We start from the raw sequence: 52213 nt of genomic DNA on the forward strand, positions 1-52213 counted from the left end.
TTTCGCGGGCGATCTTAGCAACATTGGCATCAGGTTGGGATGCCAGGTCAACGATGCGAAGTTTGAAGTCATTGGAATAAACAGTGCGGGATTCAGTTCGCCAGTCGGCAGCATTGTCCATGAATAGAGCTCCTTCTAAATTAGGTGGAGCTCTAAGCTAGCGATCCCGGAACCAGAATCACAGGCGGCAGTGGCTAGACGCTTACCTTGGCGGGCTGGGCGCACTGGGGTTGCTTCTCAATCGTGGAGCGGCTTCGTTATGTAAAGGACTGGTGTGGCTGGCGGCCGCGGTGGGGGTGGTTTTTATCTTCGCCATCCCGCAAATCTATCAGTTGCCGACGGTGGTCACCTGGCGGACATCTTACACTACGGTGATGATGGTACTGACTCCGATGATCGGAGGTGGCATTCTGGCCGGACTGTTTGGTCTGCGCCTGGGGTTGCTGGTGAGTGTGCTGGCGATTCTGGTCAGCTTCTGCCTGCGTCCAGGCTATATTTTGACGCTTATGGATGCTGATGGGGTGCTAACTGCGGCTCAATCCAGTTGGTTCACTGCTCAGGTTGTACTGCTAGCTGTCGGCATTGTCGGTGTGGTGGCCTGGGTACGACTCAAAACTAATGTGGCCGTTCTGGCGACCACGTCACTGGTGGTTATCGCTGCGGAACTGGTGGGTAGGATCGCATTCTACAACCTGTGGACGTTGCCGATGTAATCTGTGAGCGGCTGTAGCCGCTCTGTTTTCAGGAGAACTCAGGATGTCCCCCAATATTGTATTACCGAGGATCCTCGGTGCACTGTTTTACTACTCTCCGGAACGACCAGAGGTGAAAGCACTTTTCGATTGTCTGCCCACTCTGTCGGAGCTGTACCCATGGAGCGACCCTGCGGGAACAGCTTCACTGTGCGCAGACTGGCCGTTTCCCGATAATGACGAACTGGCATGGCAATTCTCCGTGCTGTTTGAAGGGCAGGGCGAGATGCCCGTGCCACCCTGGGGATCTGTCTGGCTGGAACGCGATAACCTGCTAATGGGCAATACCACCGCTAAGTACCGGGCGTTTCTGCAGTCTCAGGGAATGACTTTTAATTCGGGTCAAAATGAGCCGGAAGATCAGTTTGGGCTGATGTTGTTAGCCTGCAGTGCGATACTTGATGCTGGAAAAGATGCGGCAGTTAATCAGCTGTTAGAGGTTTATTTGTTACCGTGGGGATATCGCTATCTTGAACGTCTGCAGGGCAACAGGGTGAGTCCGTTCTATGCTCGCCTTGCCGCCGTGACCACGCGCTATTTGCAGGATTTGCAACAGCAACGGGCGTTGCAACCTGCGGTGAAGCGGCTGTATTTCGGATGAACAAATCAGAGAAATATTATCATGAATTGATGGCTCACCGGCACGTCAGTCGGCGCGGACTGTTTCGTGCGTTTGTCAGCGCGGCAAAGCACACAACGCCAGAAGTACTGTCTACCCGGCTGGGACATTCGTTGCCGCCAGGGGCGGTTCCTGATGCGGAGTTCATAACCCAGTGTACCCAATGTAGTCAGTGCATTGATGTCTGCCCAATGGGAGTCCTGTCCAGACATGAAGACGGTTACCCGCAACTGATGATTGAATATGCCAGTTGTGATGGCTGTGGTTTGTGTATCGCAGCATGTTCGAGTGACGCGCTACGCGTGCAGTCTCGTTTTGATACCGGACTGCGCCCGGTGTTCTGTAACTCTGCCTGTGTGAATCCTGTCAGACAGTGTAAACAGTGCGTGGATGTATGCCCACGACAGGCTTGCTTTATTAATGAGTCTGGACGGATGTCGGCTGACAACGAACGCTGTGATGGTTGTGGCGAATGCGTTGTCCAGTGCCCTCACAATGCTGTGACACTATATTAATGAGTCAGGGTGTCATGAAGAGAGGAAACGAGGTATTAACAGGCTATTTATATCCCTGATATTATTTTTCAGGCGACAATGTACATGCAGAGCCGTCCAGCGCGATAGAGAGTCTCCGAAAATCGGTTCAACATGCTAAATTATCCGGTATAAAGGTCGCATTGTTTAAACTGCGACCTTTTGGACGATCAGGCTGAAATTTTCAGGGATTTACTATTTCAGTGCTTTTCTTATTCTCTCTAATCCTTCTTGTATCACGGCGCGTGGACAGGCAAGATTAATCCGTATGTAACCCTCTCCATTGCTTACAAACATGTTCCCGCCTTCAAGCAGTATTCCCGTCTGGTTGGCGAAATAGAGAGAAAGCTGTTGTCGGTAATGGTGCCAACTTACTGATTTAGTGTACGATGGTGTTTTTGAGGTGCTCCCGTGGCTTCCATCTCCATCAGTTGTCCCTCCTGCTCAGCTACTGAAGGCGTGGTGCGTAACGGTAAAAGTACTGCCGGACATCAGCGCTATCTCTGCTCTCACTGCCGTAAAACATGGCAGCTACAGTTCACTTACACCGCCTCTCAGCCCGGTACACACCAGAAAATCATTGATATGGCCATGAATGGTGTTGGATGCCGGGCAACCGCCCGCATTATGGGCGTTGGCCTCAACACGATTTTACGTCACTTAAAAAACTCAGGCCGCAGTCGGTAACCTCGCGCATACAGCCGGGCAGTGATGTGATTGTCTGCGCTGAAATGGACGAACAGTGGGGCTACGTCGGTGCTAAATCACGTCAGCGCTGGCTGTTTTACGCGTATGACAGGATACGGAGGACGGTTGTGGCGCACGTCTTCGGTGAACGCACTCTGGCCACACTGGAGCGTCTTCTGAGCCTGCTGTCGGCCTTTGAGGTCGTGGTATGGATGACGGATGGCTGGCCGCTGTATGAATCCCGCCTGAAGGGAAAGCTGCACGTAATCAGCAAGCGTTACACTCAGCGCATTGAGCGACATAACCTGAATCTGAGACAACATCTGGCAAGGCTGGGACAGAAGTCACTGTCGTTCTCAAAATCGGTGGAGCTGCATGACAAGGTCATCGGGCATTATCTGAACATAAAACACTATCAGTAAGTTGGAGTCATTACCCGGCCAGCCTTAGCCGTAGCTAAGGATAATCGCGAAAATATACTACGGCAGAGGCTTAACGTCAGTATTTCTACTGCTGAGCATAAGCGGTGGTCACGAATGCCGCGAGGCGGCATGGAGGCGCCATCAGGTGGTAAACAGAATACTGATGGTGAGTGGCGCCGGGACCCGGCGTAGCCGGAAATGCAGCTTCAATATTCGGGTTAAGAATGCCGAGCAGTGCGCAGGCATTCCGGGAATGCGCCAGAGGCGCATAGAGGCGCCCTCAGAAGTTGACCAGAGCACGGTTGTTAATGGCGCCGTAGCCCGGCGCAGCCGGTTACGCTGTTGACAGGTTCCACCAATCCATCCCTTCGCCCTGCTAAGCCATAACCCGCTGATAGCCATGATGTGGTTTCATTAAGCCCTTTTAACTCCGGTGAGCGGGCTGTACGGCGCTTGCGACGTACAGGGCGTGATTTCCGGAGCCGTGGTGCCGGCGAAGCCGGTGCCCGGGGGCTGTACTGAGAACCTGCCGCGATGTTACTGGCAGCAACTTAAATGTTTAGTTACATCATCCAGCATTTAAAGCGATGTTGTTCCGGGCCTTTGGCCCGGGGCGGCCTCGCTTTTCAGTGCCGGGAGGGGCTGGATGGTGGGTTTTTGCTCTGATTATGCTGTTCAAAATTCTGGATGTTGTAACTATTTGCACTGAAGGGGCCCGGCGCTGTGCGACGGGAGGTACTTCTGGTGTTTCCGAACCGGCGCGGACGTAAGTCCGCTGCAAGGGCGGGCCTTATATCATTTACTCACAGTGTTTCAGAGGATAAAGGATCTCCCTGCAGGCTTGCGATGCAGGGGATTAATAAAGGGGGGTTAGATTATTTTCCGGGTTTGCTGATATCTGTTTGTGAAAAGCTTTACTTATTTGTTTGCGGAAATGTGTGGATAACTCAGTCCTGTCGTCAATATGAACGCTCCTGCGACCGTAAAAATGGGAGAACACAGGGGGATGATGAAGAAAAAGCGATGGACTGCCGAAAAATGGGCGAACGGAACCAGCACCACAAGCCCCGTAAGGGGCTGGCGACAGAAAATTAACGGGGGCTGATATCGCTAGTGTGGTGGTGGGGCCGCCAGCGAAAGCTCCAGCTGGTACAGATTCTGGATAGCCATCAGCTCAAGACGCTCAGACGTACACCAGTATGCCTCATCAGGTGGCAGGGTTTTCATGATATGCCGCGACATCTCGTGAATCTGGCGGTCCGGGGGAAGCTTTGCCAGACGGTTGGCACGTTTACGCGCCGCGCCTTTCTCCCGACGGTACTTCAGTGCTTCCAGGCTGCGCTGCAGGTACCAGCGTTTTCTGGCCGCGTGGACAGAAATATCTTCATCTTCCCCCAGAATACCTTCCTCGATGAGCCGGCGACGTTCTTCACTCTCACGCAGCCGCTTCATCTGCTGTTCCTGTAGCTTCATCAGGTCCACGCCCAACATCTGCCAGCCGGTAGTGGTTATCCAGACGTATTTGGGCAGTCGCTTACGGGATTCCCGGTCCCAACTGGTTTCTTCTGATACACCCAGCGTACCAAAGCGCACCTGCTCAGAAATCAGGCAGGAAAGACGGGATACGGTGACTTCCGTTTCAGGTATGACACTCCCTTTTGCATCCTTTGGGCTGAGTTCTCTGGCCAGCCTGGATACACACATGCCCACAGTATGTTTGCCGGCATCGCAGAAACTGATTAGCACCGGCCACAGGGCATCGAGCAGTCGTTGTTTTTCCGGACGAAAGGCGTACTTACGCCCGGCACGCTGCCGTTCGCGGACATAAAAAGGGTGCAAAGACATATGCATACGCAGGCTGTACTGGCCCGTCACCGGATCTTTCTTCACCAGACGGTTATAGGCATGGCCAAGCTGCCCCCCCAGCGCTTTATAGTGCGCAGGACGGAACCAGGACGGATTTTCGCATTTGGGTTTGGTGGAGTGTTCGCCACGGCGACGACGTGTACGCTTCTTCTCAGGAGTTACCAGAAAAGAGGATGTGTCACCACCATCGACACCTTCCCAGAAACGGATCTGGTCTTCGGTCGACAGCTGACTCCAGTGTTGCGGATTGTGCCTTTCAGTCACCCCTTCCTGCGCTTATGTTGCACGGAAGGAGCAAATGGCACAGAAACAGGTATTGCAGTTTTCTGAGCATAAAACTATACTCCCCGTACAGAGCAACAGCTTCTGTACGGTTTAGTTAGGGCCCCGATAATCTTCATAGTCGCCAAACTTGAGAAAGATTATCGGGGTTTTTGCTTTTCTGGTCCCGGGTAGACACCATATCAGAACCAGTTCCCTGCCACCTTACGGCGTGGCCAGCCAAAAATATCTTTAGACGATCAGTAATCTAGCACTGGATCACCAGAGACTCAAGAAAGTTAATCCGTAACGTTGTTTCTGCACTCCAGAACGGCATCTTGTATCAATTTCTCTATCATCGCAGACTGAGTCATACCGTTAGCTGCACACAGTTGCTCCAAATCGGCCTTAAGAGATTTTTCTACATATACACGCATTTCTTTGTGCGTTTCTTTCAATTTCGCCACATGAGACTGCTGTCTCTGTAATGGAGAAAGTGGATTACCTTTCCTGTAAGCACGTTTAGATTTCGCTGAGGAAGTATCTACATTAGTGGCTTGCGACATCTCTGCCTCCTCAAGGATCAAACTTGGATCGTTTGCAGAGAATACTACAGATTCCTGAAATCAGCGACTTACTTTATGAACGTAACCCGCGTTGGCGCACGGTTTACGTCTGAGGATCGTGTCTTACTGCGTCAGTACGTCTGTTTCCAGTCCGTTCCCTGCGCCCAGCGGGATGCCCAGTGGTTCAGGTATTTCTGCGCGACTACCGGGTCGTCCCACACCACAAGCACGTTTTCTGAATTCGAACGGTCTGCTGCCCGGGAATAATTAAACGATCCCACTTCGGTGTGGCGGCCGTCGCTCACGATCACTTTGTCGTGCAGAATTTTGTACGCACTGACGGTACGTACCGGAATGCCGGCACCGACCAGCAAGTTCATTGCCGCCCTGCTGGCGTTGTTGTTTTTGCCGGTATTGGCTTTCCAGTCCAGCACCACTTTCACATCAACACCCCGGCGTTTTGCGTTGACAAGGGCGCTGACGACCTCCGGAGAGGTGAAGGAATAGCCCATCAGACGGATTTCCTGCTGTGAGCTCTCAATTGTCTTAAGAACCAACTGCAGAGCCGTACCTTCCGGAGAAAAACCGGTCTCAATGGTGGCGGCGTAAGTAATGGATACCGGAGAACACAGTGCCAGACCGAGCAGGCCGGGCAGAAGCCATCGGTGCACAGGGATTTTGTGAATTATTTGCATGGGATTTCCTTCACTGGATTTACTCAGAAACGCCGGAATCGGGGGAAACTCGTTTTTCCCCGATTGCCGGGGTTGGACAACGACGCCCTGCGGAGGCGTCAGGCCTTTGTGGTATTACGGAACCAGTAGCAGACAGGTCCGTCGCTGGTATCATGGACAGAGCCCAGGAACCAGCCATCATTATCCGGCGGTTCCGGCAGCCAGCCGCGCGCATCCGGTGCCTCGTCAGTGAATCCGGCAGCAAAGGCTTCAGGCGCCTCATCCCGCATGGTCATCACGAAGCACTCCAGTCCGTGGGTTCTCAGCCAGTAGCGAAGTTCTGCCGGGGTTTCACAGCCGCTGCGGGTCAGCGCAGGATGCGTCCAGTACCCATGTTCATCACGGTTTACATCGACGGGAGCAATCATTTTTCAGCCCTCCGGTCAGTATCACTTTCCGCTTCCCGTCCTGCTGTTTCTGGCTCCTGCTGCTGTAGCGCAAACCGACGCACACTTTCGAGCCAGGCAGCTCTGAAGCAGAATCCATCTCCCTCCCTGATTTGCGCTGCATGGTTTACCACCCATATCAGCGCCGTGATGAAATATCCGATAACCAGCAGGCTACCCACAATCCGAACCTGTTTTTCCGCGCTGAGCGTGCGCCAGTCCCTGACGACACTGGCCGTTTCTTCCGGAACTAACCAGCAGAACAGAGCGGCCCCGAGCAGCATTACAACTGGCCCGCGCAAGATGACGATGCGCAGACAATTCCGCAGCCCCCGCCACCACAGCAGTGTCTGCTTCCGGTACAGCGCATCGTCCTGCAGTATCTGCCAGATGAGTTCCGCCTTCTCATGCTGCCGCATTCCGGTGAAGGAACTGTCGCAGCGGACGAACGTCACCGGGGATGAAGTCAGGTGGCGCACCCTGTCTGTCTCACGTGTATACAGCGCTAACGCCGCCCACAGGAATGCGGTCAACACTGTGCCATGCAGATAAAATGAACCGCCATTAACAGGGCCAGCGGCGGACACCTGAACTGAAAATACCGCAGCCAGTGGCAGGCTGACGGACAGAATCAGCATTAATTGCGGCACACGTAACATGAAATACCTGAAGAAACTCATGACTTACCCTCCGACACCCACTCCGGATAGCCATTGCCGCTGTCGCAACGCAGCGTTTTCCTGTCGACCGTAATGACGTAGCCCGGCGAGTACTGTTTTTCACCGTCGCTGCAACGCCTGTCCTCTTTCAGGCTGTTTGACCTGATGACCTCCGCCAGAATCTGGCGCAACAGCACGTTAGTCGTTACCTGTTCCCCCTTCTGGCTCAGATACTCAGGTTGTGGAGTGCTGCCGAATGGCGGGCCCACATACTGAGTCTGTGGAGTACTGTCAAATCCGGCAAATGCCAGACCGCCAGACATCAGCAATGCGACAGCAGCTGAGAGAATGATTGTCTTGTTTTTCATGATGATTTCCTTTCAGTCATGAATTTTTGAGCAAAGAGACTGACTTTCTGGTAAGACAGCCAGATAAGGGGTGGCCCTGACATCAGCGCGCAGGTTTTAAGACTGGCCCCTTCCGCCTGGAAGCTGCGTAAAGACAGATATCCCGTCAGGCAGACAAGAATCGCGACACAAATCAGGACGCCATATTTAAGAACGCGCATACATACTCCTTTGTTTATGTGGGAAATCGGAAACTGACATCAGCGCAGACTGACCAGCAGCGCGATAAGTATCAGATGGAGGGCGTAACCCGGCGCAAACCAGCGTCCGGCCTGCAGACGTCGTCCGGAAGCCGGTACCAGCCCGTGAACACAGAACAGCACCGTCAGCGTCAGAATCACGCCGGAAAGCATCATCACATCCCCGTGACGGGCGTTAAGCAGGGCAACCAGCAGCAGCCAGATGGCAAACAGGGCGGGCCGCAGCGTGTCCCGGACCTGCCAGACCAGCAGCGCCCCGGCGAGCATCAGCAGACCGGATATGCCGTAGCTGGCAGAACTGAGCGGCAGATACCCCACCAGGGCCGCGAAGGCGGCAATGCCACTGAGTACAGTCGTGTTCTGCAGGAACCGGGTCATCTGCATAACCACCGCAAAAGTGAACAGGATATTGAGTTGCCACCAGACCAGTCCCGCGTCCCGGAAGGCCAGCCAGTAACCTGGCTGGGCCAGGAGCGCCATCAGCCACAGACGGTTCAGGCTTCGTTGCCTGAGGGTTTTACCTGTCAGGTTGCACCCGCTGACCAGTGCAAACAGGGGGAATGCACAGCGCCCGGCCATATTCAGCAGCGGCAGGTCAGCCTGAAAGGCGGTGGCGAGGTGGTCCCCCACCATCGCCATGAACGCGACCATCCGGATAACATCGCGCTGCAGGCCGGAGAGGGTCAGGACCGGTCTGATGTGATGTACGGCAACGGGTTCCGGATTCATGCGGTCCCCTCCGGACGCTGTGCACACAGATGCGCCCTGACGCGCTCCGCCAGCTGCTGTTCGTCATCACCCCGCAGCAGCGGGATACCCGCCTGCTTCAGTACTTCCTCCAGCAACAGGTCCCGCCGCTGGCGCTTCGGTGCCTGATGGGTACGGTCGTCCAGCTCCACCGCTGCCACGATACGCCCGTCACGGTCCGTGATAACCACATCGCAGTGCCACTGTGAGACCAGACGGAACAGCTGCCACCATTCCCGGCTGCCGGACTTCCGGTCGGGGGCCACGCGGACGATATCGGCCACACGAACCTGCGGACACAGACGCCACTGGCGGGAATCGGTCACCCTGTCGAGGCGACGCAGAAAGCGCTGTTCCCGCACCGTCATCAGACGTCCGGCACTGACAAACGACGGCCTGCCACACAGCAGCTGCTCCGCCGTCCCCGGACGCATTCCCCGTGCACGCAGTGCCTGCAACAGGGGATGGCTGGCCCGACCAGCCTGCCGGAGCAGCACCACAAAACCAGCCAGCAGAATGACAATAATAACAATCGCAATAACCATACTTTTTATCTCCCTTAATCAGTCCCCACCGAGCGTTTTTTCCAGCTCAATCTCTTTCTCCGGCACATTCACCACCCACTCACGCTCGGTACGCTCCATCTGTTCGCGCACCTGCTGGCGGGGTCCCCGGCCTTCCGCCACTGCTTCCCGGACAGCCTCATCCAGTTCCCGGGTTTCCCGGTCTGTACCGTCCCGCAGACGGCGTTCGTCACTGGCTGACAGCTGCGGGTCAGGCTTATCACCTTCCGTCCCCGGCAATGCCGGCAGCAATTCCTGCCGGGCCTGCTCCGCCAGTTCCCGCGCCGCTTTTTCCTGCGCCTCTGCCAGCTTCTGCTGCTCATCCGGAGGCAACGTAATGGGGTCTTCCGCTTTCGCCGCCGCTTCAGCCTCCGCCACACTGCGCACTGTCCGGGCCACCTCATCAGGCTCCGTGATCCGCCCCCCGGTCAGGCGGGCTGCATTGAGCAGCCTTTCTTCACCGTGCAGGCGTATCACCACCCCACTTTCCGGGTTCTCCTGTGCCAGGCGCAGCGCCGTCTGCGCATCATCAGCAATGAGTGTCTGTCCGTTACGGCTGGCCTGCAGGCCGGCGAACTGCGCATCCTCTCCCCCACGCAACCGGGACTCTTCACTGAGCACCACGCGCATCCCGTCATCCTCGATGCGGATTTCGGTCAGCAGCGCCCCTGCCTCTTTCCCGTGACGGGTCCAGACCGGCAGGGCCACATACGGTGCGGGGTATTTTTTGCCGGCAGCAATGAAGCGGGCCATTGTTTCGCCCTCAAGGCCGTTTTCCGCCAGAACCCTGCGCCCCAGCGCGGTTTTATCCAGTCGTGAGGCAGTGGCCAGCAGTCGGTTGCCGGTGTCGGATTCGTGGTCACTTTTCTGGTGCAGCAGGTCGTGGGCGGTCTGACCGGCATTTGAGTGCCGGGCATCGGCCCGCCAGCCCGCCAGGTTGTCGGTGTAGACCTGCACATGCTCTTTTGCGCGTGACAGCGTCACGTAGGTGGATTCCAGAGACGCCATTCGTTTCCTGCCGCCTTCCGTACCGGTCAGGGCAATGGCAAAGCGCTCGCTGGCACCCTGCACGCCATACACCGTCAGGGCGTAAGCGAGGTCAATATGACGGTCCTCCGTCATCGCCTGCGGGTCGACGACTTTCTCCTGGTCTCCCTGGCGGAACCGGATGGCACCATCATCAGTGAACCCTGCCACTTCCCACAAGCTGTTGGCCACATAGCCCCGGTCGGTGTCCGAGCGGGTAAAGCGAACCCGGTCCCCCTGGCTGAGCGTCAGGTCGCGGGGCGTGAAGAGGGAAATATCCTGCGACGTGTTCTGCTGGGGAGAAATCAGCACCGATTCCCCGTCGGCATTCCGCAGCGTGACCACGGCGTCCTCCGTGTTCACGTCCGCTACCGTCCAGTAGCGCTCATTCATCATGGCCACCGCGCCGGTGTACGCGGCGAACGTTTCGACGGCCCGCAGAACGTTATCCGGTACCCGCAGCGGCTCCAGCACGGTGAACGTACGCTCCTCTGCGCCGGTATCGCCTTTCTCATGCCGGGCGGCATGGATGGCCTCATTGATGGCATGACGGTCGGCGTTCAGTTCTGCCACAACCAGCGTCTGCTGCTGCGCCTCACGGGTACGGCCCATCCAGTCGTCCCGGATGGCTTCAATGATGTCGGTGCGCACCAGGGCCAGCTGTTCCACAGACAGCGCCTGCTGTCCGGAAGCCACGAGATACCCCTGCTCCGGGTCCTTTTTCGGTTCACGGATTTCCATCACGGAATTATCGGGCACCCAGGCTCCGGGCTGACGCGGAACCTGCTGTGGGGTGACGTCATCCACCTGGTGCAGGGACATCTCCACCTGACCGGCGATGATGCTTTCAATCGCCGGACGCAGCGCCGGGGTCTGGCGGACAATCTCCTGCATCACCACCGTATCGATGGCGCTGCGCTGCTGCACCAGGCGGAACGGCAGACCAGTGGAGATGGCCTGCAGCTGCGCGGTATCCCCGCTGGAGACCATCCGTCCGCCGCCGGCAGCAACCAGCTGGTAGAGTTCTGCCATGTCGCGGTTGCCCACCATAGAACTCTCATCCGTCAGGAACAGGACATTGCGGAAGTCCGGTGTTTCCCCGGCCTGAATGGCCAGCCGGGTTTCACTGAGGAAACTGGCGAGTGTGCGCGCCTCCACCCCGGCCTCGCGCATCTCATGCACCGCCCGGTGTGTCGGTCCCAGACCGATGACCTGCGGGCGTACGGACTCAGACAGGGTGTTCAGGGCACCCATCACCGCCCTGAACTGGGTCGTTTTCCCCACCCCGGCGTAGCCCTGAATGGCCATAAAGCGGTCGGTGTTCTCCAGCACTGCCCGCGTGGCCTCCCGCTGACCTGCCGTCAGGCCCGCCAGGACCGAGGCAGGCGTCAGCGCCATCAGGGGTTGTACAGCTTCCTTACCCTCAGCAATATGACGAATGATGGTCTTTTCCATCTCATACGCCACACGCGGGACCAGGACGCGGTTTCCCGCCCCGGCAACCGAATCCAGCTTAATCAGCGCCCCGCTGCCCACCTGGCGGGCGATTTCAGCCCGGACCGCCGCCAGCGGCTGGCCAGACTTCACCGCCTCGGCCAGCAGGGTAAGTTCACCGAGATGGACCAGCCCCTGCTGGGCGCGCGGGATGGCCAGACTCACCGCCTGCTCCGCATCCGACATCAGACGGTCCCGGCTGGCCTGTATGGCCGTATCCAGATTTGCCTCACCGGTCGACTGGCGAACCTGGTCACTGGCCAGGCGCACCGCAGACACACTTTCCACTTTGCGCGCCGCCTGCTCAGGCGCAAGCGGCGTATAAATCCGGATGTCGCTGCCACTCTGCGCCAGCGAGTTCAGGGTCTGTTTATTCAGGCCTCGCGGACCGACTGCAGCCAGTACCGTGCGCGACGCGCTGGTACCGGCCCCGGTCCCTTCCACATAGTCATGGGCCAGCTTCACAGCCCGGTCTGTGGGCAGACGCAGTTCCCGGTCGCCGCTGCGCAGCCGTACCGCGCCCTCTTCCAGCCCCGCCACTGTAAACTGTTCTTTCGCTTTGATGGCCCCCTTCAGCTCCCGCCCCAGTGCCCTGACGCGGTCCCCTTCAGAAACCGCCAGTGTCCGGCTGCGGTACAAACTCCAGCTGCCGTCCAGTTGCGTCACCTTCAGGGTCAGGCGACTCCCGTCTTCACCCTGCAGCACCAGACTGTTGGTCGCCTCTGCCACCCGGTCAATGGTATGGCGGGTCATCGTTTTCTTCTCAGCGTCCCACTGCTCCATCACCATCCCGGCCCGGTAATTATCACGCTGATGGCGGGTTTTGCTGTCCAGCCACACCGGCTCCAGCACCTGCAGCGTCACCTGCTCCCGACCCAGCGCACCCGCATCACGCCGCGTATCCCGGATAACCTCCGTCAGCTGCTGCTGTTCCCGGGCGCCGGTCACCTGGGCCACCACATCCCGCCCTTCATCCGACAGACGCACATAGTCCTGTGCCAGCTGGCTGTAACGGCTCCGCTTGTCCGCCTCGCTGACCAGCCGCACCTCCGGCAGTTGCGTGCCGTAAAACCGGTACTGGGGAATATCCGCCTCTTTGAGCACCGACAGGGCATTACCCGTGCCCTGCCGGTTCTCGGTATCCATGAATATCAGCTGTGCCCCGGCGCTGAGTGCCTTTTCCTGCAGCAGGACGGTCTCTTTCAGCGACAGTCGCTCCGCCCGGTCGACGATAACCGTCCCCTGCACCGGCAGTAAGGTGTCAGCGTTCATCTGCGAGCGCAGCATCACCTGGCCTGTCAGGTGCGGGCTTTCCGCCAGGAACTGGCCACTGCGACCATCGGCTGCAATCACCATTACTTCCCGTCCCTGAGAACGGGCCATCATGGCTACGTCTTCCGTGCGCTCCCGCAGGGCCTGTGCCCCCCCGCGCCCGCTGAGAATGGCAACCGGGCTTTTATCCTGGGTCAGGACAGAGACCGCATCCCCGGCGGGCATATCACGCTCTTTTGCCCGTTCCGGGAAGACCAGTACGGTCTGCTCCGCAACGGCTGTGCGCGCCAGCTGATGGACGCTGAGTTCATTCAGCAGGTGGATATCAGAAGTGAAGATGCCCTTCTCCCGGTCCAGGGGAATAAGCCGCTGCCCTTCAATCGCGACCTCAATACCGGCGCGTGCCTGTTCAAACAGGCCCGACACGGACGGCAGGCGGTTGACTGTGCCGGCCAGCATTTCGGACCAGGTGAACTGGACCTTTTTGTCCGACAGGGCCGAAATCGTGTCGCTGACGGCTTTCTGCACGTCTGATTCAGATATCTGAGCGGAAGACGCGCTGGCGGGCTGGCCTGTAGTCCGGATACCCTCTGTACTGCCAACAACAGGACCAGGTGGCTCCGCCCGCTTCTGCGCCTGGTTGATGTAGTTATCGATATCGAATTTTTCGTCGGTTAAGCGCCGGCGCCAGTCAGCTTTCAGCAGTTCAGGATCGGCCCAGGCTTTTGCCTGGCGGGTATCGAGTGCAGCAACATCACGAGATTTAGCTGAAGCGTCCGGCCCGGCGGCCTCCCGGATGGCCTGACTGCGCGAGGAAAAAACGTCCACCGGCACATCCTTCAGCTCCCACAGGCCATGTTTTCCTGCCGCCACCGTTTCGAATCCCATCGACTCAATGTCTTCCCGTAAGGCAGAACGGTACAGGTTTCCCAGCGCTATCTTGGTGGCGTACAGATTCTCAGAAAAACCGGTTTTCATCCGGGTATCGCTGGCCAGCGACCGCCATTTTTCACCGGCGAATGTCGCATTAAAGACCAGGGCGTGGGTGTGCACCTGCGGGTCAAGGTCCCGGGAGGTGTCATGGTTATAGAGTGCGGCCACCATACTGCCAGTCAGCACCGTTTCCGTTTTTCCCTCCTGCGTGATGCGGGCGCTGACCAGTTGCTCCACTTCCTGCATCACCACCGCCACGGCCCGGTTATGTGCCTCAATAAAACGCCGGTCTTCCCCGACTAGCGCCATGACGGAGACACTTTTGGGGGCGGAGAACGTCAGGTCATAGCCGCTGCGGTGTTTGTTGACACCATCCACCATCCGGGACAGGTCACTGCCATCAGGCAGTCTGCCCTGGCGGACCGCATCCATATCGGCGCTGGCCACTTCCCCCTTCAGGCCCAGCCTCTCCGCACCGTCCCCCATCCAGCGGGAATCCAGTGAACCGCTGGCATAGTAGTTGTCTTCGTGGCTGTAATAGCCCGCATCACCCTTGATGGAAGAAATGGAGAGCATCAGTATTCCCTCCCGTCATCGATCTCATGCGTTTTGTCTGTCGCATGGTTGATATTGACCTCTTCCCGGCGGGTCATGTCGCGGGTCTGATGCTGGCCCTGCTCCCAGGCCTCATAGGCCGCAAAATCCACCACTTCCCCGTCACCGTTCAGGCCCGGCGGCATCTCCCGGGGTAAATCCTGTTCGATATCCCGCTCTGTTCCCCCGGAGGAGGCTGAGCCACCTTCAGTGGTAACGGCAGTGGCAGCTGCACCGCCTGCCGCAGGCGTGGCGGAAGACACCGTACTCACGGCAGCCGCTGCCGGTACAGATACGGAGGGGGGCGTCACCGTTGGGGTGAAAAGCGGGGGAGTGACGACAGTGGGTGCGCTTTCCGGCACCGGCGTCATGGGAGTAAACAGGCCGTCCAGGCTCAGGCGTTCTTCTTCCGTACGGCGGACCAGCTCATCCTCAATATTCTTATCAAGACTGGTCTGCACATCCCGCAACAGCAGGGCGTCAGCCACTTTAGGCATCGCGTCATACTTCATGGTCAGTTTCACTACCGGGTAGCTTCCCGGCAGGGTGACAAAGCACTGCAGGTCGTTCAGGGACTGCACGTCCGAGTAGCTGACGATACTGACGCGTTCTTCCTCCTTGCCAAACGAAATCCCGTCACGCACCTGCTCATGACCAAAGCTGGTCTGTTCGCTGAATTTCAGGCGGCGGGTTTCCCCGATATCCTCTTCCACAAACTTCGCAATCTGGGCGCTCGGGGAACGGAAGAAAAATTTGGTGTTCAGCAGGTCGAATATCTCTGCGGCCCCTTTCGGCCCATAAATGTTTTCCATCTGGGCGAAGTTCTGAAATCCCAGGGCAAAGCAACCGCCAAACTTACGGGCTTCTGAAATAATACGCGGCAGGGTGGCCAGCTTGTGCAGTGAGGCCAGTTCGTCATAAAAAAACCAGACGCGGCGCTGACGGTTAGGTCCCATCGCCAGCAGACTGGTGGCGGCAATACTGAGCCACAGGGAGATCAGCGGTTTGAGCGACTCGTGGTTCTGTTCATCAGAGGTGATAAACAGCCAGCCATTCTTCGATTTATCCGCCTGGCCCTTCATCCATTCCCGGATGGTGAATTTCTCCCGTCCCGGGCGGTCAATGCCCTGCAGGTAACGCATCGCCTTGACGTAGTTGGTCAGTACGCTGCGGATGGAGATGGCAGTCTTCTCAATTTTGCCGTCAACCAGCGTGGAGGCGGGCGTTCCGGCGAGGAAAGCGCGTAACTGGTCCAGCTGAATTGCCAGCAGTGTACGCAGGAATTTGTTGTAGCTGCGGCCCTCGTCCTTACGCATGCGCTCTGCACCTTCCGCAAAGATGGTGCGCGCACTGCCCTGCCAGAACGGATCTTCGCCACTGCTGGCCGGGATCAGCGTTGTACTGGCATTCTCCAGTTCGGAAATCGTGCGGCACTCCTCCCATAAATCCCAGTTGGGACAACGGGTATCCAGCGCATTCAGCACTTCATCGCGGGATTCATCGTAGAAATCTTCCACGAACGTACAGCCCTTGTCGTAGATGATGACCAGGTCACCACGGTCACGCAGCTGCTTGAGGATTTTACGCATCAGGGTGGATTTACCGGTCGATACTGTCCCGTGCATGGCGAAGTTCTGGATTTCAGAATCCAGCTTCAGCGGCAGATCATCGATACGAATATCGGAGGCTTCTCCGCGTTTTTTCAGCAGGCGTGCCACGTCTTTCGGGGACTCACTGAGGACCCGGCCCCCGATGATTTCATCTTCACTCTGCTGGCGACCGGTACGCCCGAGATACCAGTACACGGCCAGTGTGGCCAGAAAAGCGACCAGCAGCGAAGCGCAACCGGCAATTATCAGCTCCTGTTTCAGCAACTGCCCGCAATAGACGGTGTAATTGTCGCTGAGGATCTGCCGGGCGCTGTACTGCAGGGTATGTTCGTAATACCGGATATTATAAACCGGCTGGCTGACCATTCGTTCCGTAAAAGGCGACATCACCCGGACGAACCAGTAAATAATACCGTTAGTCAGATTCTGAATACTCATACGCATCAGCAGGACGGCAATACCAAATAATACCGTCCCCATAATGACGTAATAAGAAATCAGATTATTTATCTGCAGGAACATTTTCAGGCGCATAAAAGCGACCTGACCGCCCTGCGTTAAGTCGCGAGGATTCAGGCTCATTATATTTTCCCGGAAGCGGACAACAGGCAGACGTGCCGGATACAGGCCAGTCTGCCGGGTTAACGGATTATTTAATGAAATTAAAGGGTGTAATGTATTTCAGGAAACGACAGTTAAAACAGGGTGACCCGGCGGTCACCCCGACAGTATTACAGAATATTGGCGACAGATTTCGCCAGCTGATCTTCGAGGACTGGTTTTGCTTCTTCGAACTTCAGGTTAACTTTATTGGCAGATGACACGATACGGGTCTGGTATTTATGCTGGTTACCAGTCTGCGTGCTGGTCTGCACTTTATATCCGGAAGTCCCCTGTTTCAGGGCGGCGACATTATCGGTCTGCACGCTGGCGGTGGTTTTTTCAGAAATCTGAATATCCGTCACCATCGTATAGTTGATATCCTCCACCATCGCGTCAGCGGCCATTCCCACCAGACCCGCCGCCAGGCCAACACCTAATGTTGCGCCGGCAGAACTGGAGTTATAACCGGTAATCCCCGCACCTAATGCCGCGCCCGCTATCGCGCCTTCATAACCCTGGCTCAGGAACCCCTGGGCGGTACGCAGATCCATTTTATCGGCTTTCAGGACATTAGCCTGAATCCAGTAGTGTGCGCTGTCCGGCGATGACGTGATGGTATAGCCCTTATCCTGAACCGCTTTGGTCACTTTCGCCTGCAGGCCGGACATGTCTTTGTCAGAGGTATTTTTTATCTGGAGGTACACGGTTTTCTGTGAGGACGGCTCCAGCCAGATGGTTTCACTCATCTGCGTTTTGACTTCGAGGTTACGTTTCTTTATTGCTGTGCTCATCGCGCCACACCCGGAGAGCACGAGGACAGAGGATAAAACGGCAGTCATTGCCATCAGTTTAACGCTATGTTTCATATAATTTTTCTCATTTCCATATAAGTCGCATGCCACATGTCATGCCCGGAGGTACTAGTGTTATTACCCGCACGTTTAGTGTGAGTATGGTTAATGTACAGGCAGAAGCATAACCACATCAATAATATGGCTATGCTGCACAGATTTTCGGAGTTTCAGACAATGATAAAACGGTTATTTTGCGGAGGCAGAGAGCAACTCTTTCACTTTTGACAAACTGCTGACTACCGCAGGAGTCATATATCGAGAAAGGGATGTCTGTAGTGTCAGCATGCTAATTAGATACGTTACAAACCATGAGAATCCTAGTCCTGCTACAAACCGCTCCCCCGACCACAGTAAAACACATCCAACAAAAGCATTCACTGTCAGGAGAAATAAACTATAAGAATTAATTTTTCTCTCAACTAACTTTAACAAAACCGATTGCTCTGTGATTTCGCTTCCTAAAGAAAGTTTTAAGCTAACAAGATTGTATGTTGACATTAAAAAAATAAGGCTAAAAAAAGCATTACCCCCCAGAGACAGCACAAACGCATCAAAATAATGATACTCACTAACATTTGAATTTATAAAAATATCAAAGATAATAAACAGCAACTGGAATACATAAACAATCACCAGCTTACTAAAAATGAGTTTCAGGATCTCTCGATTTTTTGGAATTTCATAATCCAGATGTTTAAACGTATCCAGAATGTATGCAGCATCCTTTTCCAGCTCCGAACGTTTCATTATCCCTCCCGTCAATCCTGGTCAAACTTTTTTTGCAGGTTATCTTTGATATCATTCAATTCCTTTCTCCCTGCGCCATTATCACCAACCCAATCATTTTGCCTTTTTTCTTCAGCACTCTTGGCATCACTAAAGTTTTTATTACCCTGTTCATGCTCACTCTGCAAGCGGTTGTATTCTTCCTTCGGTGTATTGCCGGACGAGATCACAGTATTTTTTTCATCACTGACCTGCGATTCAGCATGACGGCGTCTGTCAGCCACATCACCACTGACATCATCTGACTGTCTCACGCCGCCAGCGTTTGCCCGGTTTTCCATCTGAGTCTGTTGCGTATCGTACTCACTCTGCAGGTTACCGCCGCCAGAGGAAGGCCCCACACTTCCCATCCCCTCGCCGGTACGGCCCCTGTTCTGCTCAAACTCCTGCAGCAGCTGCGGCTTCATGCGGTCTTCCACAAATGCCTGCGCCAGTCTGTCACGTTCGGCACGCACTTCCGGGCTGGCCGCATCAGAAAGCAGCTGGTCCGCTTCGCCCGGACGCTGACTGGTGACATACCCGACAAACTCCTGCGAGTAGTTCTGGTTAATGCTGGCACTGTTATTTTCAGCATAGCTGGCCAGTTGCGAGTATTCATGGCTGCGGGTAACCGCATCATTATACTGCGATGCCTGGCTTTTCAGACTGGAGAAGGTGGACGACAGCTGGTTCGCCAGGGAAGCCGACGCATTGTCCGTATGACTGCCGCTGTCGGTGACGCGACTGGAAGTCACCACGTCCATTGCATCCCGAAAATCCTTCATCTCCTGGGCACTGAACCCTTTACTGGTCCCGCCCTGCTGAGTCAGATCGGAACTGGTGCCATGCGAGGAGCCACTTCTGCCCGTATACTCACCTTTCAGATGTCCTTCCCCTGAGACTTTTGCTCCGGTCACAAGGCCTGCCACTTTACCCAGAATCTGACGATCTGTGTCAACAGAACCCTGCACACTGGCCCCGGCACCAAAACTCATATCCTGACTCTTGGTTGCTGCTGCCCGTACCCCTTCAGCCAGACTGACGTTTTCATCCCGGGCATAGCGGGAACCAATGGACTGAATGGTGTTCAGCGCTTTGGTCAGGTTGCTGCTGGCAGAGGCGTCACTGCCTGCCACGGTGGTGTCGCTGTTACCCCGCTGCTGGCTCCACTGACTCATCTGCGAGGTGGCCAGACTTGAAGTCTGCGACAGGCTGTTACTGAGGCTCTGCGCTTCGCTCATGGCATCACGCTGCTGTTGCTGCCAGTTACTGGATGCAGTTTTACCCAGCGCAATATCGACCGGCAGTTTTGAAATCGCCTCTGTGGTGTTGTAGACCGACTGTCCGGAGGACGTCAGGGTCTTCGTCGCCCCGCTGTCCATCTGGCTGGTCATATGACCTTCACGATGGCTGTAGTTGGTGTCCCACTTGTTGCCCTGTACGTTCCCGGTCGTCATATTGTTATACGACCAGTTCCCGTCGACAGCCTGCGAGGACGACTGTGTGGAGGCGGACTGCAGCGTCTGGCCGAGATAGTTCCCCGCCTGCGACACCACCTGCCCCAGCCCTTTCACCATCCCCCAGGCAATAAACGGAATGGACAGCGCCAGCCAGCCCGCCGTGGTCCCGATATCGGAGTAGGTGTTCTGCACCTGGTCAAAGGTGGCCAGCGTCACCGGCGTGCCGTTGAGTTTGCCCTGCAGGTAAAAATTCATCGCATGATTCAGGATGGAGAACAGTAACGGCCACATCTGCAGATAGGCGATGGTGTAGACGTAGCCTTTGATAATCATCCAGGACAGGGAACTCACCATTGCCAGCACAACCAGAACCGGGAACAGGGCAATCGTCATGCCGAGCAGCACCGAATACATCACCGGCAGCGTATTGGCCGCCACTGACGCGCTGGTTGCCTGCGAGAGGCGCATTTTGGCCATCGAGGTCTGGGTGGCCACATTCACCAGCCCCGCCGTATCACCGTTCTGGGCAGAAAAACTCTCCAGACCGCTGCGCAGGCCATTCATTATCACGTTCTTGCGGATAATCTCAGTAGACGTCAGGGACGTGCCATGAAAATAGCTGTAGCTGTCGCCCAGCATTTCGGTAAACAGTGCCGCCTTATTCCCGTTTGTCGGCCCGAACACCTGGTTGGTAAACCCGTGGGTCATGTTCAGGACCTGCTGCAGAAACGGCTGCGGGTTGGCCCCGCTGATGTCGTCAGAATCGGTGTTAATTTTTGTGGTGGCCTGTTCGCAGGTCAGGAAATTTCGGTTTTTATCGTACAGGCCACGCAGCGGGCTGGGACGGCTGAAAATAAGCGCATACGGGTCGGCGGCATTCATCAGGTCCCCGATGGTGTATTTGTTGTTCAGCATGATATCGCCCACCACGCAGTTGTGGACGTAATCCGTGAACATACGCTGAATTTCCGGTTCAGAAAAACGAAAATCGGTACTGCCGGCTGCCAGCTGCGCCCCGAACAGCATCCCGGTTTTGCTGTAGGTCAGCGCATCCGGGCGGGCAAAGATAAAATCGTAAGTCTGCGCCATCCCGGCCCCGATACGGGTAATCAGGCTGGCCGGCGCGGCCAGGCCGGTCGGGACATTATCCACCTGATAAATGGCGGCAGGTTCAGACAGGTCCACCACCTGGACATTCGTTTTATCCCCAATCATGACGGCCAGCACAAAAACATAGAAGGCCACCCACTTCGCCAGGTCCATCAGGTTTCGGGTGCGGATATAGGTTGCCGCCCCCACCACCACAGAGACGGCAGTGGCCATCACAATCAGTGCATCCCCCGCCCGGCTGTTAAAGAAGGCGGCCACCCCGTTCAGCGTGTCCTGGAACCACGCCCCGCCCGCCACGGTATAAATCGTTTCCACTGACATATTAATTCACCCTGCTGAACTGGTAGTTACCCAGCACGCGGTCGCTCATCTTTGACGAGACCTGCTGGCGGATAAAGCGGATTTGCTGCTGGGCAGAGATGAGGGCGTCCTCCTTAATCTGCACCTCCATACGCAGCGAGTTAAGCGCCTGCCGGGCATCGGACAGGCCGGCTTTCAGCTCTTTCATGTTGGCCCCCGGATAGTCTTTGGTGGCCAGAGACCCGTTGACCACCTTCATGACGGCCTCCAGATACTGCAGGTAAATGTCGACGGCGATGTAATCCGTCAGCTGGGCAAACAGGGACTGCGACACACTCAGTGACGACTGGTCCACTATCCAGGAGAGGATGGGGATGGAGGTGCTGTTGATGAACTGCTTCTCTTTCTCTGTCAGCGGTGAGTCGGTGATGGCCTTGTTCTCGATGCTGGTCAGCATGTCCTGCACCATGCGAATGAGGGATTTGGATTCGGATATCGTCACGTTACTCATGGACGGGGACAGGCATTTGTTCTGGTTATCACAGACGTACACTTTGGCGCTGCCGCCACTCATCATCGCCGTCAGCAGGCTGCGGTCTGAGGCGAGCGAGGAGAGAATACGCACCTCCCCGCTGCTGCCAAAAATCACCGAACCACTGATGCTCATGGCAAACTGGCGCAACTCTGCATTGCTGCTGAGCGTACTGTTGCCGAGCGCATCCCACATCAGGTTGATATCTTTCAGGACCTGGTCCTTTTCCGCCCCGGTAGCCTTGTCGGTAACGGCACCGTATTTGCCGCCTGATGTACAGCCCTGTCGGGAAGATACCCAGTCAGAAAAGACGCTTTTTTGCCCGCCCACCGACTGGCAGACGTTCTGCTGACTCTCCCCCCACAGGGACGCCACGCTGTCGACCATCGATTTAGCCGCCTGACAGCTCGACATATTGAAGCGGTTCATATCGGCAGCCATCTTCTGCAGAAAATCCTTAGCCGCCTTCAGTTCCGGCACCGTGGTTTCCAGCGCAAGGTCAAAAAAGTACCCTGCCGCGTTGGCCATCGTCTGTTTCACAAAGGCCATAATCTGGTCGGAGTTAATAAAGGAGAAAGCCCCCAGATAGACATCAATCCCACCGCATCCGGCGTTGATGGACGGCAGGCTGATGGAAATCAGCTGGATATTCTTGTTGCCGGTCCGGGCATAGAACGAACCGCCGGAAACATAGCGTGCCGCCTGCCCCTGCCAGGCTTTGGCCGAGGTGGCGTTACTGGCATAACTCATGTCATTGAAAAACGAATTCATATCATCCTGCAGCGCGGCCTGCGCCGTGCCTGCGCTGTACAGCCCCAGCGCAAAGGCCAGGCAGAGTGGTTTCAGTCGCATCATTGTTGTCCCTGAGAAGATGATGGAAGCGGTTTGCCGGCCTGACGGTCCAGCGCCATGCGCAGCACCTCATCGAGACGGCGGCTAAATTCACCGGCCCCCGCAGCCCCCTGCAGCAGCGGCCAGGTTTCCATCGTGTTGACGTTGGTCAGAAAGGTGGTGGGCGTCGCCACCGGCACCCCGCCCTGGAAGTACTCCACCATCACATCCGGCGTGGCCGGGAGCACATCGGGGAATTCAGCGTCACCCCGCCCGTCGAGACTCACCGGGAACACGCTGAGGCCGGTCTGCTGTGACAGGGATTTCAGTACCGGCGCAAACTGGCGGCAGTACTGGCAGGTTGACTGCATAAACAGCACCACCTTCCAGTCCTGCACGTTCACCTGCCGCCCGTCACTGAGCGGGAGCCAGACAGGGGCTGTATCCTGAACCGGACGATCAACTGTCGCAGTTGTCGGGGTGTTCGGCAGAGCGAGTCCGTCCAGCGCCGGGGCGGTACGCCCGGTCTTTGTGGCCTCAAGGGCGCGGATATCATCCAGGGTCCCGGCCTGCGTCAGGCCGGACAGCATCGCCACCATCAGGATGGCAGTCTTCAGTAAAGGGATATGCATACATTACCTTAGCGGTCGGAATTATCAGTAAGTGGCCCGGAACTGCGTCAGTACACTGACCATCTGGTTATCGAGGTCGTCGTGGCTCATAAAGCCCCAGGCCAGCGGTTGCCACTGGTGCGTTTTCGGGTCGACCAGGAAGGTGGCCGGGAAATGGGTGACGCGCATCTGCTCTGCCTGCCCGCTGTCCGGGCGACTCTGCGGCAACTGGTCGCTGATTTTGCCGTCCACGCTGACCGCCATGAGCGTGATACCCCGGTCTTCGCAGAACGCACGGATGACGCCTGCCATCAGGTTGTCGACGGCGTTATTCCCGCGATAGAAGAAGAACAGGCCGTAGCGCTGCGCCACCTGGCTTATCACCGCACTCTGCACCTTCTTCTCTTCGGACAAACGCGCCTCCACCGAACCGTTGTAGTGGCTGCGCTTCACGTTGTAGTCGAGTTCCGGGTATTTCAGACGCGCCAGTTTCGAGGTCTGAGTGAAGTCGGTCGCCCGGTCAGTCCAGAAATTCTGCAGGGTCATAAAGCGACGAAAGTTCTCCGCTGACGGATACAGAATGGCGGTATCGAGTGCTTCACGCGTGGCCTGCTGGAGCACCTTCTTTTGCTCTGACGGAGTCATACTGGCCAGACGCGCCTGCTGCGTCGGGGCTGGCGCGGGGGCAGGGTCTTCCTCAGCCGCATTCGGGTTGTACCACTGCCAGCCCTCTTCCCGGGCAAAGTTAGACGTCAGAACCTCATCCGGGGCGGCATGCAGGGTGGTGGATAACACCATCATCAGGACAGCGAGTCGTTTCATGGCGTCGCATCCTTCATTTTTTCCGCGATGATGTCCTGCGCTTTTTTCAGTAGTGCCTGGTCTTCGGGGATGTCGCTGCCGGCACTGAGGTCATCATAAAAATCGCTGAAGTTCATCACGCCAAAATCGAGTCGCTGGAGTTCATCCACCGTGATGCCCCGGCAGTCCGGTGATTTTCCCCCGCCGAACCCGACGCCCAGCTGGCCACGGCGGCCCTGCTCCTGGACGATACGCGCCAGTTTGGAGTCAAACACGCAGTAACCGCGTTTCTTCTCCAGGCACACGCCCAGCACCTTTTTGCTGCAGTACTCCCCGACATACACTGTCAGCTTTTTGTCCTTCGCCTTCCCGAGCGCCTTTTCCTCGCTGCTGCAGCTCGACAGGCCCACATCCTGGCCCCAGCCGGAGTCCTTGCAGCAGTTATTGAAGCCCACCGCCATCTTCTTGCAGTGCTGCGCTTCGCCGGTAAAGGCGCGGACGTTTTCCCCGTTCAGCAGAGCCACATCTTCCCCGGCAGCGGCCACTGCCGCCAGCGCCGAGACCGCCTGACCAAACATATTGCTGGTTCCCGTCTGCGCCTGGGCACAACTGCCGTCTTTACAGAAGAATTCCCCGCCGCAAATCTGGCCGTTACCCTCTTTTTTACGCTCACAGGAGTAGGTCACCTGCTGACTGACGCAGAAGCCGTCCACCGTGTCGGCACACTCGCTGCGGGTCACCGTACAGCTGGAGTCCCTCATGTATTCCCCGCAGGTTCCTTCCGTCTCTGTCTGGGTCAGGTACGTGTCCTGCCATTTCCAGCAGGCCTGATACGCACTCAGCGTCTGGCCACCGACCACAATCGTGCGGGTTTCACCCGGTTCCACGCACTGTGAACCGGTCATGGCCCCCTCGGTCTTGCTGAACGGACAGTTTTCGGACCAGGTCACGACGGGTTTGTAACTGTCCCTTTTTACCCGCAGCACGAAGCGCAGTTTAAACGGAACGTGTTTGCGGTGCGTCAGCGAGCCGGAGCCATCCCGGACTTTACGGGGATGACGGGAGGTGAACGACACACCGGCAGTCAGGGAGGACGGAACAGGCTTAAAGCTCACGTTGTTGTACGACCCCTTCTGGTGCCACTGCACGTTATTACCGAGAAAGGAAATCGTCATATGGAAACGCGGTTTGTTACCGAGGGAGTTACTCCAGGAATACGTGGCTTCCGTGATTTCCCCGCTGATTTGCGGCGTCACTGCCACCACGATGTTGCCGTTTTCCTCCCACGACGGCAGTTCACTCAGCTCATATTCCACCACTCTCACGTCATATTCCGTGCTGCCCTCATACCCCAGCGTGGCTGTGCGCGTACAGTACTGCTCGATCTTCGTATCCCGCAGACACTGATGGGTGGTGATTTCGGTAAAGCTGGCAGGCTGGTCCACGCAGCCGGCAAACCCGCCGCCGGTAATGGTCTCCGCCTTGTCTTTCATGGCCAGCCCTTCAAAAATAAACGGCGCATCCAGCGACGGTTTATTATCCGGCGGCGTGTTCAGAATGGATTCGGTGATGGTTTTCCCGGCCTCCGAGGTATTCAGCGCCGACGACCCGGGTGAGGTCATGTCCACGCCGGAGGACGTCACGCCCCCGTAATAGCCGCTTTCCGGCGGTGAGTCGGTGTAGCCGGGGATTGCCTCTGCCGGGTTAAACCCCTGTATGGCACCGGCCCCCTGCCCTTTGCTGGCGTTACCCTGCTGCATGCCCTGGTTAAACTGGTCATTCGCGACAAGTGGCTGAACAAGGCAGAAGGATGCCATCGCCATCAGTAAAGGAAGATACCGCTTCATTTCGCCTCCTCACCCAGCAGGTTCCGGGCCGTGTCAGCACAGTCACCCTCTTCCGCCACCCGCTTCAGGGCCTGATGTAAAGTCAGGTCCCCCTGAAGCCGGTCGACCGTATCGCCCTGATTGCCACAGGCCACAATCAGCACCGGCACGGCGGTAATGTTGTATTTGCGAAACGTGGTCGGATCTATCTGCACCCCGCCGGTATTGCTCTCTTTCACCAGACCGGCCACGGCATTGGCAGTGGCCCGCATATCACCGTTGACCATCCCCCGGATAACCACCGGAATATTGAGTTGTGCCGCATCCTTCACGCGCTGTTTCAGTTCCTCCGCTGGCATCGAGAAGGACACAAACACCAGGGCCGCGTCCACCGGGCGCTCCCCGGGCTGCATGGCCTGACGGAACTGTGAGGCCTGCGCGTCCAGAAACGCCTGGTCCTGTGGTGCCACGGTGCGCGGCTGTTGCAGAAACTCCGGCGTCTGCAGGGCACGAAAACGCTGCCTGTCCAGTTGCAACTGGTCGTGAATAAACTGGCGGTTCTCAGTATGGTCACTGGCCATCCCGGCCCCGCAGGTCAGAAGCACGGCCAGCGACATCAGTACTCGTTTCATTGTCTTTCTCCCTGTGACTTAAAGAAATACACAGTTACGCTTGCGCCAGAAGAGATACCCGAAATTGCGCCGGTCGTTGGGCATGTTCTTGCCGGTTTCCCAGCGGGTCACACTACGGCCCAGCGGATGACACTGGCCTGCATCGGGATATTTATTAACCAGGTGATACCGCCAGCGGCTTTTAGGGATGATCGGGGACGGATATTCAAAACACACGGAGGTGTTTTCACCGATGCTGTTCATCACCATGCCCTGACGGTGCAGTTTGAACGCCATGCGTTCACTGAGCAGTAAAGAGGTCTGCAGCGGGCTGAATTCGTTAGAGACATAGCCGTTAAACGGATACATGCTGCCCTGACTGCCGGCACACCAGAACAGGGCATCAATGGGTTTACCCGTGAGGCTTGCCACCGCGTCAGCCGCACAGGCTCCCTGGGCGATGATGTTGCCAAAGAGAATGGCTTCGGGCTGGATAATCATGCTCAGCGAACTGCTGTCCCACATCGGGTCCAGTTCGGACAGATAGCCGATATCCAGGTCACCGCCCTGCAGGCAGCCCATCGAGGTGATAATGTTCAGCCAGTAGGTGAGCGGGTATTTGTACCAGTGGACATGGTAGAATGCGCCGGGATTTGCGCGGTTTTCCTGCCCGCCTGTCCCGCTGCCCACGTTACCGATATTGATATTGAACCCGCCCAGATTCACCATGCAGTACGGGGAGCGGGTCACATCCGTCAGCGCCATCGGCTCCCAGTACCCGATGGCCAGTCCCACCCGGTACAGAATGCCCATCGGGCAGAACTGAATCGGCATCGACGGATTCGGCGTGTCCGGCTGGCGACCTTTGGCCACCGGCACATTGCCGATGGTCACCGGGAAGATGCACTCCCAGCAGACATCGGTGATCGGGTTGACAAAATTCCCCTCGCATTCCGCAGAGGCCGCCTGTGTCGTGCCACTCATCCCTGCCAGACACAGAAATATCAGCCCCAGACCGGCCAGATAACGTTTCATGGCTTCACCTCCGGCGCGTCTAGGGCAAACGAGTCCACCCGCAGACGGCGACGATCTTCTGCCAGCGTCACCCGGGCCGGGATGGCTTTCAGCGCAAACTTCCGGCTGAGCGAACCGTCCTGGTCAAAGTAGATACGGGTATTCAGGGCATTGGTGGCTTCACGAACATCGCCGTTGACCAGAATGACGCGGTACGTCAGCGTCCCGGGCTTCTGCACCTTCATCCACGCCAGCTGCTGCGGGTTATCGGCGTCGATAAAGTACAAGGTGTCGGTAAACGGCACCGTATCCAGCGGGTTAATCACCTGCCCCTTACGGGCAAACACCCGGCCCTGATGGTCTTTCAGATCTTCACTGACCGTCAGTGAGGGGTCGATATAATGCGTGGTGTTCTCCTGCGCCAGCGTCAGACCGTCAACCGGCTTCGGGCGCAGGGTGTTTTCAATAACGCGCTGTTTGAACGCCTCCTGCTCCCGGGCCATCTCGCCGCTGGCTTCCATCGCTTTCAGTCGGGTCTGGATGGTGGTCAGCATGTCCTGCTCGGCAATGGGGTACATCTCCCCCCATGTACCGAGGTTTTTCGCCTGTACCATGCCGGGCAGGACAAGCAGAATGAGCAGACACCGGTACATTACTGTCCCCCTCCGGCGGCCATCTTCGCCGCCACGGCAGACTGAATATCACCGGTAATGTCAGCGGCCCCGCTGACCACTGCCGGAGTCACCAGGATAAGAGCGTCATGACGGCGCTGGTATTCCTGAAGTTCGGTGCTGAGGGTGCGCATAAACCGCTCTGTCAGGTCAGTCGTCTGTTTTTCATCCAGGGACTGGGCGCCCGCCTGTTCGGTGAACTGATCGACGGTGCTCTTCATATCAAAGGACACGACCGTCGGGGTACGCCAGCTAATCAGCACCGACGTGACCGCCGCGTTGATACACACAATGGTGGCTGCAACCAGCAGCAGATTGCGCAGACAGCGACGACGACGTTGCGCCCGCCTGTGTCCTTTCGGGGCGAGGGTGACGCCCTGCCTGACGTCATGCGCAGTGAGGGTGGGTTCAGGCTGAACAGGGGTAAGGTTTTGCTCTGTGGTCATGCGGCCTCCGCGAGCGCTTCCAGTTCGCGCATCTCATCAGGAAAGTTACGTAGTGCCAGCTGATACACCGCGTCATGGATATCCATGTTTTGCTCCCGGCACTGGCGGATAAATTCGAAGTCGTCCCCTTTTGAACTGAACATCGCCCGGCTGAGCGGATCGACAAAGAGACGGTGGAAACTGCAGGTGTCGTTGATGCGCAGCATAAAAGAGGAGAACCACTGGTCTTTGGCATCCCCGAATTTGCCGATAACACTGCGCTCCAGTTCGCAGAACTGGTTGGGGCGGTTCTGGTTGTACTGCTTGAATTCAGACGCATCCTGCTTGAGTACCACCTTGAACGCGGAGTTACCCCAGGCGGCTTTGGCTGCGCCGGATGCATCATCGGCGTCAAAGTCTTTGATGTTCTGGCTGATGGTGATGAATGCCCCACGGTGACGACGCACGGTCCGGTAGCCGGTTTCGATAAACTGGCCGACCTTGTCATTTTTGAAGTTGAGCAGTTTCCAGCCTTCGTCAATGGTGCAGCACTTCTTCAGGCTGCGCGGTGTGCGGTACATCTTGTCCTCAATGTAGATAATGAGGGAGAACATCACCGCAACCAGCAGGTCGGGTTTATCCTGCAGGCCACCCAGCTCCAGGACGATAAAGCGGGCATCATCGGTCAGGGACGGCTCGTCGCTGTTAAAGTACTCGCCGTAAATCCCCCAGGAGCAGTACTTCCCGAGCAGTTCGACAATCTCATCCAGACGGTTGGTGATACCCGGCGAATTCCGGTATTTGTCATCTTCACGGATGGCCGTCAGCTTATGGACTACATGATCAATGCGCGCTTTTTCCCTGTTTTCTTCCCAGGCTTCCTGAACCCCACGCAGCAGCAGACTGTGGTGGACTTCATCCAGTGTCCCGTTAGGGCTGGCCAGTACGGCCAGCTGGTCACGGATACGCTCGCCGGATTCGTTGATGCTGGTGATATTGGCAAACGGGTTGAATTTGAGTGACTTGCCGTCCAGGTAGGTGCCGCCGACGTTTTCACAGAACGACTTGTAGCCGTCGCCCATATCAAACACCCAGGCGATACCGCCGGAGTCCAGCACGCTGCGCAGGATAGGCTGGACCAGGCCTGTTTTTCCGGCCCCGGACGTGCCGGTCACCGCCATGTTGTAGTTGGTGTTACCCAGGCCGTCGCCGTAGATATCAAGGAACGCCAGCTGGTTGCGGTAGGACGGTGTCAGCAGTCCCCCCTGACACAGCCGGTTGTCGGCCACCACCGGCAGCAGGTTCACCGCCTGGATACTCTCGGCCCGGCAGGTGGCCCCGCCCATTTTAATGTCGTCCCACAGCCCTTCGGCGTGGATGAAGGGGATCATCGCTATCCAGTTCCGGAACTGCATATAGGTCGGGGAAAACAGGTCGATGCCGTTCTTTTTAAAGGTGTTGATGACCTGCTGCTCGCAGACCAGGGCCGCCTCATCCGTATCCGGACAGAACGTGGTGATGTTGTAGTAATAGCGGACAATGCAGGTCTGGTTGCTGTTGAGGTGCTCGCGGATCTCCTTCCATTCTTTGGCCTGTCTGGCCACACCGGGAAACAGGGTGGCATAGGGCGAGTTGGCTTTTTTCTCCCGGTCGAGGTACTTGCGCGTCGCCTCCCCCTGGGTGGCCACCTGGTCCTCGGCCTCCATTACCATCGTGATGACAAACGGGCTGGCGATGGTCAGGTCCGGGCTGAGGAGGTTGGACAGGTTATCGCCCCCCATCCACAGCATGAATATGTCCGGGTTATTCTCCAGCATAAAGTTCATGGCCCGCGTCGTGGTCACCGCCCCGTGGCGGTCCGCCAGACTGATGCGCACATCATCGGGATGCACATCGATGCCGATGCGCTGGTCGATACACCGCTGATGCAGCTCATCAAACTTCCCGACGCGGACATCATCCGGGTACAACTGGTCGTGGCGGGCATTGAGCATCCCGTGTACCAGCGTGGCCAGCTCCTGGTCGTCTGCTGCCCGGGTAAAGATTTTCGCCGCATCCAGCGACGAGCGCAGCACCTTCATGGTGTGTGAGACTTCGGTCATCACCGCCGCCGAACGCTTCTTCGCTTTCACGCAGTAGGAGATGTAAAGACGGTAGTCGCGCAGGGTCAGCGGCAGGCCGGTCGGGCTGTTAAACTGTTGCTGCGCCGCCCGTTGATAATACGCCCGGGTGATACGGTTAAATTTATCGGCATGCTTTCCCTGCCAGCGGAAGTCAGCCAGACCACGATCCAGCTGGCTGCCAATCAGTTTGCTGGACACCAGGTGGAAGGATATCGGCGTTTTACGGGGCAGCTTGCTCTTGATGAGGTCTTCCAGTACATAGACTATCTGCTCATTGGCCCCGATAAGCGGCTCTGCGTGCAGCAGAAAGCCGACGGTATTGCGGTTCACAAACAGGCCGCTGTCGCGATCATAGTCCCGGTACGGCAGGATGCTGGTCAGCTGCGGAAAATCCAGGCTGGCCAGGTTACGTGTCATTTCTGCCGCGCCATCGGGCATCCGGAAGGCGCTCTGCAGGTTTTCCAGTACATTGAGAAACTTTTTCACCACCGGCTCCTTAATTCACGCGGGACGGGAGAACCCAGTCCGCCGGGTCTGCGACAAAGGACACACGACCGGGCTGATGGAAGGCGTTATCGCTGTCCACCCAGGGCGCAATCCAGACGGTGGCAATCCGGTCCTGACTGCGCTGCGGATGGACCGATCCGGGGCTGTCACAGCGCACGGTCTGGCACGAGGGCGCGGGCGTGCTCACCGGGGTAACGGAACGGACCGGGGTCGTGGCCAGTACTGGACGTGAGGCCGTGGTACTCACCGGCGCACCAGCCACCGGGCGCGGTGACAACAGGCCGCCAGAACGGGCGGGAGAAGGAGCAGAAGCCCGGGCCGCTGCAGTCAACGTCGCGGAGTTCCCCACGGACGGAGAGAGTGCTGCGGAGGGTGTTGCTGACGGTGTGCTGATAACAGACCGTACCGGTACCGGCTGAGAAGCCGCCTGCGCCGGCAGGTTAACCAGGGAAGGCAGTCCGCCCGCAGCCGGCTTTCCCGTCTGTTTTGCTGCCTTGTCCCGGGCCAGCTGATTGGCCTTCGTCATGGTCATACAGGTATCTGAGGTGGTGGCATCGCAGTCAAAACTGCTTTTGACGCCGGCACAGCCGGATAACAGCAGGACGCTGCCTGCCAGTAACAGGGTGATTTTTTTCATATAACAGTCCTTATCAGTCAGGCATCAAAAGGCGCCGGCGCAGAACTCAGCGAGAGATGGATCAGGGTGATTTCTTTATTCAGGCAGTGCTGCGCGTATTCCCAGGAAAAATCAGAGGCGCAGCCCCACTGGCGAAGCGGAGACTGCCGTAGTGGCTCCAGTTTTTTTATTTCGCCAGCCAGCTGCATATGCCAGTTCAGCGGCAGCGTGGAGTAACGCAGGACGATAATTTGTGCGCCCAGCGCAGCGACGCCGGCGAGGAGCAGAAAATGGGTTAAGGCGTAGCCGAGTATCAGCACCGCAATGGCCACCACGAAAGACAACTGTTTTCGGGGAGAAATATGCTCGCGGGTATGCAATACGTTTACCCGCAAAATCTCCACGGTCTTACGTCTTGCAATCAGTTCCTGTCGGGTCAGGTCACTGAAATCACGCTGAAGTAATGAAGACATATCCATCATCATTTCTCGTTTTCTTTTACTGACTGAGATGAAGCGCGGGGGAAATACGGTCTGTTCCCCAGAATCCAGGCCAGTCCGGCATAAGTCAGCCCCATCAGAATCCACAGCCAGGTCAGAGTTCCCAACAAGGTTCGGTCAACATATGCCGCATAGCCCCGGGCATCGGAGATCACCTCCGGACAACGGTCCAACTGAAGACTGCTGACATGTTCTGGAAATTCAGATGGGGGAGGGAGTTCCGCTGGCGGCTGTGTCGTACACTCGCGCCACGTCCAGCGCTTGCCGTGGTAATGCTGTCTGCCTGCTGCAAAAAACTCACCACAACCGCTCCCGGGGTGGTGTTATCCAGACCGAACAGCAGGGCCACAATCAGTACCAGCGTGCCAGCAGGCCCGATAACCAGATAGTGAAAGGCCCAGGTCAGCCAGCGTATGCAGTATGCCGTAAGGGCCAGAGTCTTATTTATCATGTCCCCCCTCCTCCGGCTCCAGTTGATACCAGATATTGCAGTTCTGCCGGATAGCCTCCGCCAGACAGTCCCCCTCCTCACCGCTGTACAGCGCTTTAATCTGGCTGACGTCAGACTTCGCCAGGAATACCCGGGTCACCTGCTGTTTTGTGACGCTCATACCTGACCCCGGTTTCCCCAGGAACAGACAGTGACTACGCGCCCGCTGCAGTACGCTCAGAGAAATCCGGGCCATCCCCCCAAGTGCAGGCGCGCAGGGCAGAGACGCGGCAGACCAGAAGTCGCTCTCTGCAGCGTCAACACAGATGACACGCATCCCCATATTTTCGCAGCAGGCCGCAATATCGTTCAGGTGACAGGTTTTCCCCGGAACACCATCACTTTTGATTGTCATGAAGTTCACCCCCTGAATTTTCTTCGTTGCTCTGAATACCGTCCCGTAATTCCCGCCAGTCGTTACGTTGCCGTTCTGATAAAAAGGTCTGCATAACCTCAACGCTGATGGCGGTCTTACCCCTGCCGGGTTTCCCCGGGACTGTCACATTGCCTTTTTTGTCTTCCATCGTTCACCTCTGATAGTGTTTGTTCTGGATTTCCAGTACCCGCTGACACTCTGTACAGGTCCGTACTCCAGGTATCGTTTGCTGGCGTCTGAGGGGAATGTCGTTGCCACAGCATTCACACTCACTGAGGCTTTCCCCTTCCAGTCTGAACTGCTGGCGCGCGGCCTGAATGTGCAGCCGGATCAGCAGGTCTTCCTGCACCTGCAGATGGTCCAGTTCGTCGGCCATAGGCTCTCCTTGTTTGCGCTGTCCGGACACGCTACCGCCCATCCCTTTCACGTCTTCCAGGGCACTGACTGTTCCGGATTGATTGTGGTGTTCTGACCGGATAACCGGTCCCTGCTTACTGTGTGACGGTCTGCCCGGTTTCCGGGTCAACGGTGTCACCCACCCTGAAGTCCTGCAGTTGCTTCAGCATGTCCGGCGTGTTCGCCGGCATGGCAGCAGGTGCTGACGGGGCGGCGGGTTGATTTTGCTTTTTACGTGCGGCCGCTTTCGCGCGGGCCTCTTCCAGGGTTTCCAGCTGGAAGCCGTCCTGGAAAACCAGCGTGACTTCGTTGCCTGCGCCAATCGGAATAACCGGGTGGTACTGTTCAGCACGTTTGATGTAGTAATCAGAGAGGGTTTTTGCGGCAGAACTGGCCCCACCCCCGAAGCCTGCCTGGCCGATATCGGCGGCGCTCATACTGGCGGTGGCACCGACACCCACGGTGGTGCCGGAGGCTTTCTCAATGCCCTTGCCAATCCCGTCCAGAAAGCCGGCCCCGCCTGCATACAGCAGAATTTGACCGTTACGCATGACGACTTCGCCCTTGATGCCGTTCTTGCCCATAAAAGACACATGCCCGGCAATCTTCTGGTCGATGTTGTCCTCCCCCAGCTTGCAGCTGATGGCGCGGGAACGGACGATGGCCCGTTCACTGGAGACATCCCCCCAGGCTTCCAGCGTCACAAAGCAGCCGGTCAGGTCGAATTCCTGGTCGTTGGGCATCTGGACTTTGCCGGTGAGGCGCAGCTGCATCGGGGCGGTATTCTTGTCCCCTGTGACAGACGCGTTGGCATCCGCCCCTTCCACCACGATGGCTTCGGCAAAGCTGCCGGAGGATATCCACGGGAAGCGGGGCTTTTTCGGGCCGGTATCCGGGAGGCTGAATTCCTGGCTGTCCATCATGCCCGGACGGTTGAGAGGCTCCATCACGGGAGCTGCGGGAGCCTGTCCGCCGCCTGCGGGCCAGAAACTGGTCGGCGGCGGCACCGCCCCGGCGGGTGCTGGTTTGCCCTGAGAGGCCAGCGCCCCCGGCAGCGGTTCGGCATTCAGGGAATCAAAGTTTTTCCCGGCCTCAAGCTGGGTCTGCAGCAGCTTGTTCTCGTCTTCCAGCTCCCGGATACGGTCCTGCGAACCTTTCAGGTCACGGCCGATAAGGCCCATTTCGGTACGCAGTTTTTTAATTTCCGTCTGCGTTTCTTTGTTCAGGCGCTGGGCCTCCGCAATCGCGGAACGCTGGACCTTGTTGTCAAAGGACTGGTTCACCACGCCGGTCATGTCCGGCGCGGGTTCGCCTTTCGGCGCTTTGGGCTGGGGGGCTTTTTTCAGGTTCATCTCGGAGACCATCCAGGTCCCTACACCACCGGCACCAATACCGAGTACCAGCGCAATCAGCAGGGCAACCTGGCGGCGACGGATGATTTTGTTAACGTTGGCCATCGCTGCCCTCCCCGTTTTCACGAATAACGGTGAGGGTCATACTTCCTCCGCCCAGGAGGGTCTGTGCATTGTTATCGAACATCACAGCGCGAATACCGGGCTTCCAGAAATCCTGTTCCTGAAGTGCCACGCCCCAGGTGTTGGTGTTACGCAGCGTATACCTGTCAGCACGCAGCTGGTCGCCTGCCCAGGCTTTCAGGGGCGTGACGGAAAAACCACCGGGGACACGAATGCCGTCTGCCAGCGGTTTCACCTCGCCATAACCATCCGGCATCGTGCCGGACAGAACGGAACGGCTGAGGCTGATGAGCAGTGTTTCGTACGCCTGCGCGGTTTCCCATTTCCGGGTTTCCGGGCGCACCGGCGGTTCAGCACTCATCAGCCTGTAAACGCGCCCTTCCCCTTTCACCGGCGTGGCCACTACAGAGAAGGTCTGGCCCAGCCCGGTTTCCACATAGAGCGTGAACGCGCGGGTGGCCACCGAGGTAAACAGCACGCCGCCGGCAGAGGTCAGCTTCTTGTCGGCCAGCATGCCCCCCTGGGCGGTGATGGCCGTGACTTTATCGCCGGGAATAAATATCAGGTTGGGGTCGGTATTGCTGATACTGAGCCGGAACTGTCCCCCCTGCGGGAAACTGATAGTCGCGGGAGACTGGGCCAGTACCGCAAAGGGCACGGCGGTCATCATGGCGGTGCCCAGCCATAATGCCGGAAGGTTATTTTTCATTGGTCACCTCATAGAACCGGCCAATACGGGTAAAGCCGCCAGCGTATTTCAGCCGGAGACGGTAGGTTTTTAATTCGGTGGAGGGTCTGGCATTGCCAATCCACATCTTCTGTACCCCGCGAACATCGACGCGGCCGTCAACGGGATAGACATTGATTTCAGAGGCGTAAAAAACGGAGTTCACTTCACTGGCTTTGATTTGCGCCGCTTCTTCTTCAAGGACAGGCTTAAACTCTTCCCGGGCCTCCGGCTCCACAAACGAGAGCAGAAAGGCGTGGTTCGAATCGACGGTTTCGGGCGAGACATTAAGACGCAGGGCCAGGAAGGACAGCGTCATCATCCGGTAGTTTTCCGTATCAGATTTGGTTTCCGACACGGCAAACGGCGCGTTATAGGTCATCGGGGTGACAACCGTTCGCTGTTCGTGGATGAGTGCTCTGTTGGTCACGGCCAGCCATGCCACAGCAAAAGCCAGAATAAAGACCAGTGTCGTGAGTGACAGAATAAAAATGGCAATAATTTTGGTGGATGAATTACGAGCGCTGATTTCCATAATTTGGCCCTGCGGTAATTTACTTGATCCATTTCCTGAAACTGGAATCGGGAATAACGCGGTAGACCACCCGGAATAATTCAGTGGGTAAATACCAGTAACACCAGTTGTATAACCAGCGGGAACTTTTTCCGCGTTTCGCCGCCCTGATCAGTTGCCAGATAATTGCCGCAATAATCAGACTGAATAAATATTTCTTGGTGAAAAATCCCCACACTAATACAACCGATGCGGGGATGGCTTCATCAAGGGGCAGTCCGATAATACGGTTCTGCTCTGACAGGGTTTTCGGGAAACGGTATTTATCTAAATCGTTTCCCTCCATCATCAGACAATAAACGTCAGACCAACCGTGGTGAAGACGATGACCACGACCAGACCCAGCAGGATAAGCAGGTTCTTGGTGCGGATATACATCGCCACACCGACAATCAGTTCGGCAATGATGATACACATCATGACGAAGGAGTCGGCCCCGAAGGTGGCTTTCACATCATCCTTGCCCCCGGCCAGCAGGTCAGTGGCGTGGGCCATCTGCCCGACGCCAAGCAGCAACAGCGGGGACAGGGCCGCCAGACGGGACAGCGATTTTTTACTGGTCACGCCACGCCATGCCGCCTGACAGTACTGCCATGCGCGGTTTTTTACAGACGCGGGGAGGCCGCCTTGTGATAAGGATAAATTCATAAAAAACTCCATTTATGTAATTTTAATAAAACACCCAGCGGTATTGACCGGTAAAGTCAATCCGGCACAGAACCATCTGATGAGGCAAATGGTTCTGTAACAGAAGGCTTAATGTATTAATCCATTTTTTTCTCAATATACTGTTCTTCAGCAGGTACAAGAGAAAACCTGCGCAAATGATCCTCCAGCCTTAATTCAGCTTCTCTTTTTTTACTCCTTCCACTCTTGATAGCACTTTCCATTAAAAGCTCATCAATAGCTTCATCCAGACTACAGCTAATATTAACTTTCCTGCCAATCAACCCACCGAGGTCAATTAGATTTTTGACTTTATTTGTTGGCCCCTTCATCTTTAACTACCTGCGTTAATTTGCGTTAGGGATATTAGATAGAGTCAATTTCCTCCATTCAAGGGTTTGGGGGAAATTTATTTTTCAAAGTTAAAACAACATGTTATTTTTCAAAAGGTGATCTCATTCACAAAATTCACGGAATATAGATTGATTTAAGTCAAAAAAACAAGCTCCAATAATCACCCAAACATACATCTAAAACTTACAGAAAAAGAGTAATCTTCATGAAAAATAGCATCCTGAGAGAGTCCAGGTCTTCAATACCCAGGTTGTTCCTGATTTTAATTAGTTCGTCATATATATCACTCCGGTATATATCAAAACGGCGAGCAATAGCTGACCTTTTTGGATAAAAGGAAAATGCAGCCAGAAGATTAACTTGCTGTAATGTTAGCTCTGGAAATAATTTTTCAAAGTTTAAAAATTTATTTATTACAATAAAATAAAGTTCGAAATCACTCTCCACCCCAATCTTTTCTTTGCAGTTTTTCAAATGTTTTAAAATTACATCAGGCTTACGATTTTGATAATCAGCAACCATCTGAACATTCATCATCTGACAGTATAAAACCAATGTTTCAAACTCTTTATCTGTTAAAGCTGGAAAGTGATTACGCTCATACATAAAACGTGCTGGGTTTACAACAGGCATCCGGGCCTCCAGAAAAAAGACAAATGAATCCCACAAGCAATGCACAGGGTCATTGCAATCTTTTAAGATAAATTGAATTTATTTATCGCCTTTGATTTTTAAATTCTTCAAACCCTCATTTGAACTGGATAAATAAAATAATAACGCCAGGATGATTCAATTCCACCAAAACATTCAAAGTGCCAGAGTTATGTGATGTGAGTCTCTTGTGTGAATGTAAAGATTCCATTTTTTTAAAGAGACCAAAAAAAAGCCGGAATCTTTGTATAGATTCCGGCTTTTTAAATGAATTCAGACTCACTCCTGAGAATCATCGTCATCAGGAAAGAATATGCTGACCTGTTCTCGGGAAAATTTATCAATAGCAGGCTTGATAACCGTGTAATCAAAATTACCGCTGGCAATAGCTTCCTGACTTAAAACACTCATTTTAAGAATTTCTGTACACATAGCCCGTACCCGAGAAACGTTTTCCAGCATAAGCTTGTTGTACTCCATTTGATTAAAGCCCCCCTCTTTTCTTTCCTGCTGAATCATATAGACCCGCAGACCCAGTTCCAGCAGCATAGAAGAAACATTGGAAATCGATGCTTCTTCTATACCTTCCTGCTTCCTGATGCTGACGAGATCGGTGATCTGTTCATAGACATTATTGTTCACATAAGTTTGAATTTTTGGCATAACAAAATCCTTATTTAAATTAATCTTTCTCGTTTTAGTCAGAGTCACAAACGATTCATTACTTTTTTTTCATAGAGTCAGAGTAGATTCATACTCGCCTGACAGATGAATCCCTTATACAGAATTCACAGATTTGAATCCAGATTCGAATCGTTCAATTTATCTGAATTTACTGGCCTGATTCGTGAGTGAATCCGGATTCGACTCCTTTACGATTCACTATAGATTTGCATATGACTCCAGTTTATATATTACAATAATAAAAACAGTGAAAAAATTTACATAACATACTGAAATTAAAAGATAATCACGCAAGATCGAATCTTGCGACGGGTGTGGGAGTTTGATGTTAAGGAGCAGGCATACAGAAATATACCTGCCGGGAAGAATTCAGTATTTCCGGGCATTGCCGTTTTTTATAAAAAATGGCACTCTGGCTAAAGAAAAGGTAATGAGGAATAGCTGACGTGAGGAAAACTCTGATTACAGGACTACTGGCGATAACATTTTCTGCTAATGCGCAGGACTGTTTTGAAATGGCAGGCAGAGATTATCGGATCGAGCCGGATCTGTTACGGGCGATTTCGTTCCGTGAGTCATCCTGGCGTGATAATGCGCTCAACGTTGTATCACAGAGCGAATATGCAGTCGGCAAGATGCAAATACACTCACAAAATTTTTCGCATCTGGCACAGTTCGGGATCACTCCCCGACAACTTTATACTGACAGTTGCCTGAACATTTACACTGGCGCTTACTACCTTGCCATTGCTTTTAAACGCTGGGGATACTCATGGCGGGCTGTAGGGGCTTATAATGCAGGATTTCGTGAAACTGAATCACAGGAGAAAAAACGCCAGCAATATGCAAAAGAAATTCAGGCGATTTATGCTACTATCAAAAAAAATGCGCCACCAGAGTGACGCATCTGTTTTAATCGATAGCCCGCCATATCAATCCGCACTCCGGATGTTGAATAAGACTGACATAATCCTTCAGCGCATCCTGCCGGGCGACAAGATGTTTACAGACTTTTGCATATTTATCCCCCATATCCGCCGCCTGCCAGGACAGCCAGTTCATTATCATCAACGTTGCGATAATTCCGGCAGCATCGGCACTGACCTCTGACTCAAAATAATTACCGGGGACACACATGTTATAACGTTGTTCTCCTGCTGGTGCGATATATCCTGTTTGTGTTGTGGTGAAGATAATTCTGTTCGGGGCCACATTGCCACCAACACCCTGCGGAATGATCCAGTAATTCCAGAAACCGCCATCATAATCTGAATGCTGGTGTAACCAGCTGGCGATCATATTGTCAGCTGATGGTGTAAAAAAGAGGGCGGGAATAAAATCAAGTCGTTCATCACCATCAGTTACACAATAGCGCTGGAATTCATCTGTTTTAAATTGTTCGGCTGATTCACGAGTGGCGGTTTTGACGTTAATGGTGTGCATTCTGGTTTTCTCCTTATGGATTTATTAAATCGTTCGACTTCATCACTGAGCGGCAAAGGGCAATGAGCAGCAGGCAGGAATAAATAAAGGGGCGCGCAGCGTTTATATACCCTTTTATTTATTCCTGTCTGATGCTAAAAGCAGCCCTCCGCGAATTGATGAAGTCGGGCGATATACACTCCGGGAGAATGCACACAACCCGGAACGGCAAAATCGGCGCGAGACGAATTACCGTTACGGTCATCAGAGTGGCGGGAATTTATTACCGCCACGGTTAAAGCGGCGCATCCGTTTACGGATGCAGCAAGCGCGAATTTGAATTTGCATCAGGATGGAAGCCCGGAGGGCGGAGACGGTTTACCGGCTCCGTTCACGACAGCCGTGTCCCGTCAGGGACGATGCCCGATCCTGTATTTATTATTTTTATCACAAAGAATGAATACCCAAAGAGACAAACAGCGGGATGCAGAAAGAGACCGGACTTACCAAAATAAATAATAATGATAAGACAATCACGCGCCGGAGTAATACAGGCAGCGCGTAGCGCAGCAGGTATTACTTTACGCCGCAGGCGCGCCGCCTTTGACAGCTGTCGGGCAGGTTATCCCCTGCCCTTCTGGTTATTTATGCGGCATCCGGTAGTCCGCGCATAAATGCCAGCATAGCCCTGTGTCGCTTCAGGTCTGCCAGCCGTTTTTCAAAATCATTGAGATAATAAACAGGGGTATACCGCACCCTGTTAAACTGCATCGTGAGTGTGTTACCCGTCACCACTTCCGCCGCAATACCCAGCAGAGACAACTGGATAAAAGCCATATCAGCCGCCACAGGGTCAATATCGATGCAGCTGCCAAACATGTGCCAGGAAGGATTGATATCTGCCAGAAGCAGACACTCCGCATAAGCAATCAGCATTCCCGCCGCACCACTGGCAGGGTCACTGACTGTCACTATCCCTTCCCGCCGGATGGTGTCCTGAATTCCCGGCATCAGCAGTCTCGCCATCAGACACTGTACGGAATACGGGGTGAAATACTGCCCGCGAAAGTTATCACCGAGTTCAAGCTCCATGAAAATCGCACCGAGAAAGTCATGAAATTTTGCCTCCAGCGCACACACCATCAGACAGAACATTTCGTGCATATTCTCAATATCGGTGATGGTGTAGCGATCGCAAATTTTCCGACAGTGCGCCATACTCTCCGGCGTTCTTATCCGGGCCATATCCAGCTCACTGGCTGCCAGCGCCAGAAAATCGCTGAACACTTCCCAGCGCCGAAGATGGCAGCCTGTGGATCTGAACACGCTGATAAAGCGGCTCCGGCTGTACTGTGTACTCATCAGCCTGTGAACAGACGGGAAATACCCGTTACCCGCCTGCACATCCTGAGTGACACAACAACCGCCAGCGCTCTCTCTGGCCATATCAAAGACATCGACAAAAGTCAGTTGTGACATGACAATCTCCTGTAATGCCGCCCCCGAAGGGACGGCAGGTTTCACATCACGCGAGGCCGAGGCCAGCGTATACCACGGTCATGAACTGCTGCCAGTACTCCAGTTTTAAAGCCGGAACACGGGCACGTTTACCACTGCGTAAGGCATTTACAAACGCGTTCGCCTGTGCGACGATTTGCGGGTCAAATGGCATGGTTTAATCTCCATGTTGGTTTTGCGTATGCCGGATGCAAACTTTTGCGGGTGTGTCATCCGGCGTGGAATGAGCAGGCTTATGCCTGCTTTTTTCATTTCTGGCTCTTGTCTGATACCTCCTTAACGCGGGCCAGAATTTCCGCGTGGTCAAGGTTGCTGTAGTCACGCATCCGGTAATAACGGATACCGATCCGCGCATAAATTTCGGTCACGTTGCCGCAGACCATTTCCGCCAGCATGAAGGTTTCGCACTCACCGTCTTCACTACAGCGCCAGTTCAGCGGGTACATCAGCCCCAGCGCATTATGAAAAGCGTGTACGTCGATTTCAGCAGGGGCTTTTACCGTCGCCTGTTCACGGCTCCGCCAGTAAGCACGCTCTGCCTCAGCGGTGGTCTGCATCCCCGGCACAGCGGAGGATTCTGTCAGGTGTAAATGCATGGTGTTCTCCTTCTTTTGTTGATGGCGACATCCCCTGCCGCCGTGGGTGACGCTGCTTAACACACTTCAACGTCCAGCATGGCCTGAGCAAAATTAATGTTGTCACGAAGGTCCTTACGTGCGATTTCCCACGCCTCACGCCCGATCATCCCGTATAAGCGGATGGCATGATTTTTAGCCTGTAACCACGGCTGCACGACATGAAACGAAACCAACGGATATGAACGTTCCCAGCACAACACGCCTTCCTTATGAACGTTGTCACTCATCAGGCTGAGAAGGCGCAGGACTTCCTCTGCCTCGTCTTTCTGGCTCAACTGAAGATTCCAGACCTGGCAAAGCTCATTCAGGTACGAACGCTGTTCTGCGATAACACAGGCCAGTCGTGTTTTTGGGTTTGCCCCCCATCTTTCGGAAGATTCTTTGGTGGCGGTTTTGACGTTGACGTTCTGTGTGTTCATCCTGCTTTTCCTCTTGTCTGGTGGTTAATCCATCTCTCGGTGAGTTCCCTGGCGGCAAAGGGCAAAGGAGCAACGTTGCAAGGAGGAAGGAAAGGGGCGGAGACAAAAAGTTTTTGCATCCCTTCGCAAAAAGTTTTTGGCGGAGTTCATTTAACCCCTTGGATGACGACGCGACGGTGCTACGACCAGCCCTCCGCCCGGGGACTTAACGCGAGATGGCTCACCAGAGGTATGAGAAGAGGATGAACACACCCGACACGGCGGAACGACGTGGCGTCACCTGAGTGCCGGCGGCTTTATCGCCGGCATGGTGAAAAGCGGCGTGACCGGAACGGTCACTGCGAGCAGGTGTTGACGTTGCGACAGTGGGATGGAAGCCCGTCAGGGCGGAGACGGTTTACCGGCTCCGTTTACGACAGCCCCGGTTCCCGTCAGGGAAGTCGCCCGCAGTCATGGCCAGTGACCCCGTCCGACAGCAGGCAAATTTGAAAAGATGATACAGACAACTGCCACCATAATTCGCAGCGTCCGTTCTTCAGAGGAGATTAACAGCAGGGTATTACAAAGCGTAAGGGGCATAAAAAAGAGCAGCTATACCGCAGGCATAACCGCTCTTTTTATTTTCCTGTCCTCACGTTGGCGTATTCTTTGTTACAGCTCATAACCTTCAGCATGACTCCCCTCCTTTGGGAGGCATATTCATGGTTTTCCCTGAAAATACGCCGGTCGGGCTTCCAGTTCCCGCTCGATGAGTTCTTCTGCAAACAACGGTGCAATCCGGTTCACGCGACGTTCCAGATTCCGCCGACGGGCAGCCGCTTTTCGTTCATCACTCCAGCGTCTTATCTGTCTTTCATCCAGAAAATCGAGACACACTGCATACCCAGCGCCCGCCACCCAGCGGGACATCACCGATTCAGGCGCGGGTTCCCCGGCCTCCACCACCTCTGACGCCAGTTCCTGCGGTCCGGGACACGGTGTCCGGGGCAGTCTCCAGCGCAACGAGTAACACCACTTCATGCATGGCTCCGGTGTATCAGCTTGTTGGGGACCATCCATCGCTCCAGTTGTCTGACCGGCTCCGGGCTTTCTTTAGCGAGAGCATCAGATTCGACCATCACACTCCAGAAGGGCTGATTCGCCATCATCCAGCGTTCCATTGGTGCCAGCGACGGAAAACGCTCGCTCCAGCGCCAGAACATTTCTTCCAGGTCGTACTGGTGAAGTTCAGTACCCGACCAGCGGGCGCTCCAGCTGCTGACCGTTTCCGGGGTATGAAAAGCCAGCTCAATTTCCGCCTGCCCCGCCAGCGCCTGATACGCCGTTTCGCGCTGGCACGCCTCCTTCCGGCGCTGGCGGGTGTATTTTTCAGCCCCCAGTTCACTGTGCCGGCGGGTACGCTCCTGCATCTGGAACTTCGTTTCCGGGAACAGTCGCCAGCCATCCGACAGCGACAGGGGTAACCAGCAACATGCGCCCCGGCTTTCAATCAGCCGGTCGATAGCCGCCAGCCAGTCCTGTTTATTTCCCCGCAGCGACTGAGCCGTCAGCCCCGGAGAGAACCAGCCGATATCCTTTACAGTGACACGCTTACTGCCGTTCAGGATGCGGAAAAAAGTGCAGGCATAGGGAAATTCAGCGACATGGATACCACGCGCGTATTTTGCTTCCACCTCTGCGATGGCCTGCATCACCGCACGACGCTCATGACTGAGAGGGACCAGTGACAGGTTTATCGGGATCATAATGCCCCCTCCATCGCCAGAATGCTGATGATACTGGCCTGACTGTAACCATCGGCATCGAGGCGGGCGACGAGACTCAACGTGTGGCTGATAACCTCCGGCGACCAGGCTGGCAGCGTGCGCATAACAGAGAACGGGCGACCACTGGCAGGAATAAACACCACCATCCAGGACGGGCTGATATCACCGGGGCTGCATACTGCCAGGCTGAAATTGCCGTGGGATGGCGTGAAACGGATCTGCACCGGGAAAAAACCGCCAAACTCGCTGCGGTATTCGCCGTTCAGGTCCCAGTGAGCCGGACAGTCAAGGTCTCGCATCACGGCATGGGTCAGTTCGCGGCGTAAATCTTCGCCACCGTCGCGCCAGTCTTCAAACTCCTGGGGGATCATGGTTTTCAGTACATCGGGGGTAATAATGTTACGCATCATGTTCTCCTTAAATACCGCCCCGAATGACGGGGCGGCCTCCGTTATCAGGCTGCGTCGTGCAGGGTGTGGTGGCTGTCTGCATCAAAAGCCGCATCGGGTGCATCAGCACTGCCGTTTTCGGTATCAGATACATCATTTTCTGCATCAGACGGGGATTTTTCTGCATCAGGGGCGCGCATCCAGACAGGCACCCACTGAGGACGGTGACGGGCCATCATGGTTTCAGCCAGGTCCGCTGCGTCAGATTTCTTCATTTTCAGCGCATCGCTGGCGGCCCCGGTCAGCCCGTTCTCGCTGAGGATCTGAACAATCTGTGGTTTTTTCAGGTAGTCGAAGAAATTGTTCTTCGTCGGCTGCCACCATTCATGCAGGTTGAAATCAACAGCACGTTCAACACTATCAAGATCACTTCGTGTCGTATGTCCCATCGTTCTGGTCTGCACACCATCGACAGAACAGGCCGTGCAGAAGACCATCAGTGACATCAGCGTCTTTCCGTCAAGGGTAAAAAAGGTGGTGAAATCCTTTTTCCAGCCTTCCGGCAACAGCGCCTCCAGACGGGCTTTTTCCTGCATAAGACACTGCCACGCTTTACCCTCTTCACCGGACGGGGCTTCACTGACCAGACGGCTGTGATGCACCTCCAGACGCATAACGAAGGGATCACGGGTCGTGCAGCAATAATCGAAAACGCAGGTACACAGACGCCAGACCATCAGAGCTACCGTTTTCTCTGGCTTCTGTACCAGCGCAGCCTGAAGGGCCAGCGTACGTTCAGAGGACATCTTCGTCAGCAGAGGCAGACTGATTTCGTCAACGGGTTCGGGCTGGCGCTCATATACCGGAACCTGAGCAGGTTCGTCTTCCGTTTCAGACTGCTCACGCAGGAAAATCCCGCGCTGGACACAGATTTCACCGTGACGCCATGACACCACCACGCCGGACTGTGCGCGCATTTCCGGCGTCCATGCCCGGAGCTGTGCCGCGCATTCGATGGCCTCCATCTCTGACTCCATCGCGTCGGTTTCATCGCTGGCGGTCTGGTTCTCGTCATACTGATCCTGTAATTCATCCATGCGCTGCTGTTCCTGCTCCGTGTAAACCGCGTCAGGCTCATCCTGAATACGGTAGACCGCGCTGTCCTCACCGTGATAACTGACGGTGTCCAGACGTCCCGTCGCCCATGCCCAGCCCTCGGCCTCTTTCAGGCACTCCGCCACCACCTGGAGTTTTTCCAGCAGGGCCGTATCCAGCGCCAGTTTGTCCACAAAACCACCCTGTTCGTCGCTGAACAGGTCAGCGCGGATTTCATCGCCGGAGAAGGCGTTTTCCCCTACAAATGCGTACTTGCTGTTGTTGAGGGTGGAAACCTGACTGTCGGTGATCAGATTACGGATCACACGCACTTCCGGTTTATTGTTCCAGCCCTGACTACACGCAGCCTCATACACCTTCACCTGACGGTCAGGGCTATCTTCCAGCGCCAGCGCCTGACAGTGTTCGGTGGTTATTTTGTCCTCTGCCAGTGCCTGAAGAATAACCGGAGCCAGTCCTGCGAGCCTGAGCATGCGCTGGACGTGCTTCACACCGTAGCCCAGCAGGTCCCCGATTTGCGCTGGTGTTTTCCCTTCTTCTGCCAGAGAACGGAATCCGGCGATCTGTTCGGCGGGGTGCATTGTCTTGTGTCTGCCGTTTTCAGTCAGAGAGATAGCTCTCGCCATTTCGCGGGGAACCACTTTGCAGGAGATCCATTCCTGATCGGGGTCTACCTTCCCTTCTTCAACCAGTAAACCGATGGCTCTGGTACGTCCGCCGCCGCAAACCACTTCCAGCCGACCATCATCACATTCCACGACCACGATGTTATGGATTTGCCCGACAGCGAAAATACTGTCGGCATAACCCCTGATTTCTTCTGGCGTGTGCGGGATAAGACGGCAGTTGAGATCCCCGATAAACAGGCGGGACCATGCGGTGTAACTGACAGGGGCACTGTCCAGTACGGCAACCAGGACGTCTGACTGAGCATCAGCTTTACGCGTTGACGCTTTGGGGCTGGCTTTTTTAACCTTTTTTGCTTTAGACTCGGTTACTGACATAGTTGATACTCCTCACAGATATTGATGACTGTCCGGCCCTGCGGAGTTACCGCTCCGGCAGGGCACCTCTTACTGCTGTTTACGAATGCCGTAACGTTCGATGTAACGGTTGAGCCATTTCCCGGCATCCGCTTCAAAATTCCATGCGCGCCAAACCATTTCGCCGTTCTGACGAACGACCAGGCGAAAATGCGAAACCTGATCGTCTTCGATGGCGACATTTTCAAACTGTGCCGCCACTGCTTCAGCCTGTGCTCTGGTGAAGGTGTCATCTGGTAACGGTCCGGCGTTATAAATGCTCATGTTTTCTCCTTTTCCTGCCCCGCATGTTGCGGGGCGTTTTCATCATGCAGGTCAAAACGGGGCATCATCATCCATAGGCGGATAATCGTCCGGTAACGGCTGCGGCACCTGCTGAGACGGTGCGGCGCTCTGACGGGGTTTTCTGCCGCCTTTTTTCGGGGATTTTTCAGGGGAGCCAGCAGGTTGTGCCGGAGCGGCAGGACTCTGCGGTTGTGCGGGTTGCTGCGGAGCAGTGTTCTGTGGCTGACCGCCGTCACGACGACCGCCCAGCATCTGCATGGTGCCGTTCTGTCCGACAACGATTTCAGTGACATAGCGCGTTACGCCGCTGTCGTCCTGCCAGTTGCGGGTACGTAACTGCCCTTCGACGTACACCTGAGCGCCCTTGCGCAGATACTCACTGGCCACTTCCGCGAGCTTGCCGAACAGCACCACGCGATGCCATTCGGTGTTTTCGCGCATCTCTCCGGTCTGTTTATCGCGCCAGGACTCCGAGGTGGCGAGGCTGAGATTAGCGACCGCGCCGCCATTGGGCATATAACGGACTTCCGGGTCCTGGCCCAGATTACCCACGATGATGACTTTGTTGATGCCGCGTACTGTCATGATGAATCTCCTTCCGGTTGTTTTGCCTTTAAAAACCATCACCCGTTGAGTTGCCGGGGCCGCGGTTTTGACGTTTTGCGGGGACCTGCTGAACGCGCCCGCTGGTTGTTACCTTCACCCGTTTGAGAGCCGCTCGCCGCAAGGGCGTAAACGGCCACGGCCCGGTGCAGGTGTCCGGGGTGAGCGGTCAATTTTTTACGGTCTAATGAAGCCTGCGGAATGGCCGGAAAAAATTTATCGCGAAAGGCTTTGCCGTCCCTGGACAGCCAGGCGGGTTGTGGTTGTCTCAGCCCCGGCGAAAGGACTCAAAAGGGTGAAAAACCAGGCAAGGAATGAGCAGGAACCCGCCGCAACGACGGAAAGCGCGGGCGCGAAACGGCGTTGCGCCTTACAGCCCGGCGTCAGTTTGCCGGGGTGCAGAAAGCGCAGGATACGGCGCGTAAAAAGGGCGGCGTGACCGGAACGGTCGCAGCAAGCCTGCCGTTGACGTTGCGACAGCCTGGGATGGAAACCCGCTGCCCCGAAGGGGCCGGGCAGAGACAGCGCAGCTGGCTCGGTGCGAAGCATGACAGCCCCGGTTCCCGTCAGGGAAGTCGCCCGTAGTGAAAACGGGAACGGGAGGATAAGAATGGATTACATGCGGCTTAGTGGGAAACCTCGCCAACAGGGCGGGGAGCAGTCACGAGATGGCTGACAATTATCCGGCTTAATACCTGCCGGGAACATCAGGAGCGAAAATGCTTTTCTTTTCTGTACTGCACAACGCTGTACCAGGCCGAAGCCAGGAAAGCAAAAACGGTGATCAGCACTCTGAATTCGTCACCCGGCTCCTTCCCCTTAAGCATCAACGTTATGATGATGCCGGCAACGATAATCCATGCAACGCCACTCCAGAGACGCAGTTTATCCGCCACGACATTAATCAGGATAAAAGCAATGGCCAGGCCAGCTCCCCACAGAGCAGGTACAGGCTGAAACGGAATAAACAACAGGTTAATACCGGTTAAAAGAGTCACGGCTGCAAACATCAGAGACATACGCATAAAATTTCCTCCCTGGAGAATCTGACTATAAGAATCACTTCTGCTGCTCATCTCCGGGTTTATTATATTCGGGCGCATTTGCGCGCGGCAGCTGCTGACTGTTCTGCCGATGAACTTCAAGCCGTTCACGGAAATACTGGCGAAGATGTTCAGGCTGTTCCCGTTCAGCCAGCTCCGGCACCACGGGCTTGTTCATCCTTTCCTGCCAGGCAACGGCAGCGGCGGCTTTATCGACTGAGACCTTATCCTGCTCTTCTTTTGAGAAAGAGGCGATATTCCACTTCGACATATGCATCACCGATCTGCGTTACAGGAAGATATCCCTGATAATACGCGCATTCCCGGGCAACAGCGACAGACAACGGAGAGGAGAGTACGCGGCGCCGCAGGCGCAGCGAAGTTTCTCTCCGGCAGGCGCAGCCTGCCCGGTTTTTCGCGCGGGCTGACAGGCGCCCTCCGGGCCGGACGCCTGCCATCCTGCTTACTGGCTTTTTCCACCCTGTAAGATGAAATGACCGCCGATGTACACGGCACACTGACAGGTCATGTAGTAACAAATTTCATCCATCACCTGCGCGGTGGTCAGTTCCCGCTGACCGGCATCACGTCGGCGGGCATTAATCAGGGCTTTGTACTGTCGCAGGATCTCACGGCTTTGTGGTGCAAGTTTCATATGTTTTCTCCTTAACCGGCGGGTTTCCCCGCCGGACATTAATCAGTTGCTGAAGACATAGCCGTCATGGAACACATAGCCGCTACTGAACAGGTCACGCGCCCAGGCTTCAAAATCGAAATAACTGCGCAACGGCTCCGGCACCTCATTTAACAGGCCGTTGTCCTCAACCATCTCCCGCGCAAAGTCCTCCTCGCTTTCCGCCTCGCCCCGGTACGCATCATCAAACGCGTCATAATCACACTCGCCGGTATACTCCGCCCAGGCGATAAAAGCGGCTTCCCTGCCCTCTTCTTCGGCGCGTTTGTAAGCGGCGATAAAATCCCAGTCAATGGAGCATTCAGAGACGAACTGCGACGGGATACCTTCCCAGTCCTGAAACATAAACTCGGCGTCCCATTCATCGGCATGCAGCGCCTGACAGGCCTCGTAAAAATCCTCCCTGCCGTTAAATTCCGTCAGATCAAACCATTTGCCGAAAATGCTGCCGCAGTTGTATTTGTGATACGTACCCACGTAAACAGCCGGTGTGGTGGTCGTAGTGCTCATAAAAAATCCTCCATAGTCGATGTCGTCTGAGTTCCGGCTTACGCCGTGCCGACACGACAGCCGGGCGAAAAGCGGAGGATGCAAGGGCGTCACCGAAGCCGCAGCGCAGTAAAAAAGCAGGAGCAGGCTGGACGGTTTGACGGCGAAAACTGAGCCGGAAAACGACGGGAAGACGGCGGATAACGTATGAAATAAACTGCGACCGGGTGAAGGTGACGGCGTTTACGCTTCCCTTGCATCAGCCGCGGCCCGGCTACAGTAGAGGCACGGCGTTTGCCGCAGGCCGCACGGGACGTTACTCACCGCGAAGCCGGAACAACGTGGAGGAAGAGCCGTAAAAGCGGAGCCGGCGACATCCTTATCCTTCGTGCCAGATTCAGGGGGCCGCCGCCCCCTGCTGTTCGCTACACTGGCCGTATTGCTGACAGGGCATTGCGGACAAGACTGATTTCTGCACGCGCTTCTGCCATGACCTCATGTAAAAGGGTTAAATCCATCCACCGGCGCGGAGGCTCGCCCGGAATACGCAGCACATCGCACATCTGGCCACATGCCAGGATTTGATCCACTTTGTCGCTGATAACAAAGAACTCAACGCTGCTGTAGCGTGCCCCTTTGTTCAGGATGGCATCGAGCACCACCGGCAAATTGTCATCATCGTCCAGCCAACAGGGCATATCATTTTCCTTCACAACCAGACGGAAATTTCGGGTCTGGCGATAAAACAGCGTTTCCCCGCGCGTGTTCAGTGCCGCCTTTATCCGGCGCGCATCCTCCCATACCTGCCGGGATACATCCCGCACGGCGCGGGACAGGCAATCCGTTACAGCCTGAATCTCCGGCTCCGTCAGCCATTCCCCGGCCCAGGGGAACGCTATCTGTGTTCCGTCCTCCGGAAGCTGCGGCGCGTCGGCATAGCGGCTGCCGGATAAAATAATCTGCGCTGGCGTCCCGGCTATTTTTGTCATGGCACTTTGCAGCTCTGCGGGTACGTCACCGGTACAAAGCAAAGGCAGCAGATGAACAATATTTGCCGCATCCAGACGGACATAAATGCTTATCCAGCCCGGTTTATTGACCGGGTCACGCTGATCAACATCGGTATGGTCAGGCCATCCATAATCAGCAATCAAATCGCGCGCACGGCGCATCACAAGGGCGTTTAACGTGGTGGTTTCCTGCATAATGGGTTCCTCTGAACGGGGTCAGTACACGCCGCCCGGGCGGCGTGTTGATTTCAGTTTTTCAGTAAGGCGCGAACTTTCGCCGCATCAGCCAGACGGCGGGTAACGCTTTCCGGGACCGGATGATTGCTGTCACGGGCGGTCCATTCCCTGTGCCATAACGCCTGTTCGGCAGTGGTCAGCAGGGTTTCAAGCATGTCCGCCGGCACCATCACCGCCGGAACGGCCTCTTTCACCTGTTCAATCAGATCCATCACCGCACCGGCAGACACGCCCGACTCAAGCCGTTGTTCCTCCGGAATGGCGTCCATACGCGCCAGTACCGCCCTTGTGTCCTGCTCCGAAACGGCATATTCCATTCCGTCGGCCAGTGCTTCGATATCCGCCGGGGACCAGATAATGAGGTTCAGCGGGGTTTCTGCGGGATACTGCTCACGCAACAACCGGCAGAGGGTTTCACAGGTTCCGTACATGTTTTTCTCCTTGTATCTTGAAATTTAGCTACCATAGCGATGAATAGATTTGGCACGGCGTATGCAGCCTGATTTCTCCAAGGGTTTTAAGCCCGTGACTAAGCGACTGGCGCATATGCTGAGCCACTCATCTGAAACCCGAACAGTTGTCCGTACTCCATAACGCATTTGCAAGGATGGGTAATAATGAGTCTGCCAGGTCCACTTTGTGTCGGTATTGATGTTT

The 52213-nt window shown here is 55.5% G+C and carries 62 protein-coding genes and 2 pseudogenes; 8 read left to right on the forward strand and 56 right to left on the reverse strand.

What is annotated here, in order from left to right; all coding sequences use genetic code 11:
• Positions 1-200: 200 nt before the first annotated feature.
• From B9P82_RS24890 to B9P82_RS24920, 5 genes and pseudogenes are all read left to right on the forward strand, one after another.
• Positions 201-713, forward strand: a pseudogene (locus B9P82_RS24890) (DmsC/YnfH family molybdoenzyme membrane anchor subunit); the annotation flags it as partial.
• 43 nt (positions 714-756) lie between these two features.
• Positions 757-1353, forward strand: coding sequence for a TorD/DmsD family molecular chaperone (locus tag B9P82_RS24895; protein ID WP_023063504.1), 597 nt, complete (start codon positions 757-759; stop codon positions 1351-1353).
• Between the two features lie 29 nt (positions 1354-1382).
• Positions 1383-1886 carry a 4Fe-4S binding protein gene (locus B9P82_RS24900; protein ID WP_226792351.1) on the forward strand — a complete coding sequence of 168 codons (504 nt, stop codon included), beginning with the start codon at positions 1383-1385 and terminating at the stop codon, positions 1884-1886.
• Between the two features lie 429 nt (positions 1887-2315).
• Positions 2316-3013, forward strand: a protein-coding gene (locus tag B9P82_RS24910; protein WP_246842166.1) for an IS1 family transposase whose coding sequence is annotated in 2 segments (ribosomal slippage) — positions 2316-2565 and positions 2565-3013 — 699 coding nt in all. Because the reading frame shifts where the segments join, the coding sequence is not laid out codon by codon here.
• A gap of 846 nt (positions 3014-3859) precedes the next feature.
• Complete coding sequence (locus B9P82_RS24920) at positions 3860-4108, forward strand: hypothetical protein (RefSeq protein ID WP_101701150.1); 249 nt, start codon at positions 3860-3862, stop codon at positions 4106-4108.
• A gap of 15 nt (positions 4109-4123) precedes the next feature.
• Here the strand turns inward: B9P82_RS24920 and repA (B9P82_RS24925) are convergent, their stop codons facing one another.
• Both repA (B9P82_RS24925) and tap read right to left on the reverse strand, forming a co-directional pair.
• On the reverse strand, positions 4124-5143 hold the full coding sequence (repA, locus tag B9P82_RS24925; RefSeq protein ID WP_101701151.1) for a plasmid replication initiator RepA: 1020 nt from the start codon (positions 5141-5143) through the stop codon (positions 4124-4126).
• Positions 5136-5213, reverse strand: a complete 78-nt coding sequence (gene tap / locus B9P82_RS24930; RefSeq protein WP_072058405.1) for a RepA leader peptide Tap — start codon at positions 5211-5213, stop codon at positions 5136-5138. The genes repA (B9P82_RS24925) and tap overlap by 8 nt, the downstream gene beginning before the upstream one ends.
• A 78-nt stretch (positions 5214-5291) precedes the next feature.
• Here tap and B9P82_RS29530 point away from each other — a divergent pair.
• Positions 5292-5407: pseudogene (locus B9P82_RS29530) on the forward strand (replication protein RepA).
• A 32-nt stretch (positions 5408-5439) separates the two neighbouring features.
• On the opposite strand, the gene repA (B9P82_RS24935) reads toward B9P82_RS29530, so the two are convergent.
• From repA (B9P82_RS24935) to traM, 37 genes are all read right to left on the reverse strand, one after another.
• Positions 5440-5706, reverse strand: a complete 267-nt coding sequence (repA, locus tag B9P82_RS24935) for a replication regulatory protein RepA (protein ID WP_080073012.1) — start codon at positions 5704-5706, stop codon at positions 5440-5442.
• A gap of 131 nt (positions 5707-5837) precedes the next feature.
• Positions 5838-6401, reverse strand: a complete 564-nt coding sequence (locus B9P82_RS24940; RefSeq protein WP_101701152.1) for a phospholipase D family nuclease — start codon at positions 6399-6401, stop codon at positions 5838-5840.
• Positions 6402-6499: 98 nt separating this feature from the next.
• Entirely contained in the window at positions 6500-6808 is a 309-nt protein-coding gene (locus tag B9P82_RS24945) for a hypothetical protein (RefSeq protein ID WP_101701153.1), read from the reverse strand.
• The gene (locus B9P82_RS24950; protein ID WP_101701154.1) at positions 6805-7485 is read right to left on the reverse strand and encodes a hypothetical protein; all 681 of its coding nucleotides are present in this window, start codon (positions 7483-7485) and stop codon (positions 6805-6807) included. Before B9P82_RS24950 ends, B9P82_RS24945 begins: the two co-directional genes overlap by 4 nt.
• Positions 7486-7502: 17 nt before the next feature.
• Complete coding sequence (locus B9P82_RS24955; RefSeq protein WP_101701155.1) at positions 7503-7853, reverse strand: hypothetical protein; 351 nt, start codon at positions 7851-7853, stop codon at positions 7503-7505.
• The gene (locus B9P82_RS24960; RefSeq protein WP_101701156.1) at positions 7850-8053 is read right to left on the reverse strand and encodes a hypothetical protein; all 204 of its coding nucleotides are present in this window, start codon (positions 8051-8053) and stop codon (positions 7850-7852) included. The genes B9P82_RS24955 and B9P82_RS24960 overlap by 4 nt, the downstream gene beginning before the upstream one ends.
• Before the next feature lie 39 nt (positions 8054-8092).
• On the reverse strand, positions 8093-8821 hold the full coding sequence (traX, locus tag B9P82_RS24965) for a type-F conjugative transfer system pilin acetylase TraX (RefSeq protein ID WP_101701157.1): 729 nt from the start codon (positions 8819-8821) through the stop codon (positions 8093-8095).
• Entirely contained in the window at positions 8818-9384 is a 567-nt protein-coding gene (locus tag B9P82_RS24970; protein WP_101701158.1) for a DUF2726 domain-containing protein, read from the reverse strand. Before B9P82_RS24970 ends, traX begins: the two co-directional genes overlap by 4 nt.
• Before the next feature lie 18 nt (positions 9385-9402).
• Positions 9403-14703, reverse strand: coding sequence for a conjugative transfer relaxase/helicase TraI (gene traI / locus B9P82_RS24975; protein ID WP_101701159.1), 5301 nt, complete (start codon positions 14701-14703; stop codon positions 9403-9405).
• Complete coding sequence (traD, locus tag B9P82_RS24980) at positions 14703-16913, reverse strand: type IV conjugative transfer system coupling protein TraD (RefSeq protein WP_101701160.1); 2211 nt, start codon at positions 16911-16913, stop codon at positions 14703-14705. The genes traI and traD overlap by 1 nt, the downstream gene beginning before the upstream one ends.
• A 149-nt stretch (positions 16914-17062) precedes the next feature.
• Positions 17063-17800 carry a conjugal transfer complement resistance protein TraT gene (gene traT, locus B9P82_RS24985; RefSeq protein WP_101701161.1) on the reverse strand — a complete coding sequence of 246 codons (738 nt, stop codon included), beginning with the start codon at positions 17798-17800 and terminating at the stop codon, positions 17063-17065.
• Between the two features lie 174 nt (positions 17801-17974).
• The gene (locus tag B9P82_RS24990) at positions 17975-18535 is read right to left on the reverse strand and encodes a protein traS (protein WP_101701162.1); all 561 of its coding nucleotides are present in this window, start codon (positions 18533-18535) and stop codon (positions 17975-17977) included.
• Positions 18536-18546: 11 nt separating this feature from the next.
• Positions 18547-21444 (reverse strand): conjugal transfer mating-pair stabilization protein TraG, encoded by a 2898-nt coding sequence (traG, locus tag B9P82_RS24995; RefSeq protein ID WP_101701163.1) that lies wholly within the window; start codon positions 21442-21444, stop codon positions 18547-18549.
• A 1-nt stretch (position 21445) separates the two neighbouring features.
• Positions 21446-22807: a conjugal transfer pilus assembly protein TraH gene (gene traH, locus B9P82_RS25000; protein WP_101701199.1), complete on the reverse strand. Its 1362-nt coding sequence runs from the start codon at positions 22805-22807 to the stop codon at positions 21446-21448.
• The gene (trbB, locus tag B9P82_RS25005) at positions 22807-23418 is read right to left on the reverse strand and encodes a type-F conjugative transfer system pilin assembly thiol-disulfide isomerase TrbB (RefSeq protein WP_101701164.1); all 612 of its coding nucleotides are present in this window, start codon (positions 23416-23418) and stop codon (positions 22807-22809) included. The genes traH and trbB overlap by 1 nt, the downstream gene beginning before the upstream one ends.
• A 24-nt stretch (positions 23419-23442) precedes the next feature.
• Positions 23443-24219, reverse strand: coding sequence for a type-F conjugative transfer system pilin assembly protein TraF (traF, locus tag B9P82_RS25010; protein ID WP_101701165.1), 777 nt, complete (start codon positions 24217-24219; stop codon positions 23443-23445).
• Complete coding sequence (gene traN / locus B9P82_RS25015) at positions 24216-26045, reverse strand: type-F conjugative transfer system mating-pair stabilization protein TraN (protein WP_101701166.1); 1830 nt, start codon at positions 26043-26045, stop codon at positions 24216-24218. The genes traF and traN overlap by 4 nt, the downstream gene beginning before the upstream one ends.
• Positions 26042-26656: a type-F conjugative transfer system pilin assembly protein TrbC gene (trbC, locus tag B9P82_RS25020; RefSeq protein WP_101701167.1), complete on the reverse strand. Its 615-nt coding sequence runs from the start codon at positions 26654-26656 to the stop codon at positions 26042-26044. Before trbC ends, traN begins: the two co-directional genes overlap by 4 nt.
• An 18-nt stretch (positions 26657-26674) precedes the next feature.
• Positions 26675-27670 carry a conjugal transfer pilus assembly protein TraU gene (gene traU / locus B9P82_RS25025; protein ID WP_071687477.1) on the reverse strand — a complete coding sequence of 332 codons (996 nt, stop codon included), beginning with the start codon at positions 27668-27670 and terminating at the stop codon, positions 26675-26677.
• The gene (gene traW / locus B9P82_RS25030; RefSeq protein WP_101701168.1) at positions 27667-28302 is read right to left on the reverse strand and encodes a type-F conjugative transfer system protein TraW; all 636 of its coding nucleotides are present in this window, start codon (positions 28300-28302) and stop codon (positions 27667-27669) included. The genes traU and traW overlap by 4 nt, the downstream gene beginning before the upstream one ends.
• Positions 28302-28766 (reverse strand): type-F conjugative transfer system protein TrbI, encoded by a 465-nt coding sequence (gene trbI, locus B9P82_RS25035; RefSeq protein ID WP_101701169.1) that lies wholly within the window; start codon positions 28764-28766, stop codon positions 28302-28304. The genes traW and trbI overlap by 1 nt, the downstream gene beginning before the upstream one ends.
• Positions 28763-31354 carry a type IV secretion system protein TraC gene (gene traC, locus B9P82_RS25040; protein WP_101701170.1) on the reverse strand — a complete coding sequence of 864 codons (2592 nt, stop codon included), beginning with the start codon at positions 31352-31354 and terminating at the stop codon, positions 28763-28765. The genes trbI and traC overlap by 4 nt, the downstream gene beginning before the upstream one ends.
• A gap of 10 nt (positions 31355-31364) precedes the next feature.
• A complete protein-coding gene (traV, locus tag B9P82_RS25045) occupies positions 31365-32012 on the reverse strand; it encodes a type IV conjugative transfer system lipoprotein TraV (protein ID WP_101701171.1) in 648 nt (215 codons plus the stop codon).
• A 17-nt stretch (positions 32013-32029) separates the two neighbouring features.
• Complete coding sequence (locus B9P82_RS25050) at positions 32030-32464, reverse strand: hypothetical protein (protein ID WP_246842167.1); 435 nt, start codon at positions 32462-32464, stop codon at positions 32030-32032.
• An 8-nt stretch (positions 32465-32472) separates the two neighbouring features.
• A complete protein-coding gene (locus tag B9P82_RS29535) occupies positions 32473-32646 on the reverse strand; it encodes a conjugal transfer protein TraP (protein ID WP_371412092.1) in 174 nt (57 codons plus the stop codon).
• A complete protein-coding gene (locus tag B9P82_RS25055; protein ID WP_101701173.1) occupies positions 32643-32942 on the reverse strand; it encodes a conjugal transfer protein TraP in 300 nt (99 codons plus the stop codon). The genes B9P82_RS29535 and B9P82_RS25055 overlap by 4 nt, the downstream gene beginning before the upstream one ends.
• The gene (locus B9P82_RS25060) at positions 32932-33336 is read right to left on the reverse strand and encodes a hypothetical protein (RefSeq protein WP_101701174.1); all 405 of its coding nucleotides are present in this window, start codon (positions 33334-33336) and stop codon (positions 32932-32934) included. Before B9P82_RS25060 ends, B9P82_RS25055 begins: the two co-directional genes overlap by 11 nt.
• Entirely contained in the window at positions 33320-33505 is a 186-nt protein-coding gene (locus B9P82_RS25065; RefSeq protein ID WP_101701175.1) for a hypothetical protein, read from the reverse strand. Before B9P82_RS25065 ends, B9P82_RS25060 begins: the two co-directional genes overlap by 17 nt.
• 3 nt (positions 33506-33508) lie before the next feature.
• The gene (locus tag B9P82_RS25070) at positions 33509-33733 is read right to left on the reverse strand and encodes a TraR/DksA C4-type zinc finger protein (protein ID WP_101701176.1); all 225 of its coding nucleotides are present in this window, start codon (positions 33731-33733) and stop codon (positions 33509-33511) included.
• A 115-nt stretch (positions 33734-33848) separates the two neighbouring features.
• A complete protein-coding gene (gene traB / locus B9P82_RS25075; protein WP_101701177.1) occupies positions 33849-35210 on the reverse strand; it encodes an F-type conjugal transfer pilus assembly protein TraB in 1362 nt (453 codons plus the stop codon).
• Positions 35197-35937: a type-F conjugative transfer system secretin TraK gene (gene traK / locus B9P82_RS25080; RefSeq protein WP_101701178.1), complete on the reverse strand. Its 741-nt coding sequence runs from the start codon at positions 35935-35937 to the stop codon at positions 35197-35199. Before traK ends, traB begins: the two co-directional genes overlap by 14 nt.
• The gene (traE, locus tag B9P82_RS25085; protein WP_101701179.1) at positions 35927-36490 is read right to left on the reverse strand and encodes a type IV conjugative transfer system protein TraE; all 564 of its coding nucleotides are present in this window, start codon (positions 36488-36490) and stop codon (positions 35927-35929) included. Before traE ends, traK begins: the two co-directional genes overlap by 11 nt.
• Positions 36491-36509: 19 nt before the next feature.
• A complete protein-coding gene (gene traL, locus B9P82_RS25090) occupies positions 36510-36815 on the reverse strand; it encodes a type IV conjugative transfer system protein TraL (RefSeq protein WP_101701200.1) in 306 nt (101 codons plus the stop codon).
• A gap of 2 nt (positions 36816-36817) precedes the next feature.
• Positions 36818-37177 carry a type IV conjugative transfer system pilin TraA gene (traA, locus tag B9P82_RS25095; RefSeq protein ID WP_101701180.1) on the reverse strand — a complete coding sequence of 120 codons (360 nt, stop codon included), beginning with the start codon at positions 37175-37177 and terminating at the stop codon, positions 36818-36820.
• Between the two features lie 116 nt (positions 37178-37293).
• Positions 37294-37527, reverse strand: coding sequence for a TraY domain-containing protein (locus B9P82_RS25100; RefSeq protein ID WP_101701181.1), 234 nt, complete (start codon positions 37525-37527; stop codon positions 37294-37296).
• A gap of 205 nt (positions 37528-37732) precedes the next feature.
• Positions 37733-38182, reverse strand: a complete 450-nt coding sequence (locus B9P82_RS25105) for a helix-turn-helix domain-containing protein (RefSeq protein ID WP_101701182.1) — start codon at positions 38180-38182, stop codon at positions 37733-37735.
• A 297-nt stretch (positions 38183-38479) separates the two neighbouring features.
• Positions 38480-38863, reverse strand: coding sequence for a conjugal transfer relaxosome DNA-binding protein TraM (traM, locus tag B9P82_RS25110; RefSeq protein ID WP_101701183.1), 384 nt, complete (start codon positions 38861-38863; stop codon positions 38480-38482).
• Positions 38864-39330: 467 nt separating this feature from the next.
• Here traM and B9P82_RS25115 point away from each other — a divergent pair, with 467 nt between their 5' ends.
• Complete coding sequence (locus B9P82_RS25115) at positions 39331-39786, forward strand: transglycosylase SLT domain-containing protein (protein WP_101701184.1); 456 nt, start codon at positions 39331-39333, stop codon at positions 39784-39786.
• 10 nt (positions 39787-39796) lie between these two features.
• On the opposite strand, the gene B9P82_RS25120 is transcribed toward B9P82_RS25115, so the two are convergent.
• The 11 genes from B9P82_RS25120 to B9P82_RS25170 form a co-directional block, all read right to left on the reverse strand.
• Positions 39797-40327 (reverse strand): antirestriction protein, encoded by a 531-nt coding sequence (locus B9P82_RS25120; protein WP_101701185.1) that lies wholly within the window; start codon positions 40325-40327, stop codon positions 39797-39799.
• Positions 40328-40951: 624 nt separating this feature from the next.
• Positions 40952-41785, reverse strand: a complete 834-nt coding sequence (locus B9P82_RS25125; protein ID WP_101701186.1) for an N-6 DNA methylase — start codon at positions 41783-41785, stop codon at positions 40952-40954.
• A gap of 46 nt (positions 41786-41831) precedes the next feature.
• Positions 41832-41978: a succinate dehydrogenase flavoprotein subunit gene (locus B9P82_RS25130; RefSeq protein ID WP_101701187.1), complete on the reverse strand. Its 147-nt coding sequence runs from the start codon at positions 41976-41978 to the stop codon at positions 41832-41834.
• A 94-nt stretch (positions 41979-42072) separates the two neighbouring features.
• Positions 42073-42420 carry a hypothetical protein gene (locus tag B9P82_RS25135; RefSeq protein WP_101701188.1) on the reverse strand — a complete coding sequence of 116 codons (348 nt, stop codon included), beginning with the start codon at positions 42418-42420 and terminating at the stop codon, positions 42073-42075.
• Between the two features lie 56 nt (positions 42421-42476).
• Positions 42477-42881, reverse strand: a complete 405-nt coding sequence (locus B9P82_RS25140) for an ammonia monooxygenase (protein WP_101701189.1) — start codon at positions 42879-42881, stop codon at positions 42477-42479.
• A 699-nt stretch (positions 42882-43580) separates the two neighbouring features.
• Entirely contained in the window at positions 43581-43901 is a 321-nt protein-coding gene (locus B9P82_RS25145) for a theronine dehydrogenase (RefSeq protein ID WP_101701190.1), read from the reverse strand.
• Positions 43898-44626, reverse strand: a complete 729-nt coding sequence (locus B9P82_RS25150) for a plasmid SOS inhibition protein A (protein ID WP_101701191.1) — start codon at positions 44624-44626, stop codon at positions 43898-43900. The genes B9P82_RS25145 and B9P82_RS25150 overlap by 4 nt, the downstream gene beginning before the upstream one ends.
• Positions 44623-45057: a conjugation system SOS inhibitor PsiB gene (psiB, locus tag B9P82_RS25155; protein ID WP_101701192.1), complete on the reverse strand. Its 435-nt coding sequence runs from the start codon at positions 45055-45057 to the stop codon at positions 44623-44625. Before psiB ends, B9P82_RS25150 begins: the two co-directional genes overlap by 4 nt.
• A 44-nt stretch (positions 45058-45101) precedes the next feature.
• Positions 45102-47156, reverse strand: a complete 2055-nt coding sequence (locus tag B9P82_RS25160) for a ParB/RepB/Spo0J family partition protein (protein WP_101701193.1) — start codon at positions 47154-47156, stop codon at positions 45102-45104.
• 69 nt (positions 47157-47225) lie between these two features.
• On the reverse strand, positions 47226-47459 hold the full coding sequence (locus tag B9P82_RS25165) for a DUF905 domain-containing protein (RefSeq protein WP_101701194.1): 234 nt from the start codon (positions 47457-47459) through the stop codon (positions 47226-47228).
• A gap of 51 nt (positions 47460-47510) precedes the next feature.
• Positions 47511-48065, reverse strand: a complete 555-nt coding sequence (locus B9P82_RS25170; protein ID WP_042005163.1) for a single-stranded DNA-binding protein — start codon at positions 48063-48065, stop codon at positions 47511-47513.
• A gap of 381 nt (positions 48066-48446) precedes the next feature.
• Here B9P82_RS25170 and B9P82_RS28740 point away from each other — a divergent pair, with 381 nt between their 5' ends.
• Complete coding sequence (locus tag B9P82_RS28740; RefSeq protein ID WP_015062665.1) at positions 48447-48668, forward strand: hypothetical protein; 222 nt, start codon at positions 48447-48449, stop codon at positions 48666-48668.
• Between the two features lie 122 nt (positions 48669-48790).
• Here B9P82_RS28740 and B9P82_RS25175 read toward each other — a convergent pair whose 3' ends face one another.
• From B9P82_RS25175 to B9P82_RS25200, 6 genes are all read right to left on the reverse strand, one after another.
• Complete coding sequence (locus B9P82_RS25175; RefSeq protein WP_079850002.1) at positions 48791-49108, reverse strand: hypothetical protein; 318 nt, start codon at positions 49106-49108, stop codon at positions 48791-48793.
• Between the two features lie 34 nt (positions 49109-49142).
• Entirely contained in the window at positions 49143-49397 is a 255-nt protein-coding gene (locus tag B9P82_RS25180; RefSeq protein ID WP_168188471.1) for a DNA polymerase III subunit theta, read from the reverse strand.
• A gap of 192 nt (positions 49398-49589) precedes the next feature.
• Positions 49590-49781: a hypothetical protein gene (locus B9P82_RS25185; protein WP_000761849.1), complete on the reverse strand. Its 192-nt coding sequence runs from the start codon at positions 49779-49781 to the stop codon at positions 49590-49592.
• A 42-nt stretch (positions 49782-49823) separates the two neighbouring features.
• Entirely contained in the window at positions 49824-50330 is a 507-nt protein-coding gene (locus B9P82_RS25190; protein ID WP_101701196.1) for an antirestriction protein ArdA, read from the reverse strand.
• 404 nt (positions 50331-50734) lie between these two features.
• Positions 50735-51514 carry a hypothetical protein gene (locus tag B9P82_RS25195; protein ID WP_101701197.1) on the reverse strand — a complete coding sequence of 260 codons (780 nt, stop codon included), beginning with the start codon at positions 51512-51514 and terminating at the stop codon, positions 50735-50737.
• 53 nt (positions 51515-51567) lie between these two features.
• Positions 51568-51987 carry a DUF1380 family protein gene (locus tag B9P82_RS25200; RefSeq protein WP_101701198.1) on the reverse strand — a complete coding sequence of 140 codons (420 nt, stop codon included), beginning with the start codon at positions 51985-51987 and terminating at the stop codon, positions 51568-51570.
• Positions 51988-52213: the final 226 nt, after the last annotated feature.

It is taken from the genome of Citrobacter sp. L55, assembly GCF_002850715.1.
Lineage (GTDB): Bacteria > Pseudomonadota > Gammaproteobacteria > Enterobacterales > Enterobacteriaceae > Citrobacter > Citrobacter braakii.

Coding starts and splice junctions, on each gene's coding strand:
- B9P82_RS24895 (WP_023063504.1), top strand. CDS start 757: ATGTCCCCCAATATTGTATTACCGAGGATCCTCGGTGCACTGTTTTAC.
- B9P82_RS24900 (WP_226792351.1), top strand. CDS start 1,383: ATGGCTCACCGGCACGTCAGTCGGCGCGGACTGTTTCGTGCGTTTGTC.
- B9P82_RS24920 (WP_101701150.1), top strand. CDS start 3,860: ATGCAGGGGATTAATAAAGGGGGGTTAGATTATTTTCCGGGTTTGCTG.
- tap (WP_072058405.1), bottom strand. CDS start 5,213: ATGCTCAGAAAACTGCAATACCTGTTTCTGTGCCATTTGCTCCTTCCG.
- repA (WP_080073012.1), bottom strand. CDS start 5,706: ATGTCGCAAGCCACTAATGTAGATACTTCCTCAGCGAAATCTAAACGT.
- B9P82_RS24940 (WP_101701152.1), bottom strand. CDS start 6,401: ATGCAAATAATTCACAAAATCCCTGTGCACCGATGGCTTCTGCCCGGC.
- B9P82_RS24945 (WP_101701153.1), bottom strand. CDS start 6,808: ATGATTGCTCCCGTCGATGTAAACCGTGATGAACATGGGTACTGGACG.
- B9P82_RS24950 (WP_101701154.1), bottom strand. CDS start 7,485: ATGTTACGTGTGCCGCAATTAATGCTGATTCTGTCCGTCAGCCTGCCA.
- B9P82_RS24955 (WP_101701155.1), bottom strand. CDS start 7,853: ATGAAAAACAAGACAATCATTCTCTCAGCTGCTGTCGCATTGCTGATG.
- B9P82_RS24960 (WP_101701156.1), bottom strand. CDS start 8,053: ATGCGCGTTCTTAAATATGGCGTCCTGATTTGTGTCGCGATTCTTGTC.
- traX (WP_101701157.1), bottom strand. CDS start 8,821: ATGAATCCGGAACCCGTTGCCGTACATCACATCAGACCGGTCCTGACC.
- B9P82_RS24970 (WP_101701158.1), bottom strand. CDS start 9,384: ATGGTTATTGCGATTGTTATTATTGTCATTCTGCTGGCTGGTTTTGTG.
- traI (WP_101701159.1), bottom strand. CDS start 14,703: ATGCTCTCCATTTCTTCCATCAAGGGTGATGCGGGCTATTACAGCCAC.
- traD (WP_101701160.1), bottom strand. CDS start 16,913: ATGAGCCTGAATCCTCGCGACTTAACGCAGGGCGGTCAGGTCGCTTTT.
- traT (WP_101701161.1), bottom strand. CDS start 17,800: ATGAAACATAGCGTTAAACTGATGGCAATGACTGCCGTTTTATCCTCT.
- B9P82_RS24990 (WP_101701162.1), bottom strand. CDS start 18,535: ATGAAACGTTCGGAGCTGGAAAAGGATGCTGCATACATTCTGGATACG.
- traG (WP_101701163.1), bottom strand. CDS start 21,444: ATGTCAGTGGAAACGATTTATACCGTGGCGGGCGGGGCGTGGTTCCAG.
- traH (WP_101701199.1), bottom strand. CDS start 22,807: ATGCGACTGAAACCACTCTGCCTGGCCTTTGCGCTGGGGCTGTACAGC.
- trbB (WP_101701164.1), bottom strand. CDS start 23,418: ATGCATATCCCTTTACTGAAGACTGCCATCCTGATGGTGGCGATGCTG.
- traF (WP_101701165.1), bottom strand. CDS start 24,219: ATGAAACGACTCGCTGTCCTGATGATGGTGTTATCCACCACCCTGCAT.
- traN (WP_101701166.1), bottom strand. CDS start 26,045: ATGAAGCGGTATCTTCCTTTACTGATGGCGATGGCATCCTTCTGCCTT.
- trbC (WP_101701167.1), bottom strand. CDS start 26,656: ATGAAACGAGTACTGATGTCGCTGGCCGTGCTTCTGACCTGCGGGGCC.
- traU (WP_071687477.1), bottom strand. CDS start 27,670: ATGAAACGTTATCTGGCCGGTCTGGGGCTGATATTTCTGTGTCTGGCA.
- traW (WP_101701168.1), bottom strand. CDS start 28,302: ATGTACCGGTGTCTGCTCATTCTGCTTGTCCTGCCCGGCATGGTACAG.
- trbI (WP_101701169.1), bottom strand. CDS start 28,766: ATGACCACAGAGCAAAACCTTACCCCTGTTCAGCCTGAACCCACCCTC.
- traV (WP_101701171.1), bottom strand. CDS start 32,012: ATGAAAAAAATCACCCTGTTACTGGCAGGCAGCGTCCTGCTGTTATCC.
- B9P82_RS25050 (WP_246842167.1), bottom strand. CDS start 32,464: ATGTCTTCATTACTTCAGCGTGATTTCAGTGACCTGACCCGACAGGAA.
- B9P82_RS25055 (WP_101701173.1), bottom strand. CDS start 32,942: ATGATAAATAAGACTCTGGCCCTTACGGCATACTGCATACGCTGGCTG.
- B9P82_RS25060 (WP_101701174.1), bottom strand. CDS start 33,336: ATGACAATCAAAAGTGATGGTGTTCCGGGGAAAACCTGTCACCTGAAC.
- B9P82_RS25065 (WP_101701175.1), bottom strand. CDS start 33,505: ATGGAAGACAAAAAAGGCAATGTGACAGTCCCGGGGAAACCCGGCAGG.
- B9P82_RS25070 (WP_101701176.1), bottom strand. CDS start 33,733: ATGGCCGACGAACTGGACCATCTGCAGGTGCAGGAAGACCTGCTGATC.
- traB (WP_101701177.1), bottom strand. CDS start 35,210: ATGGCCAACGTTAACAAAATCATCCGTCGCCGCCAGGTTGCCCTGCTG.
- traK (WP_101701178.1), bottom strand. CDS start 35,937: ATGAAAAATAACCTTCCGGCATTATGGCTGGGCACCGCCATGATGACC.
- traE (WP_101701179.1), bottom strand. CDS start 36,490: ATGGAAATCAGCGCTCGTAATTCATCCACCAAAATTATTGCCATTTTT.
- traL (WP_101701200.1), bottom strand. CDS start 36,815: ATGGAGGGAAACGATTTAGATAAATACCGTTTCCCGAAAACCCTGTCA.
- traA (WP_101701180.1), bottom strand. CDS start 37,177: ATGAATTTATCCTTATCACAAGGCGGCCTCCCCGCGTCTGTAAAAAAC.
- B9P82_RS25100 (WP_101701181.1), bottom strand. CDS start 37,527: ATGAAGGGGCCAACAAATAAAGTCAAAAATCTAATTGACCTCGGTGGG.
- B9P82_RS25105 (WP_101701182.1), bottom strand. CDS start 38,182: ATGCCTGTTGTAAACCCAGCACGTTTTATGTATGAGCGTAATCACTTT.
- traM (WP_101701183.1), bottom strand. CDS start 38,863: ATGCCAAAAATTCAAACTTATGTGAACAATAATGTCTATGAACAGATC.
- B9P82_RS25120 (WP_101701185.1), bottom strand. CDS start 40,327: ATGCACACCATTAACGTCAAAACCGCCACTCGTGAATCAGCCGAACAA.
- B9P82_RS25125 (WP_101701186.1), bottom strand. CDS start 41,785: ATGTCACAACTGACTTTTGTCGATGTCTTTGATATGGCCAGAGAGAGC.
- B9P82_RS25130 (WP_101701187.1), bottom strand. CDS start 41,978: ATGCCATTTGACCCGCAAATCGTCGCACAGGCGAACGCGTTTGTAAAT.
- B9P82_RS25135 (WP_101701188.1), bottom strand. CDS start 42,420: ATGCATTTACACCTGACAGAATCCTCCGCTGTGCCGGGGATGCAGACC.
- B9P82_RS25140 (WP_101701189.1), bottom strand. CDS start 42,881: ATGAACACACAGAACGTCAACGTCAAAACCGCCACCAAAGAATCTTCC.
- B9P82_RS25145 (WP_101701190.1), bottom strand. CDS start 43,901: ATGAAGTGGTGTTACTCGTTGCGCTGGAGACTGCCCCGGACACCGTGT.
- B9P82_RS25150 (WP_101701191.1), bottom strand. CDS start 44,626: ATGATCCCGATAAACCTGTCACTGGTCCCTCTCAGTCATGAGCGTCGT.
- psiB (WP_101701192.1), bottom strand. CDS start 45,057: ATGATGCGTAACATTATTACCCCCGATGTACTGAAAACCATGATCCCC.
- B9P82_RS25160 (WP_101701193.1), bottom strand. CDS start 47,156: ATGTCAGTAACCGAGTCTAAAGCAAAAAAGGTTAAAAAAGCCAGCCCC.
- B9P82_RS25165 (WP_101701194.1), bottom strand. CDS start 47,459: ATGAGCATTTATAACGCCGGACCGTTACCAGATGACACCTTCACCAGA.
- B9P82_RS25170 (WP_042005163.1), bottom strand. CDS start 48,065: ATGACAGTACGCGGCATCAACAAAGTCATCATCGTGGGTAATCTGGGC.
- B9P82_RS25175 (WP_079850002.1), bottom strand. CDS start 49,108: ATGCGTATGTCTCTGATGTTTGCAGCCGTGACTCTTTTAACCGGTATT.
- B9P82_RS25180 (WP_168188471.1), bottom strand. CDS start 49,397: ATGTCGAAGTGGAATATCGCCTCTTTCTCAAAAGAAGAGCAGGATAAG.
- B9P82_RS25185 (WP_000761849.1), bottom strand. CDS start 49,781: ATGAAACTTGCACCACAAAGCCGTGAGATCCTGCGACAGTACAAAGCC.
- B9P82_RS25190 (WP_101701196.1), bottom strand. CDS start 50,330: ATGAGCACTACGACCACCACACCGGCTGTTTACGTGGGTACGTATCAC.
- B9P82_RS25195 (WP_101701197.1), bottom strand. CDS start 51,514: ATGCAGGAAACCACCACGTTAAACGCCCTTGTGATGCGCCGTGCGCGC.
- B9P82_RS25200 (WP_101701198.1), bottom strand. CDS start 51,987: ATGTACGGAACCTGTGAAACCCTCTGCCGGTTGTTGCGTGAGCAGTAT.